Annotated in this window: 48 protein-coding genes, 1 tRNA gene, 1 pseudogene and 1 riboswitch; of the genes and pseudogenes, 42 read left to right on the forward strand and 8 right to left on the reverse strand. The window is 62.7% G+C overall.

The window, feature by feature from the left end:
• Nucleotides 1-114: 114 nt before the first annotated feature.
• From ribD to HY737_00470, 41 genes and pseudogenes are all read left to right on the forward strand, one after another.
• Entirely contained in the window at nt 115-1,224 is a 1,110-nt protein-coding gene (gene ribD, locus HY737_00270; GenBank protein MBI4596820.1) for a bifunctional diaminohydroxyphosphoribosylaminopyrimidine deaminase/5-amino-6-(5-phosphoribosylamino)uracil reductase RibD, read from the forward strand.
• Nucleotides 1,225-1,246: 22 nt separating this feature from the next.
• Complete coding sequence (locus HY737_00275; protein MBI4596821.1) at nt 1,247-1,843, forward strand: riboflavin synthase; 597 nt, start codon at nt 1,247-1,249, stop codon at nt 1,841-1,843.
• Between the two features lie 95 nt (nt 1,844-1,938).
• The gene (locus HY737_00280; protein ID MBI4596822.1) at nt 1,939-2,229 is read left to right on the forward strand and encodes an AbrB/MazE/SpoVT family DNA-binding domain-containing protein; all 291 of its coding nucleotides are present in this window, start codon (nt 1,939-1,941) and stop codon (nt 2,227-2,229) included.
• The gene (locus HY737_00285) at nt 2,229-2,504 is read left to right on the forward strand and encodes a hypothetical protein (protein ID MBI4596823.1); all 276 of its coding nucleotides are present in this window, start codon (nt 2,229-2,231) and stop codon (nt 2,502-2,504) included. Before HY737_00280 ends, HY737_00285 begins: the two co-directional genes overlap by 1 nt.
• Nucleotides 2,501-2,644, forward strand: a pseudogene (locus HY737_00290) (Zeta toxin family protein). Before HY737_00285 ends, HY737_00290 begins: the two are co-directional and overlap by 4 nt.
• A 405-nt stretch (nt 2,645-3,049) precedes the next feature.
• Nucleotides 3,050-3,123, forward strand: a tRNA-Pro gene (locus HY737_00295).
• A 176-nt stretch (nt 3,124-3,299) separates the two neighbouring features.
• Nucleotides 3,300-3,542 (forward strand): AbrB/MazE/SpoVT family DNA-binding domain-containing protein, encoded by a 243-nt coding sequence (locus tag HY737_00300; GenBank protein ID MBI4596824.1) that lies wholly within the window; start codon nt 3,300-3,302, stop codon nt 3,540-3,542.
• Complete coding sequence (mazF, locus tag HY737_00305; protein MBI4596825.1) at nt 3,542-3,883, forward strand: endoribonuclease MazF; 342 nt, start codon at nt 3,542-3,544, stop codon at nt 3,881-3,883. The genes HY737_00300 and mazF overlap by 1 nt, the downstream gene beginning before the upstream one ends.
• Complete coding sequence (locus HY737_00310) at nt 3,880-4,161, forward strand: acylphosphatase (protein ID MBI4596826.1); 282 nt, start codon at nt 3,880-3,882, stop codon at nt 4,159-4,161. The genes mazF and HY737_00310 overlap by 4 nt, the downstream gene beginning before the upstream one ends.
• A gap of 11 nt (nt 4,162-4,172) precedes the next feature.
• Nucleotides 4,173-4,928 (forward strand): metallophosphoesterase family protein, encoded by a 756-nt coding sequence (locus HY737_00315; protein ID MBI4596827.1) that lies wholly within the window; start codon nt 4,173-4,175, stop codon nt 4,926-4,928.
• Nucleotides 4,925-6,937 carry an NAD-dependent DNA ligase LigA gene (gene ligA, locus HY737_00320; GenBank protein ID MBI4596828.1) on the forward strand — a complete coding sequence of 671 codons (2,013 nt, stop codon included), beginning with the start codon at nt 4,925-4,927 and terminating at the stop codon, nt 6,935-6,937. Before HY737_00315 ends, ligA begins: the two co-directional genes overlap by 4 nt.
• Nucleotides 6,934-7,452 (forward strand): hypothetical protein, encoded by a 519-nt coding sequence (locus HY737_00325; protein ID MBI4596829.1) that lies wholly within the window; start codon nt 6,934-6,936, stop codon nt 7,450-7,452. The genes ligA and HY737_00325 overlap by 4 nt, the downstream gene beginning before the upstream one ends.
• Nucleotides 7,452-8,336 (forward strand): site-specific tyrosine recombinase XerD, encoded by an 885-nt coding sequence (gene xerD / locus HY737_00330; protein ID MBI4596830.1) that lies wholly within the window; start codon nt 7,452-7,454, stop codon nt 8,334-8,336. Before HY737_00325 ends, xerD begins: the two co-directional genes overlap by 1 nt.
• Nucleotides 8,337-8,440: 104 nt before the next feature.
• A complete protein-coding gene (locus HY737_00335) occupies nt 8,441-9,055 on the forward strand; it encodes a CCA tRNA nucleotidyltransferase (protein ID MBI4596831.1) in 615 nt (204 codons plus the stop codon).
• Nucleotides 9,052-9,420, forward strand: a complete 369-nt coding sequence (gene rbfA, locus HY737_00340; GenBank protein ID MBI4596832.1) for a 30S ribosome-binding factor RbfA — start codon at nt 9,052-9,054, stop codon at nt 9,418-9,420. Before HY737_00335 ends, rbfA begins: the two co-directional genes overlap by 4 nt.
• Nucleotides 9,377-10,156 carry a tRNA pseudouridine(55) synthase TruB gene (truB, locus tag HY737_00345; protein ID MBI4596833.1) on the forward strand — a complete coding sequence of 260 codons (780 nt, stop codon included), beginning with the start codon at nt 9,377-9,379 and terminating at the stop codon, nt 10,154-10,156. Before rbfA ends, truB begins: the two co-directional genes overlap by 44 nt.
• A gap of 3 nt (nt 10,157-10,159) precedes the next feature.
• The gene (locus HY737_00350; protein MBI4596834.1) at nt 10,160-11,188 is read left to right on the forward strand and encodes a bifunctional riboflavin kinase/FMN adenylyltransferase; all 1,029 of its coding nucleotides are present in this window, start codon (nt 10,160-10,162) and stop codon (nt 11,186-11,188) included.
• 155 nt (nt 11,189-11,343) lie between these two features.
• Nucleotides 11,344-11,781, forward strand: a complete 438-nt coding sequence (gene mraZ / locus HY737_00355) for a division/cell wall cluster transcriptional repressor MraZ (protein ID MBI4596835.1) — start codon at nt 11,344-11,346, stop codon at nt 11,779-11,781.
• Between the two features lie 37 nt (nt 11,782-11,818).
• Nucleotides 11,819-12,727, forward strand: coding sequence for a 16S rRNA (cytosine(1402)-N(4))-methyltransferase RsmH (gene rsmH / locus HY737_00360; GenBank protein MBI4596836.1), 909 nt, complete (start codon nt 11,819-11,821; stop codon nt 12,725-12,727).
• 1 nt (nt 12,728) lies between these two features.
• A complete protein-coding gene (locus tag HY737_00365; protein ID MBI4596837.1) occupies nt 12,729-13,037 on the forward strand; it encodes a hypothetical protein in 309 nt (102 codons plus the stop codon).
• Nucleotides 13,018-14,715, forward strand: a complete 1,698-nt coding sequence (locus tag HY737_00370; protein MBI4596838.1) for a penicillin-binding protein 2 — start codon at nt 13,018-13,020, stop codon at nt 14,713-14,715. The genes HY737_00365 and HY737_00370 overlap by 20 nt, the downstream gene beginning before the upstream one ends.
• Before the next feature lie 16 nt (nt 14,716-14,731).
• Nucleotides 14,732-16,234: a UDP-N-acetylmuramoyl-L-alanyl-D-glutamate--2,6-diaminopimelate ligase gene (locus HY737_00375; GenBank protein ID MBI4596839.1), complete on the forward strand. Its 1,503-nt coding sequence runs from the start codon at nt 14,732-14,734 to the stop codon at nt 16,232-16,234.
• Nucleotides 16,231-17,634, forward strand: coding sequence for a UDP-N-acetylmuramoyl-tripeptide--D-alanyl-D-alanine ligase (locus HY737_00380; GenBank protein MBI4596840.1), 1,404 nt, complete (start codon nt 16,231-16,233; stop codon nt 17,632-17,634). The genes HY737_00375 and HY737_00380 overlap by 4 nt, the downstream gene beginning before the upstream one ends.
• Entirely contained in the window at nt 17,603-18,562 is a 960-nt protein-coding gene (gene mraY, locus HY737_00385) for a phospho-N-acetylmuramoyl-pentapeptide-transferase (GenBank protein ID MBI4596841.1), read from the forward strand. Before HY737_00380 ends, mraY begins: the two co-directional genes overlap by 32 nt.
• Nucleotides 18,562-19,923 carry a UDP-N-acetylmuramoyl-L-alanine--D-glutamate ligase gene (gene murD, locus HY737_00390; GenBank protein ID MBI4596842.1) on the forward strand — a complete coding sequence of 454 codons (1,362 nt, stop codon included), beginning with the start codon at nt 18,562-18,564 and terminating at the stop codon, nt 19,921-19,923. Before mraY ends, murD begins: the two co-directional genes overlap by 1 nt.
• Nucleotides 19,920-21,032, forward strand: coding sequence for a putative lipid II flippase FtsW (ftsW, locus tag HY737_00395; protein MBI4596843.1), 1,113 nt, complete (start codon nt 19,920-19,922; stop codon nt 21,030-21,032). Before murD ends, ftsW begins: the two co-directional genes overlap by 4 nt.
• A complete protein-coding gene (locus tag HY737_00400) occupies nt 21,010-22,116 on the forward strand; it encodes a UDP-N-acetylglucosamine--N-acetylmuramyl-(pentapeptide) pyrophosphoryl-undecaprenol N-acetylglucosamine transferase (GenBank protein MBI4596844.1) in 1,107 nt (368 codons plus the stop codon). Before ftsW ends, HY737_00400 begins: the two co-directional genes overlap by 23 nt.
• On the forward strand, nt 22,113-23,504 hold the full coding sequence (gene murC / locus HY737_00405; protein MBI4596845.1) for a UDP-N-acetylmuramate--L-alanine ligase: 1,392 nt from the start codon (nt 22,113-22,115) through the stop codon (nt 23,502-23,504). The genes HY737_00400 and murC overlap by 4 nt, the downstream gene beginning before the upstream one ends.
• Nucleotides 23,470-24,354, forward strand: coding sequence for a UDP-N-acetylmuramate dehydrogenase (gene murB / locus HY737_00410; protein ID MBI4596846.1), 885 nt, complete (start codon nt 23,470-23,472; stop codon nt 24,352-24,354). Before murC ends, murB begins: the two co-directional genes overlap by 35 nt.
• A 139-nt stretch (nt 24,355-24,493) precedes the next feature.
• A complete protein-coding gene (locus HY737_00415; GenBank protein ID MBI4596847.1) occupies nt 24,494-25,504 on the forward strand; it encodes a D-alanine--D-alanine ligase in 1,011 nt (336 codons plus the stop codon).
• Nucleotides 25,459-26,253 (forward strand): FtsQ-type POTRA domain-containing protein, encoded by a 795-nt coding sequence (locus HY737_00420; GenBank protein ID MBI4596848.1) that lies wholly within the window; start codon nt 25,459-25,461, stop codon nt 26,251-26,253. Before HY737_00415 ends, HY737_00420 begins: the two co-directional genes overlap by 46 nt.
• A 951-nt stretch (nt 26,254-27,204) precedes the next feature.
• Entirely contained in the window at nt 27,205-28,206 is a 1,002-nt protein-coding gene (locus HY737_00425) for a YggS family pyridoxal phosphate-dependent enzyme (GenBank protein MBI4596849.1), read from the forward strand.
• Nucleotides 28,203-29,027, forward strand: coding sequence for a pyrroline-5-carboxylate reductase (locus HY737_00430; protein ID MBI4596850.1), 825 nt, complete (start codon nt 28,203-28,205; stop codon nt 29,025-29,027). Before HY737_00425 ends, HY737_00430 begins: the two co-directional genes overlap by 4 nt.
• Before the next feature lie 44 nt (nt 29,028-29,071).
• Nucleotides 29,072-29,374, forward strand: coding sequence for a YggT family protein (locus HY737_00435; GenBank protein MBI4596851.1), 303 nt, complete (start codon nt 29,072-29,074; stop codon nt 29,372-29,374).
• Between the two features lie 8 nt (nt 29,375-29,382).
• The gene (ileS, locus tag HY737_00440) at nt 29,383-32,247 is read left to right on the forward strand and encodes an isoleucine--tRNA ligase (GenBank protein ID MBI4596852.1); all 2,865 of its coding nucleotides are present in this window, start codon (nt 29,383-29,385) and stop codon (nt 32,245-32,247) included.
• Nucleotides 32,248-32,266: 19 nt separating this feature from the next.
• The gene (locus HY737_00445) at nt 32,267-32,650 is read left to right on the forward strand and encodes a TraR/DksA C4-type zinc finger protein (protein MBI4596853.1); all 384 of its coding nucleotides are present in this window, start codon (nt 32,267-32,269) and stop codon (nt 32,648-32,650) included.
• 46 nt (nt 32,651-32,696) lie between these two features.
• Nucleotides 32,697-33,131, forward strand: a complete 435-nt coding sequence (lspA, locus tag HY737_00450) for a signal peptidase II (protein MBI4596854.1) — start codon at nt 32,697-32,699, stop codon at nt 33,129-33,131.
• 43 nt (nt 33,132-33,174) lie between these two features.
• Nucleotides 33,175-33,948, forward strand: a complete 774-nt coding sequence (lgt, locus tag HY737_00455) for a prolipoprotein diacylglyceryl transferase (GenBank protein ID MBI4596855.1) — start codon at nt 33,175-33,177, stop codon at nt 33,946-33,948.
• A gap of 36 nt (nt 33,949-33,984) precedes the next feature.
• Complete coding sequence (locus tag HY737_00460; GenBank protein ID MBI4596856.1) at nt 33,985-35,025, forward strand: RluA family pseudouridine synthase; 1,041 nt, start codon at nt 33,985-33,987, stop codon at nt 35,023-35,025.
• 118 nt (nt 35,026-35,143) lie between these two features.
• Nucleotides 35,144-35,220: riboswitch (cyclic di-GMP riboswitch) on the forward strand.
• Between the two features lie 119 nt (nt 35,221-35,339).
• Entirely contained in the window at nt 35,340-35,999 is a 660-nt protein-coding gene (locus tag HY737_00465) for a winged helix-turn-helix transcriptional regulator (protein MBI4596857.1), read from the forward strand.
• 40 nt (nt 36,000-36,039) lie between these two features.
• Nucleotides 36,040-41,064 carry a hypothetical protein gene (locus HY737_00470; protein MBI4596858.1) on the forward strand — a complete coding sequence of 1,675 codons (5,025 nt, stop codon included), beginning with the start codon at nt 36,040-36,042 and terminating at the stop codon, nt 41,062-41,064.
• Between the two features lie 232 nt (nt 41,065-41,296).
• Here HY737_00470 and HY737_00475 read toward each other — a convergent pair whose 3' ends face one another.
• From HY737_00475 to HY737_00510, 8 genes are all read right to left on the reverse strand, one after another.
• Nucleotides 41,297-41,551 carry a type II toxin-antitoxin system RelE/ParE family toxin gene (locus tag HY737_00475; GenBank protein ID MBI4596859.1) on the reverse strand — a complete coding sequence of 85 codons (255 nt, stop codon included), beginning with the start codon at nt 41,549-41,551 and terminating at the stop codon, nt 41,297-41,299.
• Entirely contained in the window at nt 41,544-41,744 is a 201-nt protein-coding gene (locus tag HY737_00480; protein ID MBI4596860.1) for a hypothetical protein, read from the reverse strand. The genes HY737_00475 and HY737_00480 overlap by 8 nt, the downstream gene beginning before the upstream one ends.
• Before the next feature lie 339 nt (nt 41,745-42,083).
• Nucleotides 42,084-42,500: a type II toxin-antitoxin system VapC family toxin gene (locus HY737_00485; protein ID MBI4596861.1), complete on the reverse strand. Its 417-nt coding sequence runs from the start codon at nt 42,498-42,500 to the stop codon at nt 42,084-42,086.
• Entirely contained in the window at nt 42,497-42,676 is a 180-nt protein-coding gene (locus HY737_00490) for a hypothetical protein (protein ID MBI4596862.1), read from the reverse strand. Before HY737_00490 ends, HY737_00485 begins: the two co-directional genes overlap by 4 nt.
• Nucleotides 42,677-42,952: 276 nt before the next feature.
• Nucleotides 42,953-43,204 (reverse strand): type II toxin-antitoxin system RelE/ParE family toxin, encoded by a 252-nt coding sequence (locus HY737_00495; protein ID MBI4596863.1) that lies wholly within the window; start codon nt 43,202-43,204, stop codon nt 42,953-42,955.
• A gap of 7 nt (nt 43,205-43,211) precedes the next feature.
• Nucleotides 43,212-43,421 (reverse strand): hypothetical protein, encoded by a 210-nt coding sequence (locus HY737_00500; protein ID MBI4596864.1) that lies wholly within the window; start codon nt 43,419-43,421, stop codon nt 43,212-43,214.
• A gap of 200 nt (nt 43,422-43,621) precedes the next feature.
• Entirely contained in the window at nt 43,622-43,903 is a 282-nt protein-coding gene (locus tag HY737_00505; GenBank protein ID MBI4596865.1) for a type II toxin-antitoxin system VapC family toxin, read from the reverse strand.
• Entirely contained in the window at nt 43,904-44,134 is a 231-nt protein-coding gene (locus HY737_00510; protein ID MBI4596866.1) for a hypothetical protein, read from the reverse strand.
• A gap of 29 nt (nt 44,135-44,163) precedes the next feature.
• Between HY737_00510 and HY737_00515 the strand changes: the two genes are divergently transcribed.
• On the forward strand, nt 44,164-44,925 hold a 762-nt coding region (locus HY737_00515), incomplete at its 3' end, for a hypothetical protein (GenBank protein ID MBI4596867.1).

The following is a 44,925-nucleotide window of genomic DNA, read 5'->3' on the forward strand; positions in this document are numbered from 1 at the left end:
CGGACAACCCACGTTCTCGTGTACTGGCAGTGTGGGCATCGGTGCCGCCGGGTCATGCCTCCATGATACTAAACTAGGTGGCTGGAACACGACTTTACCCTTGGTTATTTCTACATGATCCCTCGAAATCTTGATGAGCGATATATGAGGCAAGCGCTTCGGTTGGCGCGACGAGGGATTGGGCGCACATCACCGAATCCGATGGTGGGGGCTGTGCTTGTCAAGCACGGACGAGTCATTGGAACGGGGTATCATCAGCGAGCCGGCCGGCCGCATGCGGAAGCCAACGCGCTCCGCGCTGCAGGATCGCGAGCGCGCGGCGCGACCCTCTACGTGACGCTTGAGCCCTGCCAGCACACCGGCCGCACCCCGCCGTGCTGCGAGGCGATTCTCGCTGCCGGCATCCGCCGCGTGGTCGTGGCGTCGAAGGATCCGAATCCCATCACTCGCGGCCGGGGCCTCGCATACTTGCGCCGCGCAGGGATCGCGCTCACCATAGGGCTGCTGGCAGAAGACGCGCGGCGGCTCAACGCGCCCTTTGAGAAAGCCATGACCGAAGGATTGCCGTTGGTCATCGCTAAAATTGGCCAAAGCCTTGATGGGAAAATCGCCACGACCGCCGGCGAATCGCAGTGGATCACCTCCGCGGCCTCCAGGCGCTTAGGCCATCGGCTGCGCGGCGAAGTCGATGCGGTGCTCCTCGGCATCACGACGGTGCTGCGTGATAATCCTCGGCTGACCGCTCGAGGCGTGCGGCGCCGGGCCGGCCGGCCGGTGCGCGTCATCGTCGATAGCTGCTTGCGGATTCCGCTGAATGCGCGATGCGTGCAGCAACTGACAATACAGCCGACCATTGTGGCGACGACGGTGCGATCGAATGCCAAGCGGCTCGCCTTGCGGCAGCGCGGCGTTGACGTCATCGCGTTTCCTGGATCGTCCCGCGTTCCGCTCCGCCGCCTCTTTCAGCAGTTGGCGCAGCGCGGAGTGCAGTCCCTCCTGATCGAGGGGGGTGGAGAAGTTTTGGCGAGTGCTCTGGCTGAACGAGTGGTGGATCGCGTCCTCATCTGCGTCGCACCGCTGATCATCGGCGGCCGTGAAGCCATCGGCGCGGTCGGGGGTCGCGGGATCCGGCGGCTGTCAGAAGCCATCCATCTTGATCAGATGGCCGTGCGTCGCGTGGGTCCTGATCTTTGCGTGGAAGGCCGCCTCGTGTATCCAAGATAGCTATCAGCGATCAGCTAAAATCATGTTTACAGGCATCGTTCAAGAAATTGGTACCGTGGTGAAGCGGCAAGCTTCACGCGGTGTAGTCCGTCTCACCATCCAAGCCCCCAAGACGGCGGCCAGGGTGCGGCCGCTGGAAAGTGTTGCGGTTAATGGCGCGTGCCTCAGCGTGGTGGCGGTCGCGCGCGGGGCGCTGGCGTTTGAGATGATTCCCGAAACGCAGCGCCTAACGACCTTAGGCGCGCTGCGTATCGGCGATCCGGTCAATCTTGAGCCGAGCCTATCGCTCACCGACCGGCTCAATGGCCACGTGGTCTTGGGGCATGTCGATGGCGTCGGCCGCGTCATCAAGCGGCAGCAGCGCCGGGGTGAGCTGGTGCTCACGATTCGCGTGGCACCCCCCCTTAGGCGGCTGCTGGTACCCAAGGGCCCTGTCACCGTCGATGGCGTAAGTCTGACTGTGGGACAGCGTCTGACAGCCTCGTCATGTGCCGTCCATCTGATTCCGGAAACCCTGCGCCGCACCACGTTGCGGTGCCGAGAAGTTGGCGATGTCGTCAATATAGAGCTAGACTATTTGGCGAAACTTGTTGCACAAGTGCTCGTATCCCGTCGGTAAACTTCGGGGCGTGCGACCGAGGCGGGGACCTTGACAGGGAAGGGCGGAGCGTGATAATCTTATAGTAGGAAATCCAAGAATTCAGGAGAAAAACAATGACCAGCAAAATTATTACCTCGCCAGTCGGCGCGAAAGCTCAGGTGACGTTGCCTAAAGTGGTGCGGGAGGCGTTGCACCTCAAGGCCCAGCATGATTTGGTGGGGTTTGTGATTCGGGGAGGCCGCGTGGCGCTGACCCGCATCGAGCCGGTGCCGTCAACCGATCCATTCACGGATGAGGAATGGAGGAAGATTGAGCGGCTTGCCGCTCAAGCGCCCGCCGCCATGTGTGAAAACGCGGCGGATTCCTTGAGCTACTTGAAACGCCATCTTGGCCGCCGTGGCTGATGCGGTATGACTATCAGCCGTCGTTCCTCGACGCCACCCGGAATCTTTCCAGGGCGCAAGCGACCAAGCTCCTGAGGGCGATTGAGAAATTCCAGCACGCCATAGAGGGTCGTCAGTGGCCGCAAGGCTTGGGGATCACGCATCTGCGGAACGACTATTTTGAATTTCGTGTGGACATCCACGTGCGCGTGATGTATCGCCGTGCCGGCGACCTCATCCAGTATGTCCTCTACGGCAGCCACGATCATGTCAGGCATTTCCTGAAAACCCGATAACAGGGAAAACGACCTTCGCGAGAGAGTTCTTGCCGCATGATGCCAAGTGCGAAAATTTCGTCAACGCCGATCTTATCGCTCAAGGCTTATCGCCGTTTTCTCCTGCAGCCGCCGGCATCAAAGCGGGTAGATTGCTGCTCAAGAGGATTGATATGCGCGCCAAAAAAGTGAGCGTCTCTGCCTTATCGTCCAAGGCCGAAAAGGCTCTAAGAAGCGCCGTTCGACAAGTTGTCAAAGAGCATCAGCGGACAGGGCAACCGATTGTCGTCTGGCGCTCAGGCAAAGTCGTGCGAATCCCTGCCGATCGCTTGGCACGTCAATAGCGTTGTGAAGAAAGGTTGATAGAAACACCGGGGCGTGCGCCCGAGCCCACGACGGTGGGCGATGGGCATCCCGAAGGCCATCAGGCCTGAGGGAGCTCAGTCCTGCTTCGCTCGTGGCCTTTCGGCCCGAGCTTCGCAGCGGCAAGCTTGGTAGTGCGAACATTCACAGAAGAGAGTAGTTGCTACGAAGCCGCCTCATGAAAATGGAGCGGCGAAGTAGAACGGGGCGTGGCTCAGCTTGGTAGAGCGTCTGGTTCGGGACCAGAAGGTCGCAGGTTCAAATCCTGCCGCCCCGATTCTTCTACGCTGCTCCACTGTCGTGGAGCAGCTTCGAAGCAATTCGGGCGAGCCGCTGCGAAGCCCGATAGGGCGAAGCAGGGCCGCCCTGACCAATCATGGCCCATGCGGTCGCTTGACATCGCTGGGCGAATGAATGTATACTCAATGTAGATACATCTGATCGGAGGAGGCCATGGACACGACGGTCCAGAAGTGGGGCAATAGCCTGGCGTTACGGATCCCCCAGTCCGTGGCGAGGGATATCCGTCTCCACCAGGGGTCGGTGGTAGACATTGTTCTCGTGGCGGGCAAGCTTGTGGTGAAACCCAGGCGGCAGCGGCACTATGCCTTATCGAAATTGCTCAAAGAGGTCACCAAGCGCAATCGTCATGCGGAGCTGGACTGGGGAGGGCAGGTCGGACAGGAAATGTGGTGATGTCCGACTCGTATTGTCCTAAGCGCGGCGAGATTGCCTGGCTGACATTTACTCCGCAAGCAGGGCATGAGCAGGCCGGCCATCGGCCCGCGCTCATCATCTCTCCGGAGGCCTACAATAAAAAGGTTGGGCTCGCACTCGTCTGTCCCATCACAAGCCAAGTGAAGGGGTACCCGTTCGAGGTCGCGATCCCTCAAGGATTCGCGGTGTCGGGTGTTGTCTTAGCCGACCAACTCAAGAGCGTGGACTGGAAGGCCAGAGGAGCTCGCTATTGCTGTACGGTGCCGGTAGCGACAGTTTCTGAAGTGTTGGCTAAATTAGCCGCCCTCATCGAGTCCTGATGAAAAAACGCGTCCACGTCTTTTACTCGGGCCGGGTGCAGGGGGTTGGGTTTCGCATGACCGCCGAGGAGATCGCCCGCCAATTCGGCGTGGTGGGCTGGGTGAAGAATCTGCGCGAAGGGCGCGTGGAGCTGATCGGCGAAGCCGAAGAGGACACCCTCAAGCAATTTCTCGAGGCCGTCCGCGCGAGCCCCATGAAGAACTTCATTCAGCAGGTCGACCTGACGTGGAGCAGCGCCTCTGAGACCTTTGACGATTTTGAGATCCGTTACTACTGACGGGCTGCCGAATGCGGTGCGCCGTCCTCTCCGACATCCATGGGAATCTTGAAGCGCTCACCGCGGCCATCACGGCGTGCGCGTCGCAGGGCGTTGAGCAGTACCTGTGTCTGGGCGATGTCGTCGGCTATGGGGCTGACCCCGTTGCGTGCTTGGCCCGTCTCGAGGCGCTCAAGGCGGTGGCGGTCGCCGGCAATCATGAAGCCGGCTGCATCGGCAAGCTGGAATTGAATTGGTTTACGCATTCGGCGCGCGCGGCGATTGAATGGACGCGCGATCAGTTAGGCTTCACCGAGCTTGATGCGCTGCGCCGGCTGCATTGGATCGAAACCGAGGAACCCTTCACCTTGGTGCATGCCAGCCTGCGGCATCCGGAGCGGTTTGCCTATCTGACGGATGTCGGGCAGATGATTGACACGCTGCATTTATGCAAAACGCTCATCTGCCTCGCGGGGCATACCCATGTGCCGTGCATCGTGGAGTATGATCTCGCCCAGCGGCGATTGCTGCGCGTGCTGACCGCAGCGGCGGAGCTCGCGGATGTCTCCTATGCCGATGAGGCGGCTACCCGCCGGTATTTCGTGAACCCGGGGAGTGTGGGACAACCCCGCGACGGCGATCCGCGCGCCGGCTTCGCCATCATCGATACGAGCCAACATCGCATCAGCATGCATCGCGTGGCGTATGACATCGCCTCCGCCCAGCAAAAGATCCGCCAGGCCGGCTTGCCGAGCTTTCTCGCTGATCGATTGGCGCTTGGCCGATGACCACGCCAACGGCATCGGTCAAGCATCGCATCGAACGGCTCCGAGAGGACATTCGCCGCCACGACTATCGGTACTATGTGCTGAACCAGCCGGAAGTGTCTGATGCTGAATATGACCAGCTCATGCGTCGACTGCAGGAGTTGGAGGCAAGCGCCCCCGCGCTGATCACGTTGGATTCGCCGACTCAGCGCGTCGGCGGGATTCCGGATGAGGCGTTTCGTCCGGTGCGCCATGGGACACCCATGCTCTCGCTGGATAATGCGTTCAGCGAAGAGGAGCTGCAGGCGTGGCATCAGCGCGTGATGAAAGGTTTGCCGAACGCAACACCGACCTACACGGTTGAGCCCAAGATCGATGGGGTGGGATTGGCGCTGACGTATGACCGCGGGCGGCTGATCCAAGCGGCCACGCGTGGCGACGGCGCAACCGGCGAGGATGTCACGGCCAATGCGAAGACGATTCGCGCGATCCCCTTGCGCTTGCAGGGTGTTCCGCCGAAGCGCCTGGAAGTCCGCGGCGAAGTCTATATGACGATCAACGCCTTCGAACGGCACAACGCCGCCGCGGCTCATCAGGCAGAGGAGACATTTGCGAATCCTCGCAACGCCGCGGCCGGCAGCCTCCGGCAAAAAGATCCGCGCATCACGGCCTGCCGGCCATTGCGCTTTTTCACCCACTCGTATGGCCGAGTCGAGGGGATGACGTTTCCCTCGCACTGGGAGTTTCTGCAACGTTGCAAGCGCTTCGGCCTGCCGATCACGGAGCAGGCGCGGACGTGCACGTCCTTTGACGAGGCCCTCATGCGCTGCCGCGATTTGGAGGCGCGCCGGGACCGTTTGGATTACGAAGCGGATGGAGCCGTCATCAAAGTGAATGAGCTCGCCTATCAAGAGCGGCTCGGCATGACGATGCGGTCGCCGCGCTGGGCGATGGCGTATAAATTTGCCGCGCAGCAAGCCACCACCCACGTGCTCGACATCGTGCCGTCGGTCGGCCGCACCGGCACGATCACGCCGGTGGCGTCGCTGAAGCCCGTCTCGTGCGCCGGCGTGACGATTTCGAGCGCCACGCTGCACAACTATGATGAGATCAAGCGGCTCGGGGTGAAGATTGGCGATTCGGTGGTGATTCAGCGCGCCGGCGATGTGATCCCCAAAATCATCACGGTGATGGAGAGCAAGCGCACCGGCCAGGAGCGCAGCGTGCGCCCCCCGAAGCGCTGTCCGGATTGCGGCGGCGCGGTGGCGAAAGAAAAAGAGGATGAGGTCGCCTATCGCTGCATCAATCCGTTGTGCCCGACACAGCTCGTGCGTTCGGTGCTGCATTTTGGGTCGCGTGCGGCGATGGATATTGAGGGCATGGGCGATGTGATCGTGGAGCAGCTCGTCGAACAACAGATGGTTCATGATGCGGCGGAGGTGTACCATCTGACGAAAGCGCAGCTGCTGGCACTGCCGTTGTTCGCGGAGCGGAAAGCCGACAAATTGCTCGAGGCGATTCGCATCAGCAAAACGCGCGGCTTCACAAGGCTGCTCTACGGGTTAGGCATCCGTCATATCGGTGAGCGCGGTGCCAGGGATCTGGCCCAGCACTTTGGGTCCATGGCCAAGCTGATGGTTGCGGATAAGGAAGCGCTGGAGCAGATTTCCGGCGTGGGCCCGATCGTGGCCGAGGCGATTGTGGCATGGTTCCGTCAGCCGCAGGCCAAGCGCTTGATCAGCAAACTTGACGCGGCGGGGGTCACGATGACCGAAACGGTCAACACCGGGCCCAGACCGCTTGCGCAACAGACCTTCGTGTTGACCGGAGAGCTGTCCAGCCTGACGCGCTCGCAGGCGGCCGAGCGGGTGCGCAAGCTCGGCGGCGCGGTCTCCTCGAGTGTCAGCCGGCAGACGACCTACGTCGTCACTGGCGCCTCCCCCGGCTCGAAATTGACCAAGGCGAAAGCGCTTGGTGTTCGCATCCTTGATGAGGCGCAATTCCTCAAGCTGATCGGAGAGACATCATGAGAGCGCGCACCGTGGCCGGAACGATGTTGCTATCTGCTATCTGCTATCTGCTATCTGCTGGATTGGTCGGATGCGAATCGCTCCAGAAGAAGCTCACGCGCAAGTCCAAGCGCGCACCCGCTTCCCCCACGCCGATCATCAACTTTCTCGACTACTCGCGCGCGATGACGCCGCTGGATCGGTACCGCAAGCATGCCCTCATGTTCGATTACTGGAACGATCAAGTGCTGCAGGCACTCGCCAGCCCGCCGATCAACCCGAAGCGGTATAAGCACGCTTCCGCCGAGGCGCTCAACGAATTGAACACGATGCAGACCCTGGTCGCCGAAGATGTCGCCGCTCGTTTGGCCCCGATGATTGAAGAGCGCACGGCGATGAACCATGAGCTGCAGCATTACGTGGGGGAGATGAATTCTGCGCAGGCCTCCGCCATTCACCGGCGCATCGATGCGCAGACCCGCCAGATCCAGCGAAGTTTTTCCTGGCGCGATGTGCAGGATCAACTGAAGCCGTGATGAAGCAGCAGATTGAAGAGTATCTCTCGTACCTGGAGCTGGAGCGGGGCTTAAGCCGCACCACGCGCGAGAGCTACGCCCAGGATCTTCAGCGCTTCGAGCGATTTCTGCAGGAGCGGAAGATCAGCGCCTTCACGCGCGTCCAGCCGCTGGACGTGCGGGAATTTTTGCAGGCGATTCGGGCCACCCGCAGCCCGGCAACCGTCGCCAGGAAACTTGCCGCCGTCAAAGGGCTGTTTCGATATCTTGAAGGCCAGCGGGTGATCACGCGCAATCCCACGGCCTTTATCGAAACCCCGCGGTTGTGGCACCGCCTTCCCACGACGCTGCGGCTTGAGGAAATCGAGCGGATGCTGGCCAGCATCAGCGCGGAGGGCTTAGGCATCCGCGATCTGGCGATGCTTGAGCTGCTCTACGGCGCTGGCCTGCGCGTCTCCGAGCTCGTTTCGCTAGATCTTATGCACTACAATGCCGATGGAGGATTCTTGCGCTGCATCGGCAAGGGCAATAAAGAGCGCCTGGTGCCTTTGGGCAAGCACGCCGCGTCAGCGCTCGCGCACTATCTCTCGGCTGAGCGCTCCGCGTTGGTCAAGCGCCGACCCGAGACGTTAGCACTCTTCGTGAATCGCCGAGGCGATCGTCTGACACGGCAGCGCATTTGGCAGCTCTTGCGCCGCTACGCCGCGGCCGGTCTGATCGAGAAAACGGTCGGCCCGCACACGCTGCGCCATTCCTTTGCCACGCATCTCTTAGAGCGGGGCGCTGATCTGCGCGTCGTCCAGGAGCTCTTGGGCCACGCGAACATCAGCACCACGCAGCGCTACACGCATGTGGATCGGGCTCGCTTGAAAGCGGTGCATGAGCAGTATCATCCGAGACCGTAAATGCAGCAAATAGCAGATAGCCGATAGCAACGATGGCAGCCTGTATTCCGAGAGCGATCGCTCCTCTCTTACGGCGGATAGGCGTGATCGCTGAGGAGCATGGAATGAAGGCGTATGCGGTTGGAGGATGCGTCAGAGATTGGATGCTTGGTATTACGCAGACGCCCGATCTTGATGTCGCCGTCGAAGGCGATAGCCTTGCATTAGCTCGCGCTATCGCTGCAGAGCTTGGGGGGGATGTGACGGCTGTGCATGAGCAGTTTCGAACGGCGACTATCACCCTTGAGCCTTCAGCCTTGAGCCTTGAGCGCCATCTAGATATCGCCATGTGCCGCAAAGAAACGTATGCGCGTCCGGCGGCCTATCCAACGGTCGCGCCGGGGGCGCTGAAGGATGATTTGCGCCGACGGGATTTTACGATCAATGCTATGGCGGTCGCGTTGGCTCCAGCGCAGTTTGGCCGGCTCATCGACCCGTTTCACGGCGCGCGCGATCTGCGCCGGCGGCAGCTGCGCATCTTGCATCCGCGCAGTTTTCTGGATGATCCCAGCCGCATCCTCCGGGGCATTCGGTTTGCCCACCGCTTTCATCTGCGGTGGGAGGCCTCGACGGCCCGCGCGCTTCGGCGCGCCGTGCAAGCCGGCGCCATCGGATGGCTGAATGCCGGGCGTCTCAGGAAAGAGCTTGACCTGATGACGCGCGAAGGGGAGCGCCCATGAACGACACCAGGACCCAGCGATTAGCGGATCAGTTGCAGCAGGAAATCGCCATGATCATCCACCGGGAGCTCAAAGACCCCGACGTGGGGTTCGTCACGATTACGCGGGTTGACTTGTCAAAGGATCTGAGCCATGCCAAAGTCTTTTTCAGCTGCCTGGGCAGCGAGCAGGACCTCGCAGAATCGCAGGACGCGCTGAATCGTTCGGTCAGATTCGTGCGCGGGCTGATCAGAAAACGCTTTCGTCTGAAAGTGATTCCGGCTTTGGTGTTTTGTTATGATGAATCGATCGCCGGCTCCATCGCGATCGGCAAGAAACTCGATGATCTCCGAACAACCAACACCCGTGACCACGTGGCCCAGTGACCACGTGGCCCAGGCTCCCGCCCACTCGGCCACTCGGCCACCCGGCCACGTCGAGGGGTTGTTGCTCGTCGATAAACCGCGGGGGATGACGTCGCATGACGTCGTGGCCCTGGTGCGGCGCAAGCTTGGGATCACGCGCATCGGCCATACCGGCACGCTGGATCCGATGGCGGAGGGGCTGCTGATACTGCTCATCGGGCGCGCCACCGCGCATCAACAGGCATTTCAGGGGCACGACAAATCCTACGAGGCGGTCGTGAGCCTCGGAGTCCAAACCGATACCGGCGACGCCGACGGCCGCCCTGTGCGGAGGGCACCCGTCCCGCCATTCGATCGCGCGCACGTGGCACGGCTGTTGTCGTCAATGGAAGGCCAGCAGACCCAGACGCCGCCGGCCTATAGCGCGGTCAAGGTGCGCGGCCGCCCGGCGTACTGGTGGGCGAGGCGCGAACAGCCGGTCACGCTCTCGGCGCGATCCGTGCATATCGCGCGCCTGACGCTGATGGACTGCGCGCCCCAGGCCCTGACGGTGCACGCGACCTGTTCGGCCGGCACGTACATCCGCGCGCTGGCGGAGACGATCGCGGAACGGCTCGGCACGGTTGGGCATCTCACAAGCCTAAGGCGCACGCGGATCGACGCCTGGTCGCTGGATGCGGCGAAATCGTTGTCCTGGATCCGCGCCGCGTCCTCTAACGAGATCATACAGGAACTCCGAGCAACGAGTCACCATTGACCAATGCCGACGCGCATCTTCAGGGGATGGCGTGCGCTGCGAGGACTACCGAGGCGCACGGTCGTCACCATCGGTGTCTTCGATGGCGTGCACCTTGCCCACCAGCGGTTGATTCGAGCCACCGTGCGCCTTGCCAAGCGCCTTCAGGCCGCCAGCGTCATCATCACCTTTGATCCTGATCCGCATCACGTCCTCGATCCTCAGCATGCCCCGCCGTCGCTGATGTCGCCTTCCGCGCGTCTTCAGGCGCTCGCGGCCTTAGGCGTTGACGTGATTTGGGTGATACCCTTCAGCCGTTCCTTCGCCCGCCTGTCGGCGAAAGCGTTCACGGAGCGCTTCGTGTTCCGCCGGCTGCGCGCGGCGGCGGTCATACTCGGCGAAGGATTCGTCTTTGGCCGGAATCGACAGGGCACGATGGACACGCTTCGGCAGCTCGCCAGGCAGTGTTCGGTGCGCGTGATCGCGGTGGCGCACGTGCGGCGCCAGGGGGCGGTCGTCTCCAGCTCGCGCATTCGGCGGCTGATCGCGCGCGGTTCGATTTCCGCCGCGCGATCCTTGCTGGGCCGCCCCCCCTCGCTTGAAGGCGTGGTGATCCGGGGCGCCGGGCGCGGCGCATGGCTGGGATTTCCGACGGCCAATATCCGCCTGATCCCCCAAGCGGTTCCTCCTCATGGGGTCTATGCGGTGATGCTTGAAGATCTGCGTCGCCACCGTCGCTGGAAAGGGGTGACCCCACCCCCTGTTGCTATTCGCCGCAGGCGAATCGCTTCATTGAAGCGATGGCCGCTCTGCGGCCATGCAGCAGGGGGTGGGGTGATGAACTTCGGCGTCCGCCCCACCTTTGGCGGCGGGCCAGCCGTGTGCGAGGTCCATCTGTTTCGCGACCCAGGCCGCCTGCTGGGCCGCCGTGTGATCGTTTGGCTCATCGCGCCGCTTCGGCGAGAGCAGCGCTTTCCCTCTGTGGAGGCGCTCCAGCGGCAGATGCGGCACGATCGCGCCCGCGCCCAACGCCTCCTGGCTCGGCTCCACTAAGTCCTTTGCATTTCCCGTAGAATTCCTTATTTTCCCATAAGATTTTGTGGCTTTTTATCTTGACAACGCGTGGGGCAAACAGGTATAGTTTGTGCATTCTTGTGGATGAAAGTGGAAGAAAGTGGTAAATTCGTTGCAGACCAGCAGGCGATGCAATGCTGTACGGCGAATACGAACATACGGTCGACCGGAAAGGCCGCGTCATCATTCCTTCCAAATTCCGCCAAGCCCTCACGCAGCACGACGTGAAGACGCTGTTTCTCACGCGCGGGCTCGATGGGTGTCTGTTTCTGTTTCCCGAGGCCGAATGGCGCCTGGCCGAGAACCGTTTCAAGCAGATCCCGTTTACAAAAGCCGAAGGGCGGAAATTCAATCGCCTCTTCTTTTCCGGAGCGGCCGAGGTCGCCGTGGATGGCTTAGGCCGCATCTTGATTCCTAAAGCGCTCAAGGAATTCGCCCAGATCAAGACGGATGTCGTTATCGTGGGCGTTTCCAGCCGGATGGAGATTTGGGCGAAAGAGAAGTGGCAGGCGTTTTATGACAGCTCGCGGCAAAGTTTTGAAGAGGTCGCCGAGCGCGTCATGCTGGACTAGCCGTGAACCGATGGTTGAAGTTGCTGATGTGGTGGCAATGAGCGGGGAGACGCGATGGCATCAGCCGGTGATGACGCGGGAAGTCCTCGAGTTGCTCGCTCCGCGCCCAGGGGCGACCTTTGTGGATGCGACGGTGGGCGGCGGCGGCCATAGCCTCAGCCTGCTGCCGCATCTGCTGCCGAGCGGGCGCGTGATCGCCGTGGATCGCGACCCCCACGCGCTGGAGATCGCGAAAAAACGTTTGATTGAATTCGAGCCTCATGTGACATTCGTCCACGACAATTACCGCCATCTCGCCGCGGGGCTCCGCGCGCTGCATGTCCCCTCCGTCGATGGCATCGTGCTCGATCTGGGCATGTCCAGCCTGCAAGTCGACACGGCTGAGCGCGGGTTTAGTTTTCTGCAGGACGGCCCGCTCGATATGCGCATGGATCCCACGCAGGAGATCACGGCGGCCGCCATCGTCGGCGAATCCAGCATGGAGGAGCTCGCCACGCTGTTTGCGACCCTCGGGGAAGAGCGGTTTGCCAGGCCGATCGCCCGGCGGATCGTCGAGGCGCGGCGGGCGCAGCCGTTCACCACGACCATGCAACTGGCCGAGATGATCCGCCAGGCCGTGCCGCCGCGCGCGCGATACGGCCGCCTGCATCCCGCCACCCGCGTTTTTCAGGCCTTGCGCATGGCCGTCAATGATGAGCTCGGAGCGCTCGAAGCCCTCCTGGCGGATCTCCCGGGGCTGCTGGCGCCCGGCGGCCGCGCGGTCGTGCTGACATTCCATTCGCTGGAAGATCGCCTGGTGAAGCGCGCGTTTCTCGCGGGAAGCGCGCAGGGGCTCTGGAGGATCCTGACGAAAAAACCGTTGCGGCCCTCGGAAGACGAGGTGGAGCGCAATCCGCGCGCCCGCTCGGCCAAAGTGCGCGGCGTGCAGCGCCGGGACGGGCGCTAAGATGCCGCTGGCTCGATGGGTGGTGTTCGTGGCACTCGCCGTGGGGATCAGCATGCTGATCACCGCGCAGCGCATGGCGGTGTTCATGGAAGGCTATCTCGTGGGGAAACGTCTGCAGCAGGTGCAGGAATACGAAACGCGGCTGAGCTGGTTGTCGCATCAAGTGATCGGCGAGGCCTCGCCGGCCAGCTTGGCTCGCGAGGCTCAGTCGCGGCAGCTGGCCTTGGTGGCGTGGTCATCGATCGATGAATTATCCACGGCCGATGATCCGCGGCAGATCGAGATGAGGGATGGCGCGGCCCACGAATGATCGCCTTATCGGCGTGTTGCTTATCGGGCTGGGCGTGTTTGCCGTCCTCTGGGTCCGCTGCTTCTGGCTGCAGGTGGCGGGGGCGGGCCGGTACGCAGCCGCTGCTGATGCCCAGCACTACGCCACGCAACGCCTGCGGGCGGCGCGCGGCACCATTTATGATCGCGACCAGCGGTCCTTGGCGATGACCGTGCCCGTGCCCTCGGTGTTTGCCGATCCCGCGCTCGTGGAGGCCAAGCCGGCCATGGCGCGCCAACTGGCCGGCATCGTCCATCGCGATCCCCGGCAGATTGAGAGCCGGCTCAAGAAGGAGCGGCGGTTCGTGTGGATTGCGCGGCAGATGACCCCGGGAGTGAAACTCGCCCTCCTGCCGCTGCATCGCGAAGGGGTGGGGATTATCGAGGAGCCGAAGCGGTTTTATCCCCACGGGCGGCTCGCCGGGCATCTGATCGGATTTACCGATGTCGATCAGCGGGGGCTGGAAGGTTTGGAATTAGCGCTCAACGGGATGCTGCAAGGGCATGACGGGTGGCGCGCCACCCTCCGGGACGCCAAAGGCGATCTCTTGGTCGGCCCGTGGACCGCGGAAACGGCGCCGATCGACGGCCATGATCTCGTGCTGACGATCGACAGCGTGGTGCAGCAGGTGGCGGAAGACACCCTCGAGTGGGGGATGCATAAATACCACGCCAAGGGCGGATCGATCGTGGCCATGGATCCGCACACCGGCGCGATCCTGGCTCTGGCGAATGCGCCCTCCTATGACCCGAATGCTCCGGGCGGTTCATCGGCGGAGCGCCGCCGCAACCGCGCGGTGACGGATCTCTTCGAGCCGGGCAGCACGTTTAAGGTCGTGACAGCAGCGGCCCTGCTGGATCTTGGCCGCATCACGCCGGAGGAGCCGATTTTCTGCGAAAACGGCGCCTACCCGGCGGTGGGGCGTCACGTGCTGCATGATCATACCCCGCACGGCACGCTCGCCTTCCGCGATGTCATCAAGTACTCCTCGAATATCGGCACCGTCAAAGCCGCGCAGCGCCTCACACCGGAGGAGCTCTACCGCTACATCCAAGCCTTCGGCTTCGGCCGTAAGACCGGCGTTGAAGTGCCGGGCGAAGTCAGCGGCCTGGCGCCCGCGCCCGCGCGCTGGTCGAAGATGTCGTCCTACAACATCCCGATGGGGCAGGGCGTGGCGGCCACCCCCATGCAGCTGGCCGTCATGGTATCCGTCATCGCCAACGGCGGCAGCCGCGTTCGCCCCCATGTGATTGACCGCGTGGTCGCAGCAGACGGCCGCGTGATCCGCTCGCATGCGTCTGCGGCCGCACCGCGGGTGATCCGTCCAGAAACCGCCGCAACACTTCAACAGATACTCGTCGAAGCAGTGGCGTCAGGCACCGGCCAGCTGGCAACCGTCCAGGGCCTCGTAACGGCCGGTAAGACCGGGACGGCTCAAAAACTTGAGCCGGACGGCCGTTATTCCCACAGTCGGTTCGTTGCCTCCTTCGTCGGCTTTGGGCCGGTGCCTGACCCACGCTTCGTGATCGCGATCTGCATGGATGAGCCGCGGCCGGTGTATTTCGGCGGCGTGGTCTCAGCGCCGATGTTTAAGCGCATGGTGGAGCACTTAGCGAGTTATTGGGAGCTGCCTCGGCGAGCGATCGCGAGAAGTCCGTAACGAAGGCACTTGGCGCATGCACTTACGTGAGCTGTTGCAGGATATCACCACGGAACCCGTGGCCGATGTCACGGTCTCGGGCATCGCGTGCCATTCGAAGCAGGTCCGTTCGGGCGACGTGTTTGTCGCGATGGAAGGCGCGGTTGCGGATGGCCATGCCTTCCTCCACGAAGCGGCCAGCCGTGGAGCGGCGGCCATCGTCGTGCAGCGGAGGCCTGCGCCTGCCGCTCCACGCCCCCCAGCAGGATCAGGACCTCCTCCGGCGGCGTGCCCGGTGATCGTCGTGCCGGATACGCGCTCGGCCGCCGTGGCCATGGCCGCGCGGTTTTACGGCCACCCCTTGCGCAAGCTGCGCCTCATCGGCGTGACCGGCACCAACGGCAAAACGACCACCACCTTCCTCCTGCAAACGATTCTGGAAGCCGCCGGGCAGCGAGCCGGGCTGCTGGGCACCATTGCGTATCACATCGGCCGCCGCGTGCTTCCGTCGACGAATACGACGCCGGGCCCGCTGGAGCTGCAGCGCTATTTCGCGCAGATGGTCGGGCAGGGGCTGTCGTGGTGCGCGATGGAAGTCTCCTCCCACGCGCTGGCCCAGGGCCGCATCGAGGGGTTGGAGTTCGAGGCCGCCATTTTCTCCAACCTCGGCTCCGATCATTTGGACTATCACAAGACGCGTGAAGCGTACGCGGCGGCGAAGCGGCGGCTGTTTGATCATCTCAAGCCATCGGGATACGCCGTCGTCAATATGGATGATGAGTACGGCCGCATCCTCAGCGAATCCTTGCCGCATCGTCCGCTGTTGACCTACGGGGTGGAGCAGCCGGCGAAAGTCACCGTGGATCGGCTCCAATGTTCCTGGCAGGGCCTGGAGCTGATGCTGCGAACGCCGTGGGGCGTCGTGCCGGTGACGACACCGCTGCTGGGGCGGCATAACGCCTCGAATATTGCCGCGGCGGCCGCGGCCTTGCTCCCGCTGGGGATTTCGCCGGGTGCGATTCGCGAAGGATTGGCCGGGATCAGGCAAGTGCCGGGGCGCCTCGAGCGCGTGCCGAATGATGCGGGCGTCCACGTGCTCATCGACTACGCGCATACCGCCGATGCCCTGCGGCTCGCCCTCCTGTCGCTGCGGGAGCTGACGCGCGGCCGCGTGATCGTCGTCTTCGGCTGCGGGGGCAATCGCGACCACACCAAACGGCCGGTCATGGGGCAGGCGGCCAGCCGGCTGGCTGACGTCGTCCTCCTCACCTCGGATAATCCGCGCGGGGAAGAGCCGCTCGACATCATTCGTCAGATCCAGGCGGGGTTTCCGCCGGGCTTTACCCAATCGGAAACCATCGCGGATCGCGAGCAGGCGATTCTCGCCGCCTTGGGGCTGGCGCGCCGCGATGACGCCGTGTTAATCGCCGGCAAAGGGCATGAGGCGTATCAGACATTCGATCACGTTTCCGTGCCGTTTTCCGATCGCGAAGTCGTGGAGCGTTGGTTCTCTTCGCGCCATGCGGTGGCGGTGGGATGATGTGGACGATCGAAGAGTTATTGGAAGCCACCCACGGCCGCCTGCTGCGGGGCGATCGGGCGCGCCAGGTCAGCGGGATCAGCATTGATTCCCGGCGCATCGCCGCTGGCGAGGCCTTCGTGGCCATCAAAGGCCTGCGCTTCGACGGGCATGCGTTTGTCGAAGCGGCCGCCCACCGGGGAGCCTCCTGCGTGATCGTCTCGCGGGAGCTGATCCCCACGAACGGCTCGGCGGCCCTGCCGGCCATTCTCGTGGGAGACACCACGAAAGCGCTCGGAGATCTCGCGCGGTTTCATCGGCAGCGCGTGAATCCGCTGGTCATCGCCGTGACCGGCTCCTGCGGCAAGACCACGACGAAAGAATTGATCGCCCATGTGGTCGGAGCGTCTGAGGAGGTGCTCAAAACCTTCGGCACGCAGAACAACCACATCGGCGTCCCCCTGACCCTGCTGCGGTTGACACCCGCCCACCGCTACGCCGTGGTGGAAGTAGGCTCCAACCATCCGGGAGAAATTGCGTATCTCGCCTCGATGGTCCAGCCGGATGCGGCCGTCGTCACCAATGTCGGTCCAGTGCATTTGGAATTCTTGGGATCGCTGGAGGGCGTGCGCCAAGAAAAACTGTCGCTCTTGCGAGCTCTGCCGCCGGACGGCTCGGCCGTGTTGCCCGGCGATCAAATGGATATCGGATTCGAGGCGCCGAAATATCTGCATGCGATGGTGCGGCGCGTCTTCTTCGGCACCACCGATCGCTGCGACATTCAAGCCTTTGATGTGCAGCGCGCCGATGCCGGCATGCTCCTTCGGCTGCGCGATCAGTTCACCCAATGGACAATTCCGCTCATCGGCTTCCACAATGTGGAAAATACGCTGGCCGCGATCGCCTGCGCGTGGGCGGTGGGCGTGCCGCTATCGTTGATTCGCGACCGGCTCATGACCGCAGCGCCCATTCCGCTGCGCTCGGAAGTGTTGCGCTGCAACGGCCTGACCATCTTGAATGATTGTTATAACGCCAATCCGCTCTCCATGGCGCGCGCCTTGGAAACCTTGCGGGACCTTCAGGCGAGCCGCAAGGTCGCCGTCGTGGGCGATATGTTGGAGCTCGGGGACTATGCGCCGTCGGCGCATCAGGCCATCGGCCGGCTGGCGATCCAACTGGGCATCGATGCGGTGATTGCCGTCGGGCAGCACGCGGAATCCGTGGCAGAAGGCGTGCGGGAGTCCCGTCCTGAGGCGGCCGCCACGTATCAGACCGTCGAAGAGCTCCTGACACAGCTGCCGGGATTGCTTCAGCAGGGCGATGGCTTGCTGGTGAAAGGCTCGCGGCGCTTGCAGTTGGAGCAAGTCACGGATTTTCTGTTGAAGCGATATGCTCGACAACCGGATCGCGCCACTGCGTGAGGCGGCGCTGGTCTTCGTGGCCAGCGCGGGAGGCTGCATGATCGCAGGGCGTCTGATCATTCCTGCGCTCATCCGCGCGCAGCGCCTCGCCCCCCTCCGCTACGGAGATTGCCCGCCGCTGTTGGCCTATCAGCAAACTAAGCCGCAGGTGCCCACGATGGGAGGGCTCATCGTGCTCGGCGTCGCCGTGGCCGCAGCGCTGGCCGCGGGCGCTGGCGGGGCGTGGCTGGTGCTGGTGCCAACGCTGGGGATCGGGGCCATCGGCCTCGCGGATGATCTCTTAAAGTTTCGCGGACCCAATGGCCGCGGGCTTCGCAGTCTGCCCAAGCTGCTGCTCAGTGGCGTGGTCGCCATCGCCGTGGGCGTGGTGACGGCGGCCCCCACGGCCGGGATGATGGCGAACGCCCTCTGGATCCTGTTTGTGATGCTGGTCATCGCCGGCGCCTCCCATGCGGTGAATCTCACGGATGGCATGGATGGGCTGGCGGTCGGGTGCTTGGCCATGGCGTTTGCCGCCTTCGGCGTGCTGACGCTGCTGCCGGGCTCGGCGCATCCAGCGCTCGCTGTCTGGTGCGCGAGCTTTTCGGGCGCGTGCGTGGGATTTTTGTGGTTCAACAGTTTCCCGGCGTCGGTGTTTCTCGGCGACGTGGGGGCGATGGGATTGGGAGCCGCCCTCGGGACGATCGGCGTCGTCAGCGGCCGCCCCTGGTGGCTGGCGATCGTCGGTGGCGTCTTTGTCGCGGAGGCCGTTTCGGTGATGCTGCAAGTCGGATCCTATAAATGGCGGAACAAGAAGCGCGTGTTCCGCGTCGCCCCGCTGCACCATCACGTGCATCTGGGGGGGTGGCCTGAGCCGAAAGTGATCGCCCGCTTTTGGATCGCGGGGTTGCTGCTGGCCGCGCTGGGGCTGGCCCAGGTGGCGCGGTGATGACGATGACCATGGAACCTGAGATGGCTGCCGGGTTGTGCGATCGTTTCGGCCGCTCATGGAGCGGGCGGCGCGTGACCGTCGCGGGGCTGGGCAAAAGCGGCGCGGCGGCGGCTGAATGGCTCTGCCGGCTGGGATGCCGCGTGGCCGTCACGGAATCCGGCGACACGCCGCAGCTGCGCGCCTCGGCTGAGCGGCTGCTAGCACTCGGCGTCCTCGATGTGGAGCTGGGCGGGCATACCGCGCGATCTCTCGATGAGGCGGAGCTGCTCGTGGCGAGCCCGGGCGTGCCTGAAACGCATGGGCCGATTGCATGGGCGAGGGCGCGGCAACGTCCGGTCATGAGCGAAATTGATCTGGCGTTTCATTTTTGTCCCTCCCCGGTGGTGGCCGTGACCGGGACGAATGGCAAAAGCACCGCCACCACGCTGATCGCCGAGGCGCTCCGGGCCAGCGGGCGTGAGGCGATCGCCTGCGGCAATCTTGGCACGCCGTTTTCCTCCGTGATCAGCCGGCTGACCCCGGCGGTGACCGCGGTGGTTGAGGTCAGCTCCTTTCAGCTGCTGGGCTGCGAGCAGTTTCGCCCCCGCATCGGGGTGCTGCTGAATATCGGCGCCAATCATTTGGATCGGCACCGCGATCCGGAGGCGTATCTTGCGGCGAAGATGCGGCTGTTCCAGCGGCAGGACGCGACGGACTGGGCCGTGCTCAACGGCCGCGACCCCCGCGTGGTGTCAGCCGCAGACCGTTGCGGTGCCAAGCGCGTGTGGTTCGGCGAGAATCGCGGCAACCCTCCGCCGCTGTCCCTGGCCGAGGAAACGCGGCGCATGTTGTCGGAGAACGCGCAGGCGGTGCTGCAGGTTACGCGCCTCCTCGGTATTGCCGATCCGCTGGCCTGGCAGGTGCTGCGCGAGTTTCGCGGCCTCGAGCACCGGATGGAGCATGTGGCGAGCCTCGGCGGGATCGATTTCGTGAACGACTCCAAGTCCACGTCGCCCGAGAGCTTGCTCTTTGCGTTGGAGGAGGTGCGCGGCGATGTCGTGGTGATTCTTGGGGGGCGCAATAAAGGATTGGATTTTGCCCCGCTGTCGGCTCCGCTGCGGCAGGCGCGCGTCAAGGGCCTGGTGTTGATCGGAGAATCGCGCCCGCGGCTGCGCGAGCTGCTGCAGGGTGTGCCAGCGCTCAGCGAAGCCGACACGCTGGAGCAAGCCGTCGTGGCCGCGGCCGTGCAAGCACGGCCCGGGACGACCGTGTTGTTTTCACCAGCGTGTGCCAGCTTCGACATGTTCCATAACTTCGAGGATCGCGGACATTCGTTCAAGACGATCGTGCATCACTTGGCTGAGGGGCGGTCGTCATGACTCCGAAGACATTGCGTCAGCTGATGCTCGTGATCATCACGATCCTCTTAGGGATCGGCCTGATGGCGGTCTATTCGGCGAGCGCGGTGATGGCCGAAACGACGTACGGCAATAGCCTGCGGTTTGCGCTGCATCATGTCTTCTCCATCGTCATCGGGGCGCTGCTGGGCATCGCGTGTTTGATGGTGCCGTATGAGGCGCTGCGCCGCTCTGGACGCTGGTTGATGGGGCTGAGCCTCGTCCTCCTCGTGCTCGTGGACGTCGTCGGCCAGGAGATCGGGGGGGCCAGCCGATGGTTTCGGATCGGCGGTTTCAGCTTTCAGCCGTCGGAGCTGGCGAAGATTTCGCTCATTCTCTATCTGGCGGATCTGCTCGCGCGCAAGGCGGGCATGATGCACGAGTGGTGGCGCGGTGTGGCGCCCGCGCTCATCGCCACCGGGCTGACGGCCGGCCTCGTCCTGATCCAGCCTGATTTGGGGACGACAATGACGATGGGGGCGGTCACGCTGCTGCTGCTGGTGGTCGCGCGCGCGCGCTGGCGGCACCTCGCCGGCGTGGCGATCTTCGCTGCGGCCGCCCTGGTCATCCTGATCGCCGGCGCCGAATACCGCCGGCGGCGGATCATGATGTTTCTTGATCCGTGGGCTGATCCGCTGGGCAGCGGCTATCAGATTCTCCAGTCCTATTGTTCCTTGGCCGGCGGCGGGCTCTTCGGCACGGGCCTCGGCGGATCGCTGCAAAAATTATTTTTCCTGCCGAGCGCGCACACGGATTTCATTTTTGCTATCATTGGGGAAGAATTGGGATTCATTGGCACCACAAGCATCTTGCTGCTGTTTGCGCTATTTGTGACGTGCGGTTTTCGGATTGCGATTGCCTCACACGATTTGTTTAGCAAATACCTTGTCTGCGGCCTGGTGGGGATGATCGGGTTGCAGGCGATGGTCAACATCGCGGTAGTGACAGGCCTGATTCCGACCAAAGGCCTGCCGCTACCGCTGATTTCGTTTGGCGGCAGCTCCATGGTCATGAATGTGGTGGCCTGCGCCTTGATCTTTCAAGCGAGCCGCCAAGGAGAACGATGTGGTGAAAGCGCTCTTGGTCGCTGACGGCAGCGGCGGACACCTCAGTCCCGCGCTGGAAGTGGCGGCCTACCTTGCGCGGGAGGGCGCAGTGCCGCAGGTGTGGTACGCGCAGCGTCCGCACGCGCGCGCCATGCTCGCCGGTGTCTGCGACGCCTGGCCTTCGTCCGTCGAGATCGCTCCCATCCCCGTCGCGCCCTCCCGCCTGATCGGGCGCTTGTGGCAATGCGGGCAGTTGTGGCACAAAGCCCACCGGTGGTTCGACGCGTGCGATCCGGATGTGGTCGTCGGCTTCGGGGGATGGGTGTCCGCCCCCGTGCTGGCGGCCGCGAAGTCGCGCCGGATCGCCTGCCTGCTGCATGAGCAGAACGTCGTCATGGGCCGCGCCAACCGGTGGCTCGCTCCATGGGTGGATCGCATTACGCTCTCGTTTCCCGAAACCCAACCCGGCCTCGCTGGCCGTCCGACGATCATCACCGGGCTGCCGATTCGCGGATCCATCGGCCACCTCGCCAGTGCCGCCACGAGGGAACGCTTCGGATTCGACGCGCAGCGGCCGACGGTGCTCGTCCTCGGCGGCAGCCAAGGGGCGTCGGCGATCAACCGTCTGATGATGGCCGCCTTGCCGCTCCTCTCGCCCAGGGAGCGTTCGACCTGGCAGGTGATCCATCTCGCAGGCGCCGCGGATGCGCCGGACGTTGAGGCCGCGTATCACGACGCACAGGTATCCGCTTGGGTCGCCCCGTTTCTGTCCGACATGGCCGCCGCCTACGCGGTGGCCGATCTCGCCATCGGCCGAGCAGGGGCGTGCACGATCGGCGAATTGGCGCGATGCGGCACGCCCGCCATTCTGATCCCCTATCCGTATGCGGGGAGGCATCAGCGCGCCAACGCCGCGCTCGTGGAAACCGTCGGGGGCGGCCTGATGATCGAACAGGCCGAGGCGACACCGGAGCGCCTGCTGGCTGCGGCGCGCCGCCTGCTCTCCGATGAGCGCTTGCGCGCCGTCATGGGAGGCCACATGCGATCCTTGGATAGCGGCGATGCCACGCAGCGCCTCGGCAGCGCGATTCTCGACCTGGCGGATCGCCGAACCAAGCACCCATCATGATCTTGCCTGAGCAAGCCGTGCGCATTGCCCCAGGGACGCGGCTGCATTTTCTCGGCATCGGCGGCATCGGCATGAGCGGCTTGGCCTCGATCTATCAGGAGCGCGGCTGCCAGATTTCCGGCTGCGACGCGAAGGTCAACGCCTCGGCGCATCGGCTGCGGCAGCGCGGGGCGATCATTTCCGCCGGGCATCATCCCGCGCACCTCCATGAGGGCGCGCAGGTGGTGGTCTATAGTTCAGCGGTGGCCGCCGAGGAGCCGGAGCTCGTGGAGGCGCGCGCGCGGGGCCTGCGCACCATCAGCCGCGGCGAGTTGCTCGCGGCCCTCGCGATGGAGCATCGGCTCATCGGGGTGGCCGGCGCGCACGGCAAGACCACGACGTCGGGCATGGCCTCGCAGCTCCTCATCCATGCGGGATGGGATCCCACTGTGGTCGTCGGCGGCATCATGCTCTCCCTCGGCGCGAACGCCCGCAACGGGACGGGGGCGTATCTCGTGGCGGAAACCGATGAATCCGACGGTTCCTTCTTGCACCTGTTTCCGCACATCGCCATCATCACCAACATTGATCGGGAGCATCTGAATCACTATCAGAGTTTTGACACGCTCATCGCCGCGTTTCAGCAATATGCGCTGCAGCTGCGGGCCGGAGGCGCCTTGATTTGCTGCGCGGACGATCCCATCATCCGCGAGACCCTCAGCTATCCGTCGCAGCTCACCTACGGGTTCTCCTGCGGCGCTGATGTGACGGCTGAGCGGATCCGCTTCTTGGCGCACAGCAGCGCGTTTCGCGCCTCGTTCAAGGGCCGCGCGCTCGGCGCGTTCACGCTCTCGGTGCCCGGCCGCCACAATGTCCTCAATGCGCTGGCCGTCATCGCATTGGGATTGACGCTGGATCTGCCGATGCTGACCGTCCGCGAGGCCCTCGCCGGGTTTCAAGGCACGCGCCGCCGGTTCCAATTGCGGCGATTGCCCGGCGACATCTGGTTCGTGGAAGATTACGCCCATCATCCGTCGGAAATCCAGGCCACACTCGATGCCGATGCGATCAACGGCCGGCACCGGCTCGTGGTCTTTCAGCCGCACCGCTTCTCGCGCACCCAAGCCTTGGAGCGGGAATTTTCAAGCTGTTTCGATCGAGCCGACGGGGTCATCATCACCGACATCTACCCGGCCTTTGAAACGCCGATTCCTGGCATCTCCGGCGAGCGCCTCGCAACGCTGGTCCGCGACCGCGGGCACCCGCATGTGCGCTATGTGCCGAAACAGGAATTGTCATCCTTCGTGCAGCGCATCGCTCGGCCCGGGGATACGATTTTCTTCCTCGGAGCCGGCGATATCGGAGATCTCTGCCATGCCGTGGCCACACAGATGCGTTCGAGCGCGTGAGCCGCTCGCCGACCATACCAGTTTTCGCATCGGCGGGCCGGCCGAATGGTTCGCCGAGCCCTCCAGCCTTGATGAGCTCATCGGCGTGCTGCGCGAAGCGCGACGTGCCGGCCTGCCGATGTCCATCGTCGGCGGAGGCACGAACACGCTGGCGGCGGATCGAGGGGCCCGCGGGCTGGTCGTGCACCTCGGGCGCGGCTTTCGCACGCTTGAAGACTGCAGCGATCCCGAGGAGCCCGAGGCGCGCGTGGCCTGCGGCGCAGCGCTCCTCACGCAGCGGCTGGTGTATCTGGCGACCGTCCACGGGTGGGGCGAGCTGGAGCGGCTGGCCGGATTGCCTGGGCAATTGGGCGGGGCCGTCGCCATGAATGCGCAGGAGATCGGCCGGTTCGTGCGCCGCATCCACTTCGTGACGTTTGACGGAGCCCTCCGCGAGCTGACCGGCGAGCAGCTCCAGTTCCGCTATCGGTACGCCGCGCTGGAGCCGGGCATTGTCACGCGGCTTGAGCTGGCGTTTCCCAAGGTGCCGCCGGCCGACGCCTATGAGCGGATTCGCCAGGCGCTGGCCTATCGGAATTCCACCCAGGAGTTTCGCCTGCCCTCGGCAGGCTGCGCGTTCAAAAATCCTCCTGGGGTCGGGGCCGGCCGCTTGATTGATCAGGCGGGCCTGAAAGGGGCTCGGATCGGCGATGCGCAGGTCTCGCTGCGCCATGCCAACTTTATCGTCAATATCGGGCGGGCGACGTGCGATGACGTGCTCTCGCTCATGGAGCATGTGCAGCGCCGCGTCCATCGAGTCTTTGGCGTGACCCTTGAGCCGGAAGTGCGCATGATCGGCGAGAAACTGTAGCAATGCAAATTCCAAGCACCAAATCCCAAATTCCAAGCAAATCCCAAATCCAAAATCCCAAATTCCAAACGGTTTGGTGCTTGGGATTTGGAGCTTGGTGCTTGCTTGGTGCTTGGGATTTGGCATTTGGTGCTTAACGATGGATCAGCATCTCAGAGTTGCGGTGCTCATGGGCGGTCCGTCCGGCGAGCATGACATCTCGCTCAAAAGCGGCCAGGGGGTGACGGACGCTTTGCGTCGTCGGGGCGTCTTCGCGGAGCCTCTCATCATTCCGAAAGTCGGCTCCCGCGGCACGGCGTGCGCCTTCGTTTCCTCGTCGCTGCAGCAGCAGCGTCCCGATGTCGTCTTTATCGCGCTGCACGGAGCTTTCGGCGAGGATGGCACCGTCCAACAACTCTGCGAGAATCTTCATCTGCCCTATACCGGATCGGATGCTCGTGCGAGCCGTCTCGGCATGGATAAGGTGGCCTCGCGCCGCGTCTTCGAGGAAGCGGGCATTGCTGTGCCGCGATGGCAAATCGTCAATCTCCGTGAAGCTAGGAGCTGGAAGCTAGAAGCTGGAAGCAAATGCCAACACCCCCAGCTCCCAGCTCCCAGCTCCCAGCTTCCTATGATAGTCAAGCCAGTGCGCGAAGGGTCAAGTCTCGGCGTTTCCTTGGTGCGGCGTCCGGAGGAGTTCGGGCCAGCGCTTCGCATGGCCGGACAGTATGGCGGCGAAGCGCTGATTGAAGAGTATATCGTGGGCAGAGAAGTGACGGTCGGCATCTTGGGCGAAGAGCCGCTCCCCGTCGTGGAAATTCGCCCGCATCAGGGATGGTTTGATTTCGCCGCAAAGTATACGGCCGGCATGACGGAGTATCTCGTGCCGGCTCCTCTGCCTCCGTCAGTGGCTGAGGCGTCGCAGGCGGCGGGGCTCGCCGCGCACCGCGTCTTGGGCTGTCGGCATGTGTCCCGCGCTGACATCCTGTTGCGCAACGATCAGCAGCCCGTCGTGCTGGAGATCAACACGATTCCCGGATTTACGCCGACGAGCCTGTTGCCGAAGGCCGCGGCGTGTGCCGGCATCTCCTACGATGAGCTCTGTGAGCAGCTGGTGATGATGGCATGGCAAAAAAATATCGAGCGGCACCAGGCCTACTCCCGCGCGTAGGGCGGTGGATCCTCGCGCAGGCGCGGGCCATTGCGACGCATCCGCATTCGCTGGTGTGCAGCCTGCTGCTGGGTCTGGCCCTGTGGGGCATGGCGCTCGCCCTGCGGCGGGCGGATGTGTTCCGCATCGCGCGCGTGGAGCTGCCGGAGCGTCCCGCCTTGTCACTGCCCCAATCCGTGATCGGGGCGAATCTCTGGGCGGTGGATCTGCAAGCCCTCGCAGCCGCATTGAAGGCGCAGCAGCCCGCCTTGCGCACCGTGCGGGTTATTCGCCAATTGCCCAACACGCTGCGCATCGAAGCCGTGCCGCGGCGGCCGGTGGCGGTGGTCCAGCTTGGCTCTTGGTATCCGGTGGATGCCGGAGGGTTCGTGCTGCCGGAGCCATCCAGCCTGCCGCAGGAGTCGATGGTTCGGCTCACCGGCCTCTCGCAGCGGTCGGTGAAACCCGGCCGGGAGTCTGCCGATGAACGGTTGCAATTGGCCCTCCGCCTGCTCGCGCGCCTGAAACAGGCTCCGCCGCTGGTCGCGCGGCATCTGGCCGAAATCGATGTGGCCGACGATCACGAAATCCGTTTTCTCCTGCGCTTATCTGCGCAGGGAGACACCGAGGTCCGATGCGGATCGGAGCAGGAGCTTGATCAGCAATTACGCCGGCTGCAGGCGGCCTTGAACGTGATGACCAGGCAGGTGCTGCCGGCGCGCTACATCGACGTGCGATTCCCCGAACCCGTGATTGCGCCGAGAACATAATGCGTGGCCACTTGGCCACGGAGTTGTGATGGCCATTCAGCCGTTAGTCGCTTTGGACGTTGGCTCAACGAAAATCGCCTGCGCCATCGGCCTGCCGCATCAGCAGGCGGCGGGCTTCGAGCTGCTCGGCAGCAGCCTCGTGCCCTATCCAGCGCCGTTGGAAGGATGGCTCTCCGATCCGCTGCTCGTCGGTCGCACCATCGAGCAGGCCCTCGCCGCCACGGCGGTGCGCGCGGATGTCTCGCGGGCGCTGGTCGCCATCAATCCGCCAGCGCTCATCAGCGAGCAGGTGCGCAGCATGGTGCGTCTGGCGGATGAGCCTGTGATCGTGCGGGCCCACGATCTTCAGCGCCTGCAGGAACGCGCGCTGGATCAGGCGCTGGCCGTGGACCGCGACGTGCTGCTGATGGAACGGCTGAGCACGAGCGGCAATGGCTTTGATCATCTCCGCGATCCCCGCGGGGTAACCGCCACGCGGCTGATGGGGCAGTTTCATCTCGTGTCCATGCCGATGGCGGCTCGCCGCCGCCTGGTGCAGGCCGTCGAGTCAGCGGGCTTGGAAGTGGCGCGCTTGAGCTGGACCTTGCCGGCCGCTCTTGCGGCGTCGGCGGATGCGCTGGGGTCAGCCCAGCGCGTGCTCATCATCGATGTGGGGGGATGGTCGACGACGGTCGGGGTGTTCGTGGACGGCGTCCTCTCGGCGTCGGCTCGCGTGGAGGAGGGCGGAGGGCCCCTGGCCATGGCGATCGCCACACAGTTGCAGACGACGATGGATCACGCCACCGCCTGGAGCCTAGAAGCAACCTTAAGCCGCAAGCCCGAGGTTCGCGCGCTGATCGACGCCTCATGGGCGCGCCTGAAGCCGGCCATCGCCGGCCTGCTCGCCGAGGGGCCTCGCCCCGATGCCGTGCTGGTGACCGGCCGCGGGGCGCTGCTCGACGGTTTTGTTGAATGGGTGGAGCAGGCCACCGGCATGACGGCGACCATCAGCCGCAGCGCGCGCACCCAGCGGCTGACCGACCTCGCCCGCCAGGTCGCGTTGGCACCGGCGATCGGCGTGCTGGAGCAGGCCACCCGCGCCTTCACCAATGGCGTGCCGAGGCCATCCCACCGATTCGTCGACCGCCTCATCAGCCGCACCCGCACCATCCTCACCGAGTATTTCTAAAGCCATATCAGATATCAAAACGCCATTTGATATCTGATATCGCTCGTGCTAGAGTAGCCACCGTGTTAGCCGATTGTCTCCAGTCAGTTCGAGACCGCATCGCAAAGGCCTGCCAGCGCAGCGGCCGTTCCCCATCAGCCGTGACGCTGATTGGCGTGACCAAAACCGTGCCGGTCGAGCGGATCGAGGAAGCAGTCACGGCTGGCTTGACGGATCTTGGCGAAAATCGCGTCCAAGAAGCTCGAGCGAAGCACGTCGTTCTTTCTCGCTTCCAGCTTCCAGCTTCCAGCTTCCAGCGGAATGTGCGGTGGCACATGATTGGTCATTTGCAGTCGAATAAGGCCAGGCAGGCCGTCGAAATCTTTGACGTCATGCATTCAGTCGATTCGCTTCCTCTCATCGAGGTCTTGGAACGCGAAGCGGCCAAACAGTCGAAAGCGGTTGACGTCTTGATCCAAGTCAACGTCTCGGGGGAAGCGGCCAAAAGCGGCTGCCGCCCCGACGAAACGCAAGGATTAGCGCAAGCCCTCATGAACACCTCGCACCTGAAACTCACCGGCCTTATGACCATTCCTCCTCTCGCTGATAGCCCCGAAGCCTCGCGTCCCTTCTTCCGCCAATTACGCGAACTTCGCGATACGCTTCAGCGAGGACCACTCGGCCACTCGGCCACTCGGCCACTGCAGTTATCCATGGGCATGTCCCACGATTTTGAGGTCGCCATCGAGGAAGGCGCGGATGTCGTCCGCATCGGCACGGCGATCTTTGGGGCGCGAGCCACATGACGTCACTTCGCAGTGTCCGTATTGGCATCATTGGCGCGGGGAAGATGGGCCAGGCCCTCATCAAAGGCCTTTTAGCGACGGGCCTTTCGCCGAATGCCCTCCGCGCCGCTGACGCGGATGCGGCGACGCGCAAGGCCGTCAGCCAGCGCTTTTCCGTGCAGGTCGCCGAGGACAATCTCGGGCTCGTCCGGTGGACGAACGTGGTGATTGTTGCCGTCAAACCGCAGCAGTGTCACGATGTGATCGTGCCGCTGGCCTCCGAGTTGACCCCGCAGCATCTGGTGATTTCGATTGTGGCCGGGATCACGCTTCGATGGTGGCAGGCAAAGCTCCCTGGGGTGCCGGTGGTGCGGGTGATGCCGAATCTTCCGGCGACGGTGGGTGCCGGATTTTCCGCCATTGCGTGGGGGCCAAAGGTGCGCCCGCGCCATCGGGCGATGGCGCGCGCCATCGTTCACGCCGTGGGAGAGGTGGCGGAGCTTCCCGAGCGGCATTTCGATGCGATCACCGCCGTCAGCGGCTCAGGCCCCGCGTATGTCTTCTCCCTCGTGCAAATGTGGGAGGACGCCGCCCGGGCCCTGGGGCTGCCGAAGGATGTGGCGTCGGCCGCCATCGCCCAGACGCTCTCGGGTAGTGTGGCGCTGCTGCGCGCCAGCGGGGAGCCGGCCGGCGCGCTCGTGAGCCAGGTCGCCTCGAAGGGGGGTACGACGGAAGCGGCGCTCAAAGTCTTTGAGCAGCGACGCCTGAGACTCCATATGATGGAGGCGCTCCGGGCCGCCGCGCAGCGCTCCAAACAACTGTCAGAACGATATCAGATATGAAATGGCCATTTCATATCTGATATCGCCTTGAGGGAGGGGAGAGGATGTTCGTTCTGGCTAACGCGCTGGAGGCGATTGCCGTCATCGCGGATAAAGTGCTGTGGATCTACAGCCTCATCCTGCTGATCGCCATCCTGCTGACCTGGGTGAACCCGGATCCGTTCAATCCGATCGTGCAGTTTCTCCGCGCCGCGACCGAACCCGTGCTGGACTGGATCCGGCGCCATCTGCCGTTTGTGGTGATAGGCATGCTGGATCTGTCCCCCATCGTCGCGTTTCTTGGCATTCAACTCATTCAGATGGTGGTGATCCGCACCCTCTTGGACGTGGCCATCCGCCTCCGCTGACGATTCGCATGGACTATAAGACCACGCTGAACTTGCCGAAGACCAGCTTCCCGATGAAGGCGGATTTGCCGAAGCGGGAGCCGCAGTATCTCGCCCGGTGGCGCGACCAGGACCTCCACGGCCACATCCGCAAGGCGCGCGCCTCCGGAGCGCCGTTTATCCTCCACGACGGTCCGCCGTATGCCAATGGCGACATCCATATCGGCCACGCGCTCAATAAAATCCTCAAAGATCTCATCGTGCGCTACAAAACGATGCAAGGGTTCAACGCGCCGTACGTGCCCGGGTGGGATTGCCACGGCATGCCCATCGAGCACCAGCTCTTTAAAGAATTGAAGCTGACGAAGCATCAGATTGCGCAGACCGAGTTCCGCCGGAAAGCGCGGGCCTACGCCCAGCGCTATGTCGATGTGCAGCGCAGCCAATTTCAGCGGCTCGGGGTCGCCGGCGACTGGGATCGGCCGTACCTGACCATGGCGCCGGAGTATGAGCTGGCCATCCTGCGCGTGTTTCGCGAGCTGGTGGAGGCCGGCTACATCTATCACGGCAAAAAACCGGTCTATTGGTGCGCCTCCTGCGAGACGGCCTTGGCCGAGGCTGAGGTGGAATACGAGGATCGGCACGACACGTCCATCTATGTGGCGTTTCCGGTGGTGGAGCCGCCGACCGTGGTGCCCTCCGGATGGCGCGATGTCTTTCAGCAACCCAAGCGGCTGGCCATGGCCGTCTGGACCACGACGCCCTGGACGTTGCCGGCTAATGTGGCTCTCTGCGTGCATCCGCAGGCGAAATATGTGCTGCTGCGCGCGGCCGGGTGGGATCATGATCTGTTTGTGGCCGAGGCACTCGCTAGCCGATTGGCCGGTGTCCTTCATGCGGGGCTTCCGACGACGATCGGCGCCATCGCGGGCAAGGAGCTCGCCGGGATGCGGTGCGCAGCCCCGTTCGGCCTGCCTGCCGCGACGCCCGCGGCGCAGGCAGGCGGCCGAGCCTCCGTCGTCGTGACCGATGAAAGCGTGTCCATGGAAGAGGGGACCGGCATCGTCCATATCGCGCCGGGCCATGGGCAGGAGGATTACCTCATCGGGCAGCGGTATCAGCTGCCGGTGCTCTCGCCCGTCGACCATCAAGGCCGCCTCACCACGGAGGTGCCGGAATTCGCCGGGCAGCCGGTGTGGGAGGCCAACGAACACATCATCCAACGCTTGGCGGCCGATCGGCGATTGCTCGCCCAGGAGATCATCTCCCATTCGTATCCCCATTGCTGGCGCTGCAAGCAGCCGGTCATCTTCCGCGCCACTCCGCAGTGGTTTCTCAAAGTGGATCCGTCGTTCCGCGAGCGATTGCTCAAGGCGGCGCGGCAGGTGACGTGGATTCCGAGCGTGGGATTGCATCGCATCACCGGCATGCTGGAGCATCGGCCGGATTGGTGCCTCTCCCGCCAGCGCTATTGGGGCACGCCGATTCCCATGCTGCATTGCGTGCCCTGCGAGCAGCCGCTGCTCGATGTGGCTGTGATCCAGCAAATCGAAGCGGCCCTCGCCCGGCAGGGGGTCGAGGCGTGGTTTACCGAATCGGCGCAGGCGCTGGCCCCGGACGCGCGTTGTCCGACGTGTTCAGGCGCCGCGCTCCGGAAAGAGACCGACATTCTCGATGTCTGGTTTGATTCCGGTGTGAGCCACGAGGCCGTGTTGAAAGCGCGCCCCGAGCTGAGCTGGCCGGCGGAATTGTATCTTGAGGGCTCCGACCAGCATCGCGGATGGTTTCAGGTGTCGCTGATTCCCTCCGTGGCCCTGACCGGCCAGCCGCCCTACCGCAGCGTCTTGACGCACGGCTTTGTGGTGGATGGCGAAGGGCGGAAGATGTCCAAGAGTTTAGGCAACGTGGTGGCACCCCAGGACGTCATGCAGCGCTATGGCGCCGACATCCTGCGCTTGTGGGTGGCCTCCTGCGACTATCGGGATGATGTGCGGATCTCGGAAGAGATCCTCCGCCAGGTCGCCGAAACCTACCGCAAGCTCCGCAACACCTTTCGGTATGTGCTGGCGAACCTGTATGATTTTGCGCCCGGGGAACCGGGGCTCACGGCGGCGGATCTGCCCGAGCTGGACCGCTGGGCGTTAGGGCGCGCGCACGAGGTCTTGCAGGATGTCACCCGCGCGTATGACGCCTACCAATTTCATGACGTGGTCCGCGCCGTCTATCAGTTTTGCGTGGTCGACCTCTCCGCCTTCTATCTGGATGCCCTGAAGGACCGGTTATACACCGACGCTCCGACGGGAGCCAAACGTCGCTGTGCACAGCAAGTGCTATATGATATACTGCAACTGTTGGTGAAAATCTTAGCCCCGATTCTCGTCGTGACGACGGAAGAAGTCTGGGACGTGATGCGCGAGGCGGGGTGGGTCCGGGAACCGTCGGTGCATGCGGCCACCTGGCCGGCGGCGCCCACGTCGAGCGTCACGGATGAAGCGTTCCGGAGCCGATGGGCGACGTTCTTTGCCATTCGCGATGTCGTGATGAAGGCGCTGGAGGACGAGCGCAGCCGGGGGACGATCGGCAGCCCGTTGGAGGCGCGTCTGACACTGATTGTCAGCGACGCCGAGCTGCAACGGCTCTGCGAGACGCACCGCGAGACGCTGGCTGAAGCGTTTGTGGTCTCGGAGGTGCGGGTGGAGCTGACCCCCTACGAGCGCGCGTCCTTGGCGACCGGCGTGCCTGGGCTCTTGCGGGTTCGCGTTGAGCGGGCGGCGGCGGCCAAGTGCGCTCGATGTTGGAAGCACCTGGCCAGCGTCGGAGACGATGCCGCGCATCCTGAGCTCTGCGCGCGGTGCGCTGCGGTGGTAGGGCGGGTGTCAACCCGCCAGCGGTAGAAAAGACCAGAGGAAGGCGATGGCGTTCACCAAAGATCATCTCAAGCAATTTCGGCAGCTCCTGATTACCGAGCGGGTCAAACTGGCCGGAGAAATCCGGGCCATCGCCCAAGAAAATTCGAAAAGCCCTCGGGAAGCTTCCGGCGACCTGTCGGCCTACACGCTGCACATGGCCGACATGGCGGCCGACACGTATGAGCGCGAGCTGTCCATGAATATCGTCTCCAGCGAGCAAGAGCTGCTGTATCAGATTGATGATGCGCTCAAGCGTCTTGATGACGGCAGCTTCGGCCTCTGCCAGCAGTGCAGCGAGCCCATCACCATGAGCCGCTTGAAGGCGGTTCCCTACGCATCACTCTGCATCAGTTGCCAACGCGCCAAAGAACAAAAACCCAAAAAGTGACAGGCACGTTTGGCCCTCAAAAAGTGCCTGTCACTTTTTGTTGCTGATGCGCCTGCCGTGGATCATTAGCGCCCTAACGCTGGCCACCGACCAAGTCACAAAGTTCGTCGTCGCCGCCTCGTGCGTGCCTGGCCAACGCCATCCCCTGTTTCCCCCAGTGCTGTCTCTGACCTATGTCCAAAATACGGGGGCGGCCTTCGGCATGCTCAAAGGGTTGTCAGCGCTGTTGATTGTGATCTCACTCCTCGTCGTGGGATGGCTCACATGGGAGGTGATCAGCAAGCCAGCGCTCCCGAGGCTTGCGCAATGGGGCAGCGGCCTGATCATCGGAGGGGCGGTCGGCAATCTCATCGATCGGCTTCGCTTCGGTTACGTCATCGACTTTATCGACGTCCGCGTCTGGCCGGTGTTCAACATCGGCGACTCAGCCATCACCATCGGCGTCTCGCTCCTGATATGGTATTCACTTCGGCGACGATAATTTCTCCGGCCACTCGGCCACTCGGCCACCGGGCCACCTGCTGATGCACCCCGTTCTCTTTTCCTTTGGCCCAGTCACGCTGTACACCTACGGCGCGATGATGGTCGCGGCGTTTCTGACGGCGACCCTCTTAGCGGCGCATGTCGCGCGGCGCCTGCCGGCCGATCAGCGGCCGATGAATCCTGAGCGCGTGGTGGATTTTTCGTCGGTCATTCTTCTGGGAGGGCTGGCGGGCGGCCGGCTCTTCTTTATCCTGCTGCACTGGGACGAGTTTGTTCCTTCGCCGTGGGAAGCGCTCGCCCTCTGGCATGGCGGGCTGGTGTGGTATGGAGGGTTTGTGGGGGGGCTGGCGGGTGCGTGGCTCTATGTGCGCGCGCAGCGGCTGAATATGCTGCGCGTCCTCGATTTCTACGTCCCATTTCTCGCTCTGGGCCATGCCATCGGACGGATCGGCTGTTTCTTCAACGGCTGCTGCTATGGCAAGCCCGCCGACAGCTGGTGCGGTGTGACGTTTCCGGGGCAAAATGTCCGGGTAATTCCGACACAGTTGATCGAAGCGATCTGTCTTGCAGTGCTATTTCTGTTGCTTCGAAGTCTGCAGCGTCCATCAGTGTTGAAGTGCTCGGGCCGTGTATTCGGCGCCTACCTGGTCGGCTATGCCGTCATTCGGTTTGTTGTGGAATCATTGCGTGGCGATCAGGTGGTGTGGGTCGCCGGCTTGACACTGCAACAGGTCATCAGCCTCAGCGTACTCCTCTCCGGCCTCCTTCTCGTGAAAAAAATGGCTGTCCCCAAAAGTGACAGTCACCAAAAGTGACAGTCACCAAAAGTGACAGTCACTTTAGCTTCAGCGATGCGGACGTATCAGTTTCACATCAGCGCCAAGGAAGCCGGCGCGCGGCTGGATCAGTATCTTGTTCAGCGCTTACCCCAGGAGGTCTCGCGCGCCATGGTCCAGCGGGGGATTCGCGCCAGGCTGATTCTCGTCGATGGCAAACCGGCAAAGGCCAGCACCAAGTTGCGCAGCGGCAGTGTCGTGACCGCGCCATTTGAGGAGCTGCCGGCTCCAGCGCGCGATGTGCCGCTGACACCTCAGGACATTCCGCTCGAGATTGTGTATGAAGATGACCTACTGCTCGTCGTGAATAAGCCGCCTGGCCTCGTCGTCCATCCAGCGCCAGGGCATTGGGAGGGGACATTGGTCAACGCAATTTTATGGCATTTAGCAAGTCGCAAGGTCGCAAGGTCGCAAGGTCGCAAGGAATCGTTGGACCGGGCGGGGATTGTTCATCGACTCGATAAAGATACGTCTGGATTGTTGCTGGTGGCCAAGACGGCGCAAGCTCAACTCTCGCTCTCTCGTCAGCTCAAGGCGCGGACGGTCAAGCGGCGCTACCTGGCGGCGGTGGAGGGGCACCTTCCGCTGAATACCGGCACGATCAATGCGCCCCTGGGCCGCCACGCGACCCATCGCAAGGAAATAACCGTCCGGCATCTGGGCGGCCGATCCGCGGTGACGCACTACCGCGTCCTCCATCGAGATAATGTCGAATGTCGAATGTCGAATGTCGATTCGTCATTCGGCATTCGTCATTCGAAATTAGCCTATTCAGTTGTCGATATCGCGCTGGAAACAGGCCGGACGCACCAGATCCGCGTCCACATGGCTCACCTTGGCTACCCAGTGCTGGGCGACCTCACCTACGGCAAGCGCCCGGCCAGTTTTTGGCACTCGCTCGGGATCACCCGCCAGCTCCTCCATGCCTACGCCATCCAGTTCCAGCACCCCTCGACCCATTGCTCCATGGCCCTCACCTGTCCGCCGCCTGAAGACATGGTGGCGCGGATTCCCCCTCAAGCGATATCAGATATCAAACGCCCGTTTGATATCTGATATGGATTGCCCGTTTGATATCAGATATGAAATGACCATTTCATATCTGATATCGCTCTTGCTCTTGACGCGGTTCCTGCCGATCAGGCATACTTCCACTGAATAGATAGGAAAGCCCTACTGACAAAGCCACACCTGTCGTAAGGCAGGGTCGGAAAGCCACAGCTCCCGATGAGGGAGGGCTGGGTTGCCAAAGGGGGAAGACGTGAATCAGTACCGGCTGTTGAACCTAACTTGGGTCTACCTGGTTAGGTTTTTTTCTTACCTCGGTTGTGCCCTTTTTGAGTCCGATCGTACGCAACGAGGGCACACTCATGCTTGAATCCCTCGTCTCCTCACGTATCCGGCGCACCCTCCTTGAGCACATCCTGACCCATCCCCAAGAACCCTTCTACCTCCGAGGACTGGCCAAGCAGCTCAGCCTGTCCATCAGCCCGCTGCGGCGCGAGCTGCTCCGGTTGGAACATACCGGCATGCTGAGCGCCGTGGAAGAGGGGAACATGAGGTTTTATCGCGTCAATGCAACATCGGCGGCCTTCCTTGAACTGAAAGATGTGGCCAAGTGGCCCCGCCTACGCCAAGGCTTCGGCGGGCAGGCAAGTGGCCAAGTGGCCCCCAGCCCTCAGCTCCCAGCTCCAAGTGCCACAGCTCCGATCTTGATGGGTGTGATTTCTCCAACGCCACAGCAGCCATGGTGGAAGCAGCCGCTGTCGACCCCGATGCTTTTTTTATCGGCGGCACTTGGCATCGCCTTCCTGATCATGGTGGCCGGCGTGTCGTACCTCGCCGTCACAAATCAGCGCTTGGCGGTGGCCACCGAGCAGGCGGTCACCGCACCTCGCACCAGCGTGACCGTGGTCACATCCACCCCGTCGGCTTCGCGCACGATGCAGGGGAGTCGATGGCGCCTCGTCCCTGGCGCGATGGGCGGGTTTAGCGCGTCATCCGGCGGCGACTCCAACGAGAGCTACTAACATGAGGAAAGGTGGTGACTCAGTGATGACGCGGTATGGGATGAAGCCCTCTTTCGCGTTGCGGATTCTGCTTGCCATCTCGCTCTCACTGGGCCACTTGGCCACTTGGCCACTCAGCCACTCGCGTGCGGAAGCTGCCATCCCCTGGATGATCAACTACCAGGGACGGCTGACCGACGCCACCGGCCAGGCGGTGACCGGGGCACTCACCATCACCTTCCGCCTGTATGACGCCGCCACCGGCGGCAGCGAGTTGTGGAAAGAGGATCAAAGTGTGAGCCTGGCCGAAGCGGACAGCGGGGTGTTTAACGTCATCCTCGGCAGCGTCACCGCGCTCTCCACAGTGGATTTCAACGCGCCGATGTGGCTGACGGTCCAGGTCTCCGGCGATACCGAAATGAGTCCGCGCCAGCGGCTGACCGCCAGCGGCTACGCGATGAACACGGATAAGATCGACAGCCTCGACTCGGCTAGTTTCATGCGAACCGACACCAGCACCTCCACCTCAGGCAAGATCACGATCACCCGCGCCGGCACCGCCCTCGTTATCACGCCAACGACCAATCCGGATGCCGGCACCAAGATGATCGATGTGCAAAACGCCGCCGGGACGTCCAAGTTCAGCGTCGATAACGACGGCAATCTCACCATCGCCGGCGATGCGACCGTAGCCGGCGACGCGGCGGTGACCGGTGACGCGACCGTCACCGGCAATCTGACCGTCTCGGGAACGATCAGCGGTGCCACCAGCGTGAATAGCACTACCGCGGCCACCTTTACCGTGGATAGCGACAACACCGGCGGCAGCGCGCCGGCCAACGGGGCGGGCCTGGTGATCGAAGGCGGTAGCGGCGATGCGTCGCTGCTGTGGAATACGACAACGTCAGACCTCACCCTCGACAAGGACATGCGCTTAACCGGACAGAAGGCGTTGCGTCTTTCGGATTCTTCCGATTATTACGTGGGCTTCAAGGCGCCCTCAAGCTTATCCTCAAGTGTCGTGTGGACGCTGCCCAGCGCGGACGGGGCCGCCGATGGCTATGTGTTGAAAACCGATGCCGCCGGCGCGCTCTCCTTCGTGAACCCGTCTGGCATTTCCGGCGTTGGGGATATCACTAGCGTCGGCGATTGCACGGGCAGTGCGTGTTTCACCGGTTCCAGCGGCACAACACTCACCTTCAAAGGCTCCACCTCCGGCACGACCACCCTCGCCCCTGCGGCGGCGGCCTCCGGCGTGCTGACGCTGCCGAATTCGACCGGGACCGTTGTGTCCACCGGCGATACCGGCACCGTCACCGGCACGATGATCGCCGACGGAGTCAGCGGGGTGTCGCTGACGACGGATGTCACCGGAACACTGCCCGTCGCCAATGGCGGCACCGGAGCCGCCACGCTGGCCTCCAATGGGGTGGTCTACGGCAGCGGTGCTAGCGCGGTCGGCGTGACGACGGCAGGAACGACTGGCACCGTCTTGCACGGCAACACAGGTGCTGCCCCCTCCTTTAGCGCGGTCAGTCTCACGACAGATGTCACCGGAACACTGCCCCTAGCCAACGGCGGCACGAACAACGCGTCGCTCGACAACTGCGCCACCGGCCAGGTGCTGACCGTCACCGCAGGGGCAGTGGCGTGCACGGCGAATTCGGACGCCGGCAGCGGCACGACCAGCACCACGTTCACCATCGATTCCGACAACACCGGGGCTGTGGCCGATGGGGCAGGGATCGTGCTGGAAGGCACGACGGATAAGTCCATCTTATGGGACGCCACGAATACCGAGTTTGACGTCAATGACGACGTCGCCATCAGCGGCGACATGCTCATCGACACGACCGGCGATGCGGATCTGGCGGCCTCCGGCGGCAGCCCGTCGCTCACCAACCGGACGCAAAGCGAGGCCCTGGCGGTGGCGACCCAGCCCACCGCCGCGGATTCGGATGGGGTGATCAAACTCGGACGCGATAACAGCGAATGGGAGTACATCTGGTACGACAACTCCGCGCGAAGCGGGGCAGGCGAGTTCGTCTTCAGCAGCTCGCAGCGTGTGGAATCATCCAGCCCCGCCTACATGATGTTCTCGACGGGAGCCAACACCACGCGGTACGCCGTGAAGTTTGATCCGGATGTCACGCCCAAGACCATCAGCTTCGTGGAGATCACGAATCCAGGGGCCAGCCAAGTGGAGACGACGCTCCTGGAAATGAAGGCCGGGGGGCGCATGGGGCTTGAGTTCAGCAACCTGGTCCGGAATGGGTCGTTCGAGGCCTTCAGCGCGCTGGAGAAATTCAAAGATGCCGGGTTTACCGGCGCCTATCAGCATGGCACCACCGCGGCGACGGCCTATGAAGGCGGTTGGGCCAACTTTGCGCCGGATGAATGGACCTGGGTGGCGGGGAATATCGTGCAGCACTCCCCGGTGATGCTCGCGAATGTGACCGCCAACATCACCGTGGATGCGGCGCATGGCAAGAGCGCTGTGGGCATTAAAGATACCGTCATCGGCACGTCCTACACGATCCCGAATGATGGCAACGATGGCGCGATCAAGCAGGTGATCAAGAACCTCAAGCCGAGCACGACGTATGCCGTTGGTGTGAAAGCGCTGGTCACCAACGCCTCAAACTCAACCGCCCTCGTGGATGTCATGGGAGACGATGCGGCCGGACAGCTCACACCGGTGGCTGTCAGCGCGGCCGGCCCGCTCTCGACGCAAGCGGCGACCTTCACCGACCTCATCGGCACCTTCAAGACCGACTCGCTGGCGAGCGACATTACGCTCTTCTTGCTCTGCCGCCAGACCGGCAGCCCGGTGGCCGGGGACATGTGCCGGTTCGATGCGATCCAGGTCGTTGCCAGCAAGTCGGTGCCGGAGTTTTCGCCAAACGCGATCGTGGATTCCGGCGACCAGACGATGTACGGCATGCTGCGCATCGGCCGCACGACGGATAGCGAAGGCGGGGCCGGAGGCGGGATCCTCGCGGTTGACCGTTTCGTGCGCACTCGAGGGGTTGAATTCTTCAGGGACGACCCTGGGTTTACCGGACAGGCTGGAGGCATGGGAACGATCGGTCCGCCAACCCCCACGGTCTCCAATCCTGGCGGCACCGCCGGAAGTCTCTCCTTAACGGCGAGCGGGACGTACACCGGCACCGACCCTGTCGAATATAAGGTCCGCATCAGCAGCAACGGCGCTCCGAATCAATTTCGATGGAAGAAGCGCATCGTGCCGAGCGGCACCTTTGGGGCTGAAAGCTCTCCGATCAACGTCTCGATGTCGGCACAGACGCTTGAGCTCGGGGTGCAGGTGAGCTTTAACGCGACGACGGGCGGCAACGTCAACGACGAATGGATGTTCGGCGCCATGGGGACCGCGATGCAAAACTCCTATAGCTCCTTTACCTCCACGGCCTCCTACACCCCAGGAGAAAGCAAAATCTTCATGGATCCGTACACGAATAAGATGACGTTTCAAGAGGGCACCAAGCGGGTGACGCTCGATCAGATCACGGATGACGTGGCCCAGCCTGCCATTGTCGGCTACCCGACCTTCTCCGGCTCCGGCACGATGTCCATGAGCTCCTACGGGACCTACTCGGGAAGCACCTCGCGAACCTACGAAGTCGTGATCGATGGCGATAATACGGCCGGCACCGCGAATGCGGATACGTTTAAATGGCGGCCCATCTCCAACGGGTCGTTCACGCAGACCGGGGTGTCCATCCCGCAGAATGGCACGTCGGTCACGCTGGAAGACGGGATTCAAGTGTCGTTTTTCAGCTCGCCCTCGCTGAAATATAACGAAGGCGTCATGGGAGATAAATGGACCTTTAACGTGTATCCTGCCACGAGCGGCAGCTCAAAAGTCAATTCGATCCGTTCCTACGACAACGTGACGGACAACCGGCCGCCCCTCAGCGGCGCGGTGCGGTTCGTCCAAGGCAGCAACATCACGCTCGGGCAGACGGGCCAGGACATCACCATCAACGCCTCGCTCGCCGGGGCCGACGGCAAAGATGTCAAATCCAGCGCCTCAGACAGCACGGCCACGTTCCTCGCGCAGGAAATCATCGGCGGCAGCGGGATCGGGGTGGCGGAGAGCGGGGCCGGCGACACGAAGACGCAAGTCTCGCTGGCGGCCCTTGGCGCGGACTGGAACCAGACCGGGGCGTACAGCATTGTGCTCAACAACACCGCAGCCGGCCTGAAGATCTTGGAAGCTGGTGCCACCCCCTCGCTCTACGGCATCTTCGATGTGGCGGATCTGAACAGCGCCGATAAGACGTATACATTTCCGGATGCCTCTGGGATCGTGATCACCACCGGGAATCTGGCCAGCATCACCGCCACCGGGACCGTTGGCACCGGCACGTGGAACGCTGACCCCATTGCGGCCGGCAAAGGCGGGACGGGTATTGACACGAGTGCTGCCACTGGTGTTGCGCAAATTGCCAGCGGCACGTGGTCGGTGTCTGGGACAACCGGCACCGGCAACATCGTGCGCGCGAGCTCGCCCACGATCACGACACCGACGATCAGCGGCGACATTACCTATTCCGGCGCACAGCCCAAGCGCACGGCCATTTTGACCTCGGCTGGTGCCATCGTCGCACCCGCGGCTGGGTTTGCCGACCAGCTCCGCACCGACGGGACGAACTTCAGCTACTACACGCTGAACTTTGATCAAACCGCGCAGGAGAAAGCCTACTGGCAGTTTGTCGTGCCCAGCTCCTACACGGGTGCCACGGTGGACGTGACGATCTACTGGACCTCCGCGGCGACCAGCGGTGACGCGGTCTGGCGCGTGGCGACCGACAGCAAGGCGGCTGGGGCGGCATGGGACGCAGTACTCTCCGCGCCCTCAACCGCACCCCCGGCAACGACCAGCGGCACGGCCAATGCGGTCAACACGACCACCATCACCGGGGTCACCTCGGGATGGGCGCTGGATGAGCCCGTCGTCTTTGAGCTGATCCGCGTGGCGGCCGATGGCAGCGACACCCTCGCCGCCGACGCCAAGGTGCTCCAAGTGAAGATCGAGTGGACGTCTGCTACTGAGAGTGACTAATGGAATTGACGATTGACGATTTTCGATTGACGATTAATTTTCAATTTCCGATTGCCGATCGTCGATTGAAAATCGCACATCGACAATTAATCGACAATCGTCAATCGACAATCGAAAATCTCTTGTGTTGTTGACACTCAAATTGCCCGGCCGGGTAGCTTGTTCCGGCTCCTTCTGCAGAGGGAGCTGGGAGATGGTGAAGCTGCCCGGTCTTTTTTTCCGGGTGAGCGAACTAACGGTAGACGTCGCGACGATGCGCAATGCGATGGATCACAACGCGGCGGATATGATCTTCAATGGTGTAGACGATCCGATAACGACCGATACGGATGCGGTAGGTGTTCGGAGATCCCGTCAGTTTTTCCGTACGGATCGTCCGGGGGTTCTCGACCAGGTGACGGACAGTGTTCGTGACGGATGCGGCGATCTGAGAGGGAAGATGGTTGAGCTGTCGTTCGGCCGAGCTGGTATAGAAGACGCTATACAAGGCCAGCTCGCTTCAGCGAGGCATGGACTTTCGCCATGGGAACCAGTTTTTCGTGCCGGTGAGCCTTGAGGTAGGCGATGTCATCACAATCCTCAACGAGATCCACAAGCTTGCGGTATTCGCGGACAGGCAACTGGACCGCTCGCGTGCGACCTCTGCCATCAACGATGAACTGGGTGTGTAGCGTAATCATCGATCATCTCCTTGGCGGTGACAGATTCCGCAAAACGTATATTCCCAGTATAGCCGACATGCGACAGAGTGTCAAAGAAGCGCAGGCTGGAGTTATGGTAGAATGAACGCGAATACACACCAACGGATGCGACTGCGGACAGTGCCAAGTTCGCTCGCCGCTGCGAAGCCGAAGCGGCCTCGCTTCGGCGTAGCAGGGTTCGCTGCCCTCAGGCCCTTCTCTTTTTTCTCTCCCTCTCCCGCTCAAAGACGATATCAGATATCGAAGTGGCATTTCATATCTGATATCGCCTCAGACTCCAACTGGAGCCAGTCTAGCGGCGGCAACACCACGGTCAATTTAGACCGCGTGGCTCAAGAGTTTGATCGTGGCGAGGTGATGAGCGGCCTGATGCAGTCGCTCATCTGCGGTAATCAACGTGGCCCCAAGATTCTTTGCAGCGGCGAGGTAGCAAGAGTCATAGTACGTCAGACGGCTGCGGTGGGACAGGTCGGCGGCTTGGTGCAGGAGCACTTCCGTGGGCGCGATCAATTCCAACTGAAAGCGCAAGATGTCGCTCAGCGCAGCTTGGGTGTCGGACAAGGTGAAATCACGCTTGAAGCGGAGGGCATTGCCGACTTCGTAGAGCAAGAGATCTGGAGCGGCCAACAAGACATCGCCCGCCAGATGACGCTGCCGCAACTTCAGCGCGTGAGGCGAGTCAGTTTCCTGCAGGAACCATTTCAGGACGACCGAGGCGTCAACAACCGCAATCATCGTGCTTCGCGAATTTTGCGAAGCACGGCAACACTCTCAAAGCCAGGCTCAGGCTTGCCGCAGCGTTTGCGCAGCGCGTCCATGTGGCGTGCGGCCTGGCGCATCGTGGCGACGTCCCTGAGGCGGGATTTGATGAATTCTTCCACGGTGAATTTGGTGAATTTCGCTACAGCCATTATTCCTCCTTGCAGTAGGAGTGTAGCATGAGCCGCCACCGACGTCAAAGACGATATCAGATATCACACGGCCGTGTGATATCTGATATCGCTTTGGTCTTAGGGCTGCTCCTGCTGCCGGCGTCGGCGGAAGCCCTCACGAAATGCTGCAACTGGAGCCAATCCAATGGCGGGGCCAACAACACCACGCATCCCGGCGCCTCCGACGTCGCCACCTTCACCTCTGGCGGCAACACCAACTGCGCCGGAACTCTTAGTTTCAAAGCTGGGAGAAGGTCAACGATAAACCTCGCGGCGGTGTTTGATGCGATACACCGTGACGAGTCGTTGAACGTCATCAATGGTGAACAGCACGCGGTAATCACCAATCCGGATGCGGTATCCTTCGCTGCCGGCCATTTTCTCAACGCCATGGCGACGAGGATTATCTTTGAGAGTTTCAACTACAGAAAGGATGCGGGCGGTGTCTCGCGCAGGGATGGGACGAAGCTCTTTGAGCGTGCGCCGATCGTAGCGAAGACCGTACATCACGCGACTAACGGTGGGCGTGGTGTTTCAACGACTTTAGCAGGGCGTCGTGCGAGAGAAACTGCTTGGCTGTCCGAACGGCGTGCTTCAGGTCCAGTGCATCTTCAAGACCTTCGACGGTGCGCAAGAGATGCTGATATTCAGTCCAGGAAAGCATTACGCCCTGTCGGTGGCCTTTTGCGTCAACGACAAATTGCTCATGAAGTTGTGGCGGCATGGTACGTCTCTCCTTTGGCGGAAGTGTAACACAGATGGTACAGGGCGTCAAATATGAGGCCACTGACAGCTGGTAGCTGAAAGCTAACGATGATGAAACGATACACTTGGATGACAACGTTCGCGATTGGGGCAGCAGGGTTGATGCTGCTGAGCGCGTCCGATGCGGAAGCCGCGACGAACGGCGGCGTCTCTGGCAAATTACAGGCTCTGAATGTGGAGGGTTCGGATCGCGCGGAAGTCTTTCACGTTTCTGGTCAGGAGCGTGGCATGGCTCATCAGGGCCGTGGCGGCGATCAAGGCATCGGGTATCGTGATGGAATGGCGAAGGCGCAATTGGGCAGCCAGCCGAGCAATCCGAGATGTGATGGCGACCCGAGAGAACAGCTCCAACAACTCAACAACCGATCGTTCTTCACGCGGGGTCAAGACAGGGCTACTGAGAAGCTCGCATTCCGTGATCACCGACAGGTATTTGGCCAACTACGAAACCTCGCGCTTGAGCCGCAGCTCCCACTCCCGACGAATCCGACGCTGATAGATGCGGCCGGTTGGCAGACGTCCACGCAACAATCCAGCGGTACGGCTTACAATGCTCGGCGCATGACGATGGCTGATGCGGATCATGGGCTGGGGCAGTCGAACCGACCATTTGATGGCTTGGAGTTGATCCTCCAAACGCTCAAGTTGATCAATCACGTTAATGGCTTTCATGGCATCGCCCTCCCTCCCAGGAGTCTAGCATGAGCGGCCACCGTCGTCAAAGACGATATCAGATATCACACGGCCGTTTGATATCTGATATCGCCTTGGTCTTAGGGCTGCTCCTGCTGCCGGCGTCGGCGGAAGCGGCGACGAAGTACTGGATCGGAGCCGCCGGAGGCAGCTTTAACTCGGATGCCAACTGGAGCCAGTCCAGCGGCGGGGCGAACAACACGACCCACCCCATTTCGACCGATCTTGCAGTCTTCGATAGCGCCGGCAATACCAACTGCCTCATGGATTCCGCTGTCAGCGTCCAGGGGATCGACATTCAAGCCAATTATACGCAGACCATCACCCAAAATGCTGGGGTCACACTCACGATTGGCTCCTTGGGCTACGCCCAAGCCGACGGCATCTTTACCGGTGGCGATTCTGCGATCGACATCAACGATAAGGGCTTCACCCTCTCCGGCGGCGCCTTCACCAACTCCTCAGGGAATATGACGGTGGAACGTAACTTCACGGTCTCGGGTGGAACCTTTACCAACACCAGCAAAACGGTGACCTTCGACTCAACCGATGCATTTGATGATTCCACCCTCACCTGCACAGGTTCCCTTGGCGGCACCGTGGCGTTCAACAAGACCACCACCGGCGCGGATCTGACCGTGGCCAGCGGCTGTTCCATCGCGCTCGGGGCCGGCCCCACCTCCACCCTCGGCATCGCCAGCAGCAGCACCGGGCTGACCAACAACGGGACGATCACCATCGCCTCCGGCACCTGGACGGTGAATGCCAGC

Source organism: Candidatus Omnitrophota bacterium (genome assembly GCA_016209275.1).
In the GTDB taxonomy this organism is placed as follows: Bacteria; Omnitrophota; Gorgyraeia; order Aquiviventales; family Aquiviventaceae; genus JACQWM01.

Excerpts from the sequence above, each read along its gene's own strand:
- HY737_00480 (MBI4596860.1), bottom strand. The coding sequence starts at position 41,744 with ATGATTACGCTACACACCCAGTTCATCGTTGATGGCAGAGGTCGCACG.
- HY737_00510 (MBI4596866.1), bottom strand. The coding sequence starts at position 44,134 with ATGAAAGCCATTAACGTGATTGATCAACTTGAGCGTTTGGAGGATCAA.
- HY737_00425 (MBI4596849.1), top strand. The coding sequence starts at position 27,205 with ATGGGTGGAGCAGGCCACCGGCATGACGGCGACCATCAGCCGCAGCGC.
- ligA (MBI4596828.1), top strand. The coding sequence starts at position 4,925 with ATGACCACGCCAACGGCATCGGTCAAGCATCGCATCGAACGGCTCCGA.
- HY737_00335 (MBI4596831.1), top strand. The coding sequence starts at position 8,441 with ATGAAGGCGTATGCGGTTGGAGGATGCGTCAGAGATTGGATGCTTGGT.
- lspA (MBI4596854.1), top strand. The coding sequence starts at position 32,697 with ATGCGCCTGCCGTGGATCATTAGCGCCCTAACGCTGGCCACCGACCAA.
- HY737_00325 (MBI4596829.1), top strand. The coding sequence starts at position 6,934 with ATGAGAGCGCGCACCGTGGCCGGAACGATGTTGCTATCTGCTATCTGC.
- murD (MBI4596842.1), top strand. The coding sequence starts at position 18,562 with ATGACGATGACCATGGAACCTGAGATGGCTGCCGGGTTGTGCGATCGT.
- HY737_00465 (MBI4596857.1), top strand. The coding sequence starts at position 35,340 with ATGCTTGAATCCCTCGTCTCCTCACGTATCCGGCGCACCCTCCTTGAG.
- ileS (MBI4596852.1), top strand. The coding sequence starts at position 29,383 with ATGGACTATAAGACCACGCTGAACTTGCCGAAGACCAGCTTCCCGATG.
- rsmH (MBI4596836.1), top strand. The coding sequence starts at position 11,819 with ATGAGCGGGGAGACGCGATGGCATCAGCCGGTGATGACGCGGGAAGTC.
- HY737_00415 (MBI4596847.1), top strand. The coding sequence starts at position 24,494 with ATGGATCAGCATCTCAGAGTTGCGGTGCTCATGGGCGGTCCGTCCGGC.
- HY737_00430 (MBI4596850.1), top strand. The coding sequence starts at position 28,203 with ATGACGTCACTTCGCAGTGTCCGTATTGGCATCATTGGCGCGGGGAAG.
- murC (MBI4596845.1), top strand. The coding sequence starts at position 22,113 with ATGATCTTGCCTGAGCAAGCCGTGCGCATTGCCCCAGGGACGCGGCTG.
- lgt (MBI4596855.1), top strand. The coding sequence starts at position 33,175 with ATGCACCCCGTTCTCTTTTCCTTTGGCCCAGTCACGCTGTACACCTAC.
- HY737_00495 (MBI4596863.1), bottom strand. The coding sequence starts at position 43,204 with ATGTACGGTCTTCGCTACGATCGGCGCACGCTCAAAGAGCTTCGTCCC.
- murB (MBI4596846.1), top strand. The coding sequence starts at position 23,470 with ATGCCGTGGCCACACAGATGCGTTCGAGCGCGTGAGCCGCTCGCCGAC.
- HY737_00275 (MBI4596821.1), top strand. The coding sequence starts at position 1,247 with ATGTTTACAGGCATCGTTCAAGAAATTGGTACCGTGGTGAAGCGGCAA.
- mazF (MBI4596825.1), top strand. The coding sequence starts at position 3,542 with ATGTCCGACTCGTATTGTCCTAAGCGCGGCGAGATTGCCTGGCTGACA.
- HY737_00315 (MBI4596827.1), top strand. The coding sequence starts at position 4,173 with ATGCGGTGCGCCGTCCTCTCCGACATCCATGGGAATCTTGAAGCGCTC.
- HY737_00300 (MBI4596824.1), top strand. The coding sequence starts at position 3,300 with ATGGACACGACGGTCCAGAAGTGGGGCAATAGCCTGGCGTTACGGATC.
- HY737_00420 (MBI4596848.1), top strand. The coding sequence starts at position 25,459 with ATGGCAAAAAAATATCGAGCGGCACCAGGCCTACTCCCGCGCGTAGGG.
- truB (MBI4596833.1), top strand. The coding sequence starts at position 9,377 with ATGATCTCCGAACAACCAACACCCGTGACCACGTGGCCCAGTGACCAC.
- HY737_00435 (MBI4596851.1), top strand. The coding sequence starts at position 29,072 with ATGTTCGTTCTGGCTAACGCGCTGGAGGCGATTGCCGTCATCGCGGAT.
- HY737_00370 (MBI4596838.1), top strand. The coding sequence starts at position 13,018 with ATGGCGCGGCCCACGAATGATCGCCTTATCGGCGTGTTGCTTATCGGG.
- mraY (MBI4596841.1), top strand. The coding sequence starts at position 17,603 with ATGCTCGACAACCGGATCGCGCCACTGCGTGAGGCGGCGCTGGTCTTC.
- HY737_00470 (MBI4596858.1), top strand. The coding sequence starts at position 36,040 with ATGAAGCCCTCTTTCGCGTTGCGGATTCTGCTTGCCATCTCGCTCTCA.
- HY737_00280 (MBI4596822.1), top strand. The coding sequence starts at position 1,939 with ATGACCAGCAAAATTATTACCTCGCCAGTCGGCGCGAAAGCTCAGGTG.
- rbfA (MBI4596832.1), top strand. The coding sequence starts at position 9,052 with ATGAACGACACCAGGACCCAGCGATTAGCGGATCAGTTGCAGCAGGAA.
- HY737_00375 (MBI4596839.1), top strand. The coding sequence starts at position 14,732 with ATGCACTTACGTGAGCTGTTGCAGGATATCACCACGGAACCCGTGGCC.
- HY737_00500 (MBI4596864.1), bottom strand. The coding sequence starts at position 43,421 with ATGCCGCCACAACTTCATGAGCAATTTGTCGTTGACGCAAAAGGCCAC.
- mraZ (MBI4596835.1), top strand. The coding sequence starts at position 11,344 with ATGCTGTACGGCGAATACGAACATACGGTCGACCGGAAAGGCCGCGTC.
- ftsW (MBI4596843.1), top strand. The coding sequence starts at position 19,920 with ATGACTCCGAAGACATTGCGTCAGCTGATGCTCGTGATCATCACGATC.
- HY737_00460 (MBI4596856.1), top strand. The coding sequence starts at position 33,985 with ATGCGGACGTATCAGTTTCACATCAGCGCCAAGGAAGCCGGCGCGCGG.
- xerD (MBI4596830.1), top strand. The coding sequence starts at position 7,452 with ATGAAGCAGCAGATTGAAGAGTATCTCTCGTACCTGGAGCTGGAGCGG.
- HY737_00490 (MBI4596862.1), bottom strand. The coding sequence starts at position 42,676 with ATGGCTGTAGCGAAATTCACCAAATTCACCGTGGAAGAATTCATCAAA.
- HY737_00365 (MBI4596837.1), top strand. The coding sequence starts at position 12,729 with ATGCCGCTGGCTCGATGGGTGGTGTTCGTGGCACTCGCCGTGGGGATC.
- HY737_00285 (MBI4596823.1), top strand. The coding sequence starts at position 2,229 with ATGCGGTATGACTATCAGCCGTCGTTCCTCGACGCCACCCGGAATCTT.
- HY737_00350 (MBI4596834.1), top strand. The coding sequence starts at position 10,160 with ATGCCGACGCGCATCTTCAGGGGATGGCGTGCGCTGCGAGGACTACCG.
- HY737_00445 (MBI4596853.1), top strand. The coding sequence starts at position 32,267 with ATGGCGTTCACCAAAGATCATCTCAAGCAATTTCGGCAGCTCCTGATT.
- HY737_00380 (MBI4596840.1), top strand. The coding sequence starts at position 16,231 with ATGATGTGGACGATCGAAGAGTTATTGGAAGCCACCCACGGCCGCCTG.
- HY737_00485 (MBI4596861.1), bottom strand. The coding sequence starts at position 42,500 with ATGATTGCGGTTGTTGACGCCTCGGTCGTCCTGAAATGGTTCCTGCAG.
- ribD (MBI4596820.1), top strand. The coding sequence starts at position 115 with ATGATCCCTCGAAATCTTGATGAGCGATATATGAGGCAAGCGCTTCGG.